The sequence below is a fragment of the Litchfieldella rifensis genome, assembly GCF_042646605.1.
GTDB lineage: Bacteria > Pseudomonadota > Gammaproteobacteria > Pseudomonadales > Halomonadaceae > Litchfieldella > Litchfieldella rifensis.
In genome coordinates this window covers 1-56,492 of sequence record NZ_JBHRUG010000012.1, presented here as the reverse complement: position 1 = coordinate 56,492, position 56,492 = coordinate 1, and the positions used below count along the sequence as shown (strand labels likewise).

Below are 56,492 nucleotides of genomic sequence, written 5' to 3'. Positions count from 1 at the left end.
CAAGCAGTACCCCCGCCGACACCAGGCACAGATTGGCGACAGCATCCAGCGCGCGACTTATCTTCTTTTGAACATGGGAAAGATTCACAATTGCCTCTGAGTTCAAGCAAGCTCTCACAGCATACTCCTCCTCCCCCTCTCGGTGATTTTCATCACCAAGAGGGGTATTCATGTCAGAGGTCAATGAGAAGACCTGATATCTTCGATGAGAGACTCAAGATCGGGATTTTCCTCGATGAACTCGGCATAGACAGGCTGCATCTTTTCCTGGAAAGCAGATTTATCCCCTACTTCATTGATATTGACGCCTGCGTCCAGCACAATCTCGCGGCTTTCCTGGGAGCCCTTCACCCATAGTCGACGTTGCATCTCGGAGGCCTTGATAGCTTCCTCACGCACGATCTCCTGGTCTTCCGGCGAGAGCGCCTCCCAGCTAGCCTTGGCAATACAGAGGCACTCAGGAATGATGAGATGCTCTGTCAGAGAATAGTATTTGGACACTTCATAGTGGTTGCTTGACTGAAACGAGGGATAGTTGTTTTCAGCGCCATCGATCACGCCCGTCTTCAGCGACTGGTAAACCTCGCCATACGCCATCGGGGTGGCATTCCCACCAAGTGCTTCGATCATCTCGACATAAAGGTCGTTGTTCATGACACGAACCTTGAGACCTTTCACGTCTTCTGGCGAATTGATGGGACGGCTGGTGTTATACAGGCTGCGAGCCCCCGAATCGAACCAGGACAAGGCTATCAGGTTCTTCTCGGCAAGGGCATCGGCAAAGCGCTGCCCGATTTCGCCATCCATGACTTCATGCATGTGATCTACGCTGCTGAAGATGAAAGGCAAGGAGAGCACATTGGTTTCTTTTACGATAGGCCCCATCGGCCCCATATTGAAGTTGGCGAAATCAAGCGCACCATTACGCGTCTGCTCGATCGCATCAGGCTGATCTCCAAGAACAGCGTTGTTATACACTTGCGGATGGATGCGACCTTCCGTTCTTTCGGATACGCTCTCGGCAAACGCTTCGAGTGCGATGGTATTCGGATAGCCGGGCGGATGGATATTCCAGCCTCGCCAGTTTTCAGCTTGAGCCGGAAGCGAGAGGGCGATCACTGAACCGGATACGGCAGTGACAAGAACCGCTTGATTCACGAATTTTTTTATTGGCATGATGCGTTTCCTCACGGGCTTGTTGAATTTAGACTTATAGTTGCTTAGCGATACCTACCAGCCTCTCCAGCTGGCTGCGCTCTTCGGAAGTGGGCATCGTCAGGGGCGCTCTGACCTTCCCAGCGGGTTTGCCGATGATATCCGCCCCTGCCTTGATCAGGCTGACGGCATAGCCAGCCTTTCGATCCCTGAGGTCTACGAAGGGAATGAAGAACTCTTGCGTGATCTTCTTCACGACATCCTTGTTGCCCTTGCGCAGTTCCCTGTAGAACTTCACTGCCATGTCCGGCACGAAGTTGAACACTGCGGAAGAATAAGTGTTGACTCCAATAGAGAGGTACGCCTCGGCGAAGATCTCGGCCGTGGGTACGCCTCCGATATACACCAGACGATCGCCGACGGTCTTGACGATCCTGTTCAACGCCTGGATATCGCCCTTGCCGTCCTTGAGACCGATCAGGTTGGGACAACTGTCGGCAAGCTGGCGCACCGATTCGACGTTCAGGAGACCGTTGGCCCGGTTGTAATAAACGACATTGAGTTCGGTGGCGCGGCATATCTGACGGGCATACTCGACCAGACCGTCTTGAGGGCATTCGGTCAGGTAAGGCGGCATCAGCAGAATCCCGTCCGCCCCCTCCTCTTCCGCTATCCTGGCGAACGCCTTGCCACTCCCGACACTCAAGCCTGCACTGGCGATCACCGGCAACCTACCACCCACCGTTTCCACCGCCACGCTGACGATTTCGCGATACTCCTCCAGTGTCAGGTTGAAGAACTCGCCGGTGCCGCCGGCCACGAAGACCGCGGAGATCTCGTGGCTGACGAACCACTCCAGGCGGCGACGGTAGCTGTCCCTGTCGAACCTGCCTTGCGTGTCGAAATCGGTGATGGGAAAGGAGAGCAACCCATCGCCCAAGGCTCGTATCACCCCATCTCTGGAAAACTTCACCCGGTCGTCCCCTCGTACGCTGCTTGGCTGATCGACTGAGGTCGTGCTTGTCACCCCAACCGGCTGATGCGGCGATGCTCGTCATACATCATACAACACACAAGCTAGAGAGCCTGGGGCCATGCGGCAAGACGACGATGGTGGAATTGGACCAAAGTCTAGTCCCATGACATGTGCTCTCGCCTTTTCGGCTATGAATGCCCCAATCTCGAAGGCACAGGTAGCGGCAGGGCCCCTTATCGAGTTGACTTGCAGAAGCTCGCCGTGACTTATCCTTTGCGCTTGCCATTCACCAGGCGGCTCATCCCCCAAGGATTGCCGTCCTTTAGCGCTTCAGGCAGCAGTTCCTGTGGCAGTGACTGGTAGCACACCGGGCGCAAGAAGCGATGGATCGCCGCGCTGCCCACCGAGGTGGTGCGCGAGTCCGAGGTGGCCGGGAACGGCCCGCCGTGAACCATGGCGTGGCACACCTCGACACCGGTGGGCCAGCCGTTGGCCAGCACCCGGCCGGCCTTGAGTTCGAGCGTCGGCAGCAGCGCCCTGGCGGCGTCCAGGTCGCCATCGTCCATCTGCAGGGTGGCAGTCAGTTGCCCCTCAAGGGATTCGGCGACGCGTTGCATCTCCACCCCATCGGCACACTCGATGACCAGCGCGCTAGCGCCGAACACCTCGGCCTGCAAGGCGTCGTCCGCCAGGAAATCGCTCGCCGCGGCGGCGAACAGCCCGGCCTGGCACTCGTATGGACCTTCGCCCGCCTGGCCGCGGGCCACCTCGCGCACCTTGGCATGGCCGGCGAGCCGACCCACGCCGTCCTGGTAGGCGCCGTGGATGCCCGGGGTGAGCATGGTCTGGGCGGCGCTTTTCTGGACCGCATCGCCGGCAACGGCAAGGAAGGCGTCGAGCGCCTCGCCCTTGACGCCGATCACCAGGCCCGGGTTGGTGCAGAACTGCCCAGCCCCCATGGTCAGCGAGGCGACGAAGCCCTCGGCGATGGCCTTGCCGCGGGTCTTGAGTGCCTCGGGCAGCAGGAACACCGGGTTGATGCTGCTCATCTCGGCGTAGACCGGGATCGGCTGCGGGCGGGCCTGGGCGGTGGCCAGCAGCGCAGTGCCGCCTGCCCGAGAGCCGGTGAAACCCACCGCCTGGATGCGTGGATCGGCAACCAGTGCTTGGCCGATCTCGCGTCCGGAGCCGAACAAGAGCGAAAAAACCCCCTCCGGCAGGTCGCAGGCCTTGACGGCCGTCTGCACGGCACGCCCGACCAGCTCTGAGGTACCGGGGTGGGCGGAATGGCCCTTGACCACCACCGGGCAGCCGGCGGCGAGCGCCGAGGCGGTGTCACCACCGGCCACGGAAAACGCCAGCGGGAAGTTGCTGGCGCCGAACACCGCCACCGGGCCGAGCGGGATGTGACGCTGGCGCAGGTCGACGCGCGGCAAAGGCTGACGCTCAGGCAGCGCCGGGTCGAGTCGCACGTCGAGCCATTCGCCGGCGCGCACCACCGAGGCGAACAGGCGCAGTTGGCCGCAGGTGCGGCCGCGCTCACCCTCGAGGCGCACGCGGGGCAGGCCGGTTTCGGCCATGGCGCGCTCGATCAGGTCGTCGCCGATAGACTCGATCTCAGCGGCGACGGTCTCCAGAAACACCGCGCGCTCTTCCAGCGAGGTCTCGCGATAGGTGCCATACGCCGCGTCGGCGAGTTCGCAGGCTCGTTCCACCTCGGTCTTGCTGCCGCCCGAGTAGACGGGCTCCAACCTCTCGCCGGTCGCAGGATTAACGGCGGTGATGGTAGCGGAATTTCCACTCACGGCCTCCTGGCCGATCTGCATGACGCCAGATAGTGTCATGGTTCTCCTCCTATGCTTGTATCAGCGCACGTACGAATACGAATGGGGAATTTGGCTCGACTCAACGCACCAGCGCCGGTCGCTTGGGGTCGAATTCCCAGCCCTTGATCAGGTACTGCATGGCCATGGCGTCGTTACGCTGAGTGACGTCCAAGCGGCGATAGCGCTCATGGGCTTCCATCAGCTTGTCGTCATCGAGCTCCACGCCGAGCCCGGGAGTCCTGGGCACTGCCAGTTTGCCGGCGCGGATCTTGAACGGTTCCTTGGTGATGCGTTGTCCGTCCTGCCAGATCCAGTGGGTGTCGATGGCGGTAATCTCGCCGGGACAAGCCGCCGCGACATGGGTCATCATGGCCAGGGAGATGTCGAAGTGATTGTTGCTGTGCGAGCCCCAGGTCATGCCCCATTCATGGCACAATTCTCCCACCATGACGGCACCCTGCATGGTCCAGAAATGGCAGTCCGCCAACGGGATATCGACGGAATTGAGCTGGACGGCATACTGGAGCTGCTTGAAATCGGTGGCGATCATGTTGGTCGCCGTCGGCAGGCCGGTGCGCTTCTTGAACTCAGCCATCGTCTCGCGACCGGAATAGCCCTCCTCCTGGCCACAAGGATCCTCGGCATAGCTGAGCAGATCCCGGATTGGCGTTAGCACACGCACCGCCTCGTCAAGGGTCCAGGCACCATTGGGATCCAGGGTCAGACGAGCCTCGGGAAAAGCTTCATACAAGGCGCGAATGCAATCGGCTTCCTCCTCGCCGCGTAATACCCCGCCCTTGAGCTTGAAGTCCTTGAAGCCGTAACGCTCGTAAGCAGCCTTGGCAAGATTGGCAACCGCCTCGGGAGTCAGGGCCTCGCGACAGCGCACCTCGTCCCAAGCATCCTGGGGATCACTGGCCTTTGGATACGGCAGATCGGTCTTGTCGGGGTCACCCAGCAGGAACAGATAGCCCAGGGCCTCGACCTCATCGCGCTGGCGGCCGAACTGGCCCAGCAGGTCGGCCACGGGCATGCCCAGCGCCTTGCCGAACAGATCGAACAACGCCGACTCGACAGCGGTGATGACATGCACCGCCACCCTCAGATCGAAGGTCTGGCGTCCCCGCTCTTCACGACCGTTCTTCGCCAGCAGCTGACGTATCCGGTGGAGCGTCTGCTTGATGTCGTTGACCCGCGATCCTTCCACCAGGGAGCGACACTGCTCCAGGCCCTCGAGGATGCCGGCGCTGGAGGGAATCTCCCCCACCCCCTGATTGCCGGCATCGTCTTCCAGAATGACCACGCAACGAATGAACCAAGGGGCATGACCGCCGCTCAGGTTGAGAAGGAAGCCGTCATAGCCGGCCACCGGAACGATTCTCATGCTTTTGACTTTGGGGAACATGAAGCAGTCCTCACAAGAAGAAACGATGAAAAAGAGGTTCTTTTGAGATCAGGTGACAGGTGCCGGATTAAACAACACCAGGTCATTGTGAATTCCCAACCGGTCGGCCGCGGCCTGCTTGCGACCGCTTGCCACATCAAGAATCAAGTGGAAAAGCTCCCAGCCCACCTCTTCGATAGAGGCGTCACCGGTAGCGATACGCCCGGCATCGAGATCGATGATGTCGTGCCAGCGCACGCCGAGCGTAGAATTGGTGGAAACCTTGAGCACAGGCACCATCGGCAGGCCATAGGGGGTGCCACGTCCCGTGGTGAAGACCTGCAGATTCATCCCCGCCGCAAGCTGAAGCGTGCCGCAGATGAAATCGCTTGCCGGCGTTGCGGCGAAGGTCAGGCCTTTCTTGCGCACCCGCTCGCCCGGCCCGATCACGTCGACGATAGGACTATTGCCGGACTTGATGATCGAACCCAATGCCTTTTCGACCACATTGCTCAGCCCACCCCGCTTGTTGCCTGGCGAGGGATTGGCACTACGATCCGCCTGTCCCTGCTCGAGATAGCTGTCGTACCAGGTCATCTGCTCGATCAACGCCTTCCCTACCGATTCATCGACGGCACGGGGGGTCAGCAGGTGGATGGCATCGCGCACCTCGGTGACCTCGGAGAACATCACGCTACCGCCGGCACGTACGATCAGATCGGTGGCAAAGCCAACAGCAGGGTTCGCCGTGACCCCCGAAAAGGCATCGCTACCGCCACACTGCATGCCCACCACCAGGTCGGAGGCCGGACAGGTTTGACGCTGGCGTCGATTGAGCCGTTCCAGGTGTCGCTCGGCCATCGCCATGATGCCGTCGACCATGTCGCCGAAACCCTGGAAGGAATCATCCTGCAGGCTCAAGACGTTGGCTTCGGGATCTGCCGCCCTGCTGTTCTCGTAGACTTTTACGGGGCGGTCTTCCAGCAAGGTCGAAGGCTGGAGTTTCTCGCAGCCCAGCCCAATGACCATCACCTCATTGCCGAAATTCGGATTGAGAGAGATGTTCTTGAGAGTGCGGATCGGCACGATGGCCGCCGGAGCATTGATGGCGACACCGCAGCCATAGGTGTGGTTGAGCCCCACGACGTCGTCCACGTTAGGGAAGCGCGGCAGGAGTTCCTGTTTGATCCGACGCACCACGTAGTCGACGGTGCCGGCGACGCACTGGACGCTGGTGGTGATCCCCAGGACATTCTTGGTGCCGACGCTACCGTCGGGATTGCGAAAACCCTCGAACGTATACCCTTCCAACGGTTCGACGTTCGGCGCCGGCCGCGTTGCCAACGGCAGGTCGCGGAGCGCAGGGGCCTGAGGCAAGCGAACGTTGGTCTCGTTGACATGACCACCGCGAGCGATCGGGGCAGTAGCGGTGCCGATCACTTCACCGTAACGAACGATGGCCTCCTCCGCCGCGATGTCCTCGAGCGCCACCTTGTGCCCCTGGGGAATAGGGCCGGTCAGGACGAGACCGTCATCCAGGACAGTACCTTCCGCGAGGCCTCCCTGCTCGACGACGATAGCCACGTTATCCGTCGGATGAACCTTGATGACCTGACGTCTGGACTGGCTCATGACAGCTCCTCCTTATCCAGTCGGCTCGCCGAGCGATCGGTTGTCAATTCCCGAGGGCGTCGGGCACGGGACTTCATCCTCATCAAGATGGAGAACGCGACAGAGGCCAGGATCAATATCCACAGCACGACGGCAATTGGACTCTTGGTAAAGAAGATCGACAGGGTGCCGAAGGATTCGAGGGTCTTGACGAAGTAGACTTCCGCCTGGCTGCCCAGGATGAAGCCAATGATCAGTGGCGCGACCTCAAGGCCGACCTTCTGGATGAGGTAACCCAGAATACCGAAGATCAATAGGGTCCAGACATCGAACATGATGCCGTAGTTGATGGCATAAGCACCGACGACACACATCATCACGATGATCGGATACAGGATGTGTTTGGGCACCATGATCACCCTGGCGATGTACTTGATGGCGTAGAACATCAAGAAGAACATCACGAAGTTGGCGAAGACCAACGCCGTCATCATGACGTACCAGGTATCGGCATTCTCGGGGATGAACAAGGGGCCGACCTGGATCCCCTGGAGGGTGAAAGCGCCGATCAGCACGGCGGTAGTGGAGTCCCCGGGAATACCCAGCGACAGCAACGGAATCAGTGCACCACCGGTCAGGGCATTGTTGGCTGACTCCGAGGCGATCAGGCCCTGAGGGGCTCCCTTGCCCATTTCGGAAGCGTCTCGGGAGAGGTTTTTCTCCTGGGTATAGGCCAATACCGAGGCCGCACTACCCCCCACCCCCGGTAGCATACCGACGAAGGTGCCGATGAAAGAGGAACGCACCATGTTGGTCAGGCGTCCCTTGAAGACACCGAGGGAAAATCCCGCCCCCTTGCCGATCTTGATCTGCTCGTTCGCCAGACCGCTCTTCACCCCCTTTTCAGCTTCCAGCAGGATAGTGGAGATACCGAAGATACCGATCAGCACGGGCAGGAGCGAGAAGCCCTCGAACAGGTAGGGCTCCATGAAGTCGAACATCAGCCGGATCTTGCCGTTGCCGCCATCGGAGATGCTGTAGTCGCCGATCAGGCTCAGCCAGATGCCGATCACGCCGCTGAAGATGCCGACCAGCATGCTGCTGGACAGGGAGGCGATCACGGTCAGGGCCAGGAAGATGATCAGGAACTTTTCGACATAGGAAAACTTGATCGAGAAGTCCGCCAGCAGAGGCGCGAACAGGAACAACACGATGGCACTGATGAGACCACCAACGAGGGAAGCGATGACACAAACCTTCAGCGCCCTCTCACCCTGCCCCTTTTGCGCCATGGGATAGCCATCGAAGGTGGTCGTGATCGAGGATGGCGTGCCGGGGATATTCAGGAGCACCGCCGGCACCATGCCACCGGAAATCCCCCCCACGTAGAGGCCAAGCAGCAACGCGAGCCCATGATTCAGGCCCAACGCATAGGTCAGCGGCAAGCAGACGGCCACGGCCATGGTTGCCGTCATACCGGGAATGGCACCGAAAACGATCCCCACCAGCGCCCCCAGGGCAGCCAGCAGGAAGAAAGTGATGTCGAGAAGTGACAGAAATTCCATAGCGACAGCTACCTCGGTCACGGCAGGGTGATGTTGAAGAGCTTGGCCAGGACGAACCAGGCCAGGCTGGGCGCAACGATGGCATTGATGACCGCGATGACCAGGTTCTTCCGGGCCCGTTCATGCATAAAGAGCAGGGACATGAGGAAGACGAAGGCCATCGAGACGAACAAAAAGCCATATCCCGTGTAGGGGAAAAGATTCCCCACCGCCGCCATCAGATAGAAATACGCCACGATCAACGCAAGGGTACCGAAGAAGCGCAAGCCATCCATGGTCTCCCCGATGATGGGGAGGGTACGCTCACCCCGTCTCACAGCGGCGAGAAAGGGCATGATCTTGAATACCAGAACCAGAAGGAAGAGACATGCCAATAGCCAGTGAACGATCCGGGGAAAGAAAAGATGAGAGGTCTCGAAATCGATCGAGACACTAAGCAGGGATGAAAGACCTGATTCCATAGTGGCTCCAGGATAGGCGGAAGAACTAGCGCCTAACGTAATCTCAAGGGAGTAGCATTCACATCGGGCATCGGTGGTATCACCACCACCGATGCCCGCTTGCACCCATTACTGGATATTGTCGATGATGCCTTCGTAGCGGGCCATCTTGTCATGCAGGTAGGTTTCGGCCTCCCCGGAGGGCTTGAAGTTGGGGATAAAGAAGGATTGCTTCTGGATCTCCTGAATCTCACCTTCAGCGTAGATCTCCTTGAGAGCCTCATCGATTTGGGTGACGATGGCGGGATCCATGTCCTTGTTGTAGAGGAAGAAGAACTCCTTATCGAAGGTAAAGTTCTCTTCGCCGTTCATGGCAACCGTCACATTGGGCTCGACATATTCGAGTAGCTTTTCCCGGTCAGTCTGCCCCATGCCTTCCTCGGGCGCCTGCTGGATGGTGCCGTCGCGTGCGGTCAGCCAAACAAATCGCATTGCCTTCTGGTCGTCTTCCGGCAGGCGCGTATACTGCTCATTGGCTTGAACGGAGCCATTGATCACATCCGCCTGGCCATCGAAGAGCTGCTGATTCTTGTCCGACTGGGAGCCGGTGTTGACGGCCACCAGGTTGTCTTCCATGCCCGGGTGCTCGATGCTGATAGCGTTCTTCATAGCACTGAAGCCAATCTCGGAGACGCCACCAGGCTGGATGGCGACACGCACCGTTTCACCGTTGCCTACCGCTTCCATGACTTGGTCAAGATTTTCGTACGGTGAGTTCTTGGCTACCAGATAGGCATTACCCGGATTGATGGCGATCGTCGGGCCGACGGTGTAGTTCTCGAAGATATTCTCGTAGCCTTGCACGCCGTAGAGGTAGCCGAGGTAGGACTGATCGTGGAAGATCATCAGGGTATTGCCACGCGAGTCACGATCCAGGGCACGGAAAGCCGCACTGGCCCCCACGGCATCCACCTTCATGTTGACACCCAACTTTTCTGCCAACTGGTCGACGACGATACTGGAGTTCTGATAGGTATCACCACCTGTGGAGGTTGAGCCGATGACGACGCGTACATTGCCGCGCAAGGGGCCATCCTGAGCCAGAGCGACGCTACTGGTGGCAGCGAGCGATAACGCCATCAAGGCCGAACCAAGTCCAGACATCATCTTATTCATTGTCATGTCTTCACCTCATGAACTGTACAATGGGGTTATTTATCGTTGTGTGGCGACATCAACCAGCTTTTCGAGCTGCTGGCATTCTTCGGAAGAAGGCATGCTCAGTGGAGCCCTGACATTGCCCGCAGGCCTGCCGATGATGTTCGCCCCCGCCTTGATCAGGCTGACGGCATAGCCCGGCTTCCGATCCCTCAGCGCCACGAAAGGGATAAAGAAGTCTTGAGTGATTCGCTTGACCGTTTCGCTGTTGCCCTTGCGCAGTTCCTGGTAAAACGTCACCGCCATATCGGGCACAAAGTTGAAGACCGCCGATGAGTAGGTGTTGACACCGATGGAAAGGTAGGCTTCGGCAATGATCTCGGCTGTGGGGACCCCTCCCACGTAAACCAGTCGATCACCAACGGTTTTGATGATCCGGTTTAGGGCTTGCATGTCACCCCTGCCGTCCTTCAAGCCGATCAGGGTGGGACAGCTATCGGCCAGTTCTTGTACCGATTTGGCGTCGAGCACGCCATTGCCGCGGTTATAGTAGATGATGCCAAGATCGGTGGAATGGCAGATCTGACGAGCGTAATTCACCAAACCGTCCTGCGGGCACTCGGTCAAGTAAGGCGGCATCAGCAGGATGCCATCGGCCCCTGCCTCCTCGGCCGCTTTGGCGAAGGCCGTGGCAGTACCAACACTCAGCCCTGCACTGGCAATCACCGGCAATTTGCCTCCCACGGACTCCACCGCCACGCTGACGATCTCCCGATAGTCATCCAGGGTCAGGCTGAAGAACTCACCCGTCCCACCTGCCACGAACACGGCCGAGATATCGTGACTGACGAACCATTCGAGCCGACGACGGTAGCTGTCCTTGTCGAAGTTGCCCGAAGCATCGAAATCGGTAATGGGAAAGGAAAGGAGCCCATCGCTCAGGGCTTGCTTGACGTCTGCTCTGGAAAACTTCACCCGTTCCATCCTCTTGTGTTGAAGGTCACCCAACCATGGCATGGGCAGACCGGTAGATACGTGCGACAGGCAAGGACCAGTCTCTAATGTCATACATCATACAACTAACAAACCTAATGATAGGGTGGTATTCCTGCAAGTGACAATGCGCGCAATTTAGACCAAAGTTGAGTGCTTGCGCATAGGCGAATATTCTCGATTGCTCGCTGTGCTTGCCAAAAGGGCTATCGCCCCAGTTCGCCAGCAACACTTAACCTTATGATTTTATGAGGATGATTCAGGAATCATGGAAATTGATCCCTCCCCAAAGGAGAAACCGCGGGAATGAGCCTCCTCGATGTCTTTCTCGGTACTCTGGAAATCACGCTCCCGGTCTTCGCCATGGTCTTCATCGGCATCGCCCTGAAGCGCAGTGGATGGATCGACACCCATTTCGTCAATACCGCGTCGAATCTGGTGTTCAAGGGCACCATGCCGACACTGATCTTCTTGAGCCTGATCAAGGCCGATATCGATACGGCTTTCAATCCCGGGTTGATGGCATATTTCGCGCTGGCGACTCTGGCGACCTTTCTGTTGAGCTGGGCCTGGGCCCTCTGGCGGGTTCCCCCCGCTGACCGTGGCGTCTACGTGCAAGGGGCATTTCGCGGCAATTGCGGAATCGTCGGTCTGGCCCTGGCCGCCAGCATGTACGGGGAATACGGGCTGTCCGCCGGAGGGCTCCTGCTGGGGGTGGTGATTCTCAGCTATAACGCCCTGTCGGTGATCGTCCTGGCGGCCTATCGGCCTGATCGCAATGCCGACTGGCGAAGCATCACCAAGCACATCGCCCGCAACCCGTTGATCCTTGCCGTCGTCACGGCTTTGCCGTTAACGGTTCTGGAAATCGGTTTGCCAACCTGGCTGATGACCTCTGGCGAGTATTTCGCATCACTGACCCTGCCCCTGGCGCTGATCTGCATTGGCGCAACCCTGTCGATCGGTGCCTTGCGTGAGTCGCATGACACCGCAGTGGGCGCCAGTCTGATGAAGATGGTGACCCTGCCGCTACTGGCAACCGGCGGCGCCTGGCTGATCGGCTTTTCCGGACGCGAGTTGGGGCTGTTGTTCCTGTTCTTCGCCAGTCCCACGGCGGCAGCCAGCTTCGTGATGGTCAAAGCCATGGGCGGTAATGCCAAGCTGGCGGCCAACATCGTTGCCATCAGCACGCTATTGGCGAGCCTGACGGTCACCGCCGGCGTCTTTGGGCTAAGAGTGCTGGAGCTGATCTAGGCTTTGCCCGAATCGCTTGAACTGACGACGATCTCGAACTGCTCCAATCCGCCGCCTTCGGCGAAGGCCTCCTTGGGCATGGGATTGGCGTGGGCGCGCGTGAAGTCATCGCTGCCTACCCAGGTACGGAAGGCCTCCTGGCTCTCCCACTCGGTCTCGACCACATAGGGCGCCTGGTTGCCAAGCGGGCGCAGCACGCGCATGGCCTTGAACCCGGGCTGCTTGTCGATTTCGCCGGCACGCGCCTTGAAGCGTGCCTCGAACTGCTCTTCGTAGCCGGGTTGTACGTAGACACGATTATTGACGATAAAGCTCATCATGACTCCTGATCAAGAAATGCTGGCAGGGGTATGAAAATCGCTCAGCCGCGCGCAACCGGCCGCCCAGACATCGGCTTCCAGAGAGGCGATCGCCGCCGTGGGAAAACCGTGACGCGCGCGCATGTCCCCCTCGACCAAGCGCCCCGTGAGCTCTCCCACCAAGGGCATGTGACTGACCAGCAGCCAGGGAGCTCCCATGGCGTGCTGCTGCAGCCAGTCGATGATCGGCTCGATCGGCGCATCCGGGGTGATCAGCGGCAAGGTTTCCACTTCGATGCCCAAACGCTCGGCCACGATCGAGGCCGTCTGTCGTGCCCGGCGATAGGGGCTGGCGGCGAGACGCAAGGGCGGACGACCGCTGGTGAACCGCTCGGAAGCGTAGAGCCAGGTCGCCATCCTGGCGGCTTCTTGTTTACCATGCGGCGTCAGTTGGCGCTCGGGGTCGGGTTGCCCCGGCCCGGCTTCGCCATGACGCATGATCCACAACCTCTCAGCCATCGCCTCTCTCCTCGAGTCGACGCGCTTGCTTGACGTCCTCACGCGAGAGAATGAATTCCACGTCGCTGCTCTGCTCGCCCTGCATCAGCATTCGAGCCATCTGGCGCACCGGCACGTCATTGAACAACACTTGATAGAGCCCCTCGGCCAGCGGCATGTAGACACCGTCTTCAAGTGCCTTGTCACGCACCAGGCGCACGGTGTCGACGCCCTCGGCGACCTGCCCCAGCGAGTCCACCGCTTCGTCCAGGGTCTTGCCCTCGCCGAGGGCATGGCCGACCCGGTAATTGCGCGACAGGTTGGACGAGCAAGTAACGATCAGGTCGCCGACGCCCGCCAGGCCCAGAAAGGTCATGGGGTTGGCTCCCTGATCCACGGCGAAGCGGCTCATCTCGGCCAGCGCCCGCGTCATCAGCATGCTGCGGGTGTTCTCGCCCATGCCCAGTGCCGCGGCCATGCCGGCGGCAATCGCGTAGATGTTCTTCAGCGCCCCGCCAAGCTCGACGCCGTAACGGTCGTTGCTGGCGTAGACACGGAAATAATCGCAACCCAGCGCCGTCTGCACCCTGGCCCGGGTCAGCGGATCATCGCTGGCGATGACCGTGGCGGTGAGCTGCTTGTCGGCGATCTCCGAGGCCAGGTTAGGACCGGAGAGCACGCCGATATGCGCAAAGCCGGTTTCCTCCTCGAGGATCTGGCTCATCAGCTTGAAGCCATCCTCATGGATGCCCTTGGTGGTACTCACCAGGATCTGGTCGGCCTCCAGCCAGGGACGCGCCTGGCGCACCACGGTCTGGAAGGCCTTGGAGGGAATCGCGATCAATACCAGCTCGGCATCCTCGAGCACCGCGCGCATCTTGTCGGACGCCACCACCGCCGGGTTGATGGGGTAACCGGGAAGATACCGCGAATTGCGATGGCTCTGGTTGATCTCGGCCACCAGCGCCGCATCGCGTAGCCACTGGCGAACCTCGGCACCGTTATCGGCGGCGATGCTGGCCAGGGCGGTGCCGAAGCTGCCACCACCCAACACCGCCACTCTCAGGCGATCCTCAGACATGCTCGATCCCTAGCTGCAGTATGGTGACGGCCATTGTAACGAAAAACGCCCCGTATCGGGGCGTTGGCATGACTTGATCGCGCCTTCGGGCCGGCGCGAGGCATCGTTCACTCGATCATCGGTACCAAGGAGTCGATGCTCGACCGGGCGTCGCCGTAGAGCATCCGGGTGTTCTCCTTGAAGAACAGCGGGTTCTCGATGCCGGAATAGCCTGTCCCCTGGCCACGCTTGCAGACGAAGACCTGCTTGGCCTCCCACACCTTCAGCACCGGCATGCCGGCGATGGGGCTGTTGGGGTCCTCCTGGGCGGCCGGATTGACGATGTCGTTGGAGCCGATGACGATTGCCACATCGGTGCTGGAGAAGTCGCCGTTGATCTCGTCCATCTCCAGTACGATGTCATAGGGCACCCGGGCCTCGGCCAGCAGCACGTTCATGTGTCCCGGCAGGCGACCGGCCACCGGGTGGATGCCGAAGCGCACCTGCTTGCCGGCGCTGCGCAGCTTGCGGGTCAGCTCGCTGACCGCGTTCTGGGCCTGGGCCACTGCCATGCCGTAGCCTGGCACGATGATCACACTGTCGGCATCGTTCAAGGCACTGGCCACGCCGGCGGTGTCGATGGCCAGTTGCTCGCCCTCGATCTCCGCGGCCGGCCCCGTGCTGCCGCCGAAGCCCCCCAGGATCACGTTGATGAAGTTGCGGTTCATCGCCTTGCACATGATATAGGAGAGAATGGCACCGGAGGAGCCCACCAGGGCGCCGGTGACGATCAGCAGATCGTTGGACAGGGTGAAGCCAATGGCCGCCGCCGCCCAGCCGGAGTAGCTGTTGAGCATCGACACCACCACCGGCATGTCGGCGCCGCCGATGCCCATGATCAGGTGGTAGCCGATGAAGAAGGCCAGCAGCGACATCAACAGCAGCGTCCAGAAGCCCGCGCCGCTGAGGTAGAGAATGGCCAACACCAGCGACAACACCGCCGCGCCGGCATTGAGCATATGCCCCCCCGGCAACTGACGGGGCTTGCCGTCCACCTTGCCGGCAAGCTTGCCGAAGGCGATCACCGAGCCAGTGAAGGTCACCGCCCCGATGAACACGCCCAGCACCACCTCGACCTGGAGGAACATCAGCTCCGCCGGGTTCTTGGTGGCCACCAGGGCAGCGAAGGCGGAGAAGCCCTCGGTCGAAGACTCCGCGAGCTGGGCGGCCAGCACACGGCGCCGCTCCAGGTCGGCGTTCCAGCCCACGAACACCGCCGCCAGACCCACGAAGCTGTGCAGCGCCGCCACCAGCTGGGGCATCTCGGTCATGTCGACCTTCTTGGCGACATAGGCACCGATCACCGCGCCGACAGCCATCATTGGTACCATCCACCAGTAGCCACCGATGCCTGGCCCCAGTGCCGTGAAGGCCACTGCCACGGCCATGCCGACGATGCCGTACCACACTGCCCGCTTGGCCTTCTCCTGGTTGCTCAGCCCCCCCAGCGAGAGGATGAACAGCACACTTGCCGCAATCGATGCGGCAGATACGAATCCTTGACCCAACATATCGTGTCTCCGCCGCTCAGGATTTCTGGAACATGGCGAGCATCCGGCGTGTCACCTGGAAGCCCCCCACGATATTGATGCTGGCAATCAGCACCGAGATCGCTGACAGCAGCCCAACCAGGAGGCTGCCGGAACCGATCTGCAGAATCGCCCCGAGAATGATGATGCTGGAGATGGCGTTGGTCACCGCCATCAGCGGGGTGTGCAATGAGTGGCTCACCCCCCAGATCACCTGGAAGCCCACGAAGCAGGCCAGGGCGAAGACGATGAAGTGCTGCATGAAGGACACCGGTGCCACCTGGCCGAGCAGCAGCATCAAGGCTCCCCCCACCCCCAGCAGCGTGACCTGGCGCTTGGTCTGGGCCAGGAAGGCGGCATGCTCGGCGGCTCGCTTCTCCTCTGGAGTCGGCTCCGGCTCCTTCGGCTTGGGTTTGGCGGCGGCGATGGCCTTCACCTTGGGCGGCGGCGGCGGGAAGGTGATCTCGCCCTCATGGGTCACCGTGGAGCCACGGATGACATCGTCCTCCATGTCGTGGACGATCTTGCCATCCTTCTCCGGCGTGAGATCGGTCAGCATGTGGCGGACGTTGGTGGCGTAGAGCAGCGAGGCCTGGGTCGCCATACGCGAGGGAAAATCGGTGTAGCCGATGACGACTACACCGTTGTCGGTGACGACCCGCTCATCCGGCACGGTGAGGTCGCAATTGCCGCCCTTCTCGGCGGCCAGGTCGACGATCACCGACCCCGGTTTCATGGCCTTGACCATGTCCTCGAGCCACAGCTTGGGGGCGGGGCGGCCCGGAATCAGGGCGGTGGTGATGACGATGTCGATATCCGGCGCCTGCTCGCGGAAACACTCGAGCTGCTTCTCACGGAACTCCGGGCTCGAGGGCGCGGCATAGCCGCCGCTCTCCGAACCGTCCTGGCTCTCGTCGAATTCGAGGAACAGGAACTCGGCACCCATCGACTCGATCTGTTCGGCCACCTCGGGGCGCACATCGAAGGCGCGCACGATGGCCCCCAGGCTGGTGGCGGTACCGATGGCGGAAAGCCCCGCCACCCCGGCGCCGATCACCAGTACCTTGGCCGGCGGCACCTTGCCCGCGGCGGTGACCTGGCCGGTGAAGAAGCGGCCGAAATTGTTGCCCGCCTCGATCACCGCGCGATAGCCGGCGATGTTGGCCATCGACGACAGGGCATCCATCTTCTGGGCGCGTGAGATTCGCGGCACCATGTCCATGGCGATGACGGTGGCGCCCTTGGCGCGGCACTGCTCGAGCAGCGCCTCGCTCTGGGCCGGCCAGAAGAAGGAGATCAGTGTCTGGCCCTGACGCAGGTACCCGGCCTCCTCTTCGGAGGGCTCGCGTACCTTGATGACAACATCAGCCGCCTCCCAGAGCGCCTGGGCGCCATCGACGACGGTGACCCCGGCCTCCCGGTAGGCGTCATCGGAGAAGCCCGCAGCCTCGCCGGCCCCGGCTTCCACCAGACATTCGTGTCCCAGCTTCTTGATATGTTGCGCGCTTTCCGGGGTCAGCGCGACACGCGCCTCACCCCGAGCCGTCTCCTTGGGTGCTCCGATCTTCACAGCCAGCCCCCCGTTTGGCGACGGCCGTCGCGGCACATGACCGCGACGCCACTCGTCGACATCGACATGTTCAGCATCTCCTATCGCTCCTCGTTTCCCGCAAATTTTGGGTAAAAAGGCATCCGCTGGCGCTGTGAATCACGCCACTCTTGATCGTCTAGATAACGAACGACAGTTTTTTGATAAAACGCCGAAAACGCAAGTCTCGACGCAAAAAAAACCATCATAGACAGATACTTATGCTTTCCATAACATGATCCTTATGGCTAAAGCACAAGATAAGTTATTGATTTGTATTCAATAAGTGGAAAAATCCCAACCTGCGATTTTCGTTATGACACCTATAAACAAAACGTTATTTTGGCTTTCTACGCCCTGTGCCTTTTTCTGCGACTCATCCTTCACCGACGCCGCTCGGATGTCGAAACGAAGGTGACGACGAAGGTGCCCGGCGCAAAATGTGCCGACGGCGGCTCAGAAATGCTGCACCACGGAATGCGTGCTGGTGACCTCGGCGAAGGTACCATCGAGCACCGCCAGACTTAGCGCGTGTACCTGCTCGGCATCCCATAAGCGCCCATTCCGATCACGCACGGCGAAGGTCGCGCACGCATCGGCGGCCACGGTCACCCTGAAATCCAGGCAACCAGCATGACGCACTGTGGTGCTGACCGCGTGAGCGGTGGCGACGCCCGCCACTACCAGCCGCGACACACCGTGGCGACGCAGCCAGGCTTCGAGGTCGGTCCCCACGAAGGCGCTACTGACATGCTTGGTGACGATTCGCTCGCCCTGTCGGGGCGTGACACAGGCCTTGAACTCGGCACCCGACTGTCCGGAACGATAGGGAGATCCGGGGGTATGTGAGAAATGGCGCACATGCACGATATGGCCATTGCCGCCACGCCAACAACCCAAAAGGTCCTCGAGATTCTCCTCCATCCGTGCGTTGTTGCGTTCTCCCCAGTAGCCGATGTCGTCGATGGCCCGCTGCACATCGATGATCATCAGCGCCGCCCCTTCGTCTCGTGCATCGCAGAGACGCAGCCGTGCATTACCCGTGTGACTCGCCATGGAGTCCTCCTGCTGCAATATCCTTGCAGCATAGGTGTTGGGAGAAAAGCTTGCCTTCCGCCCCTTTCACGAGGAACAGGACGAGCACACCGGTGGCGCTGGGCGTATGACGGCCATGGGGTGGACACGGAGCGCACCATCGCGAGAGGAAGAGGCAGCCTCGGTCAGGCGGTATCGTCGGAACTGTGGCGACGTATCAGGTCACTGTTGGTACGCAGCAATGACAACAGCGCATCCCGATAATCGGCGCGCACGGCATAGCCGTCCAAGGTAGCGATCAGCGCTTCGGCCGTCACCGCTCCCTGCCTGACCAGTTCGGCACGTCGCGTGCGCAAGCGCTCGTAGGCGCGGTGGGTGTTGAGGTTGTGGAGATAGGCCCGCACCGCGCCCTGGACGCTGTCGAAGGCCTGGTAACGACGTCCGCTCCCCTGCTGGCCCAAGCCACAGCCACTGGTGAAGCAGCGTATGCCGAACAGGTTGTTGCCCTGACGGGCAAAGCGTGAAGTCCCCCAACCGGACTCCTCCACGGCCTGGATCACCACCATCTCCAGCGGCAGGGTCGCCACACGCGTCAGCAATCGGCTGTCCACGTCCGGGCCGCGACACGCCACTCGGTAGTCGTCGCAGAGTTCGGCGAGACGCTGTCGCTCCCCTTCGTCGAGCGGTGTCTCCCGTTCCTGCAGCGTCAGCAGCCAATCCCGCTTGGCACTGATGCGGGCGTTCTCCGCCTCGACGATCGGCACCAACAGCGCCAGGAAGGCCGCCTTGCGCTTGGGACCCGCCGGCTTCTCACGCAAGTCGGGCAGTTCGCTGATCGGGTCGAGATCGCTATTGTCCAGGGCATCGAAGGCCGGTAACGACCGCGAATCCTTCACCGCCTCGGCCAGCAACGGCGAAGCGGCGGCTCCGAGCCCGAGGCCGACGGCCACCAGAGCACCAAGCACGACTCGCCAGCGTAAAGAGAAACGCAATGACAGGTAGGGGCTCATGCGTCATGGCTCCGTGAAGATGATAGCCAAGACTAGCAGCATCCGTGCCAATCGCTAAGCTTTTTCTCCCCCGTGAAAAAATAAACCCTGCCGGCGACAAAGGCCGGCAGGGTTAGCGCTCGCTCATGGCGAGCGACATGACACCGCCTGGTTCAGGCGGTCAGCATCGCATTCAGACGCTTGACGTAGGCCGCCGGATCGTCGAGATGGCCACCTTCGGCGATGATCGCCTGATCGAGCAGAATCCGCGACAGATCCGAGAAGGTTTCGTCCTCGGCGCTCTCGAGTCGCGCCACCAGCGCATGCTCGGGATTGAGTTCGAGGATCGGCTTGACCTCCGGCAGTTTCTGGCCCGCGGCTTCCATGATGCGACGCATCTGGAAGCCCATCTCGTTCTCGGGCAATACCACACAGGCCGGCGAATCGGTCAGGCGATGGGTGATCTTGACCTCCTGGACGTCCGCACCGAGTACGTCCTTGACGCGCTTGACCAGGTCTTCCTTGGCCTTGGCGGTCTCTTCCTGCGCCTTCTTCTCTTCTTCGCCCTCGATATCGCCGAGATCCAATTCGCCCTTGGCCACATCGACGAACGACTTGCCGTCGAACTCGGTGAGATGACTCATCAGCCATTCGTCGATGCGATCGGACAGCAGCAGCACCTCGATCCCCTTCTTGCGGAAGATCTCCAGGTGCGGGCTGTGCTTGGCCGCATTGAAGCTGTCGGCGACGATGTAGTAGATCTTCTGCTGCCCTTCCTTCATGCGCGATACGTAATCCGCCAGCGACTGATCCTGGGTGGCACTTTCAGTGTGGGTGGTGGCGAAGCGCAGCAGTTCCGCAATCTTGTCACGGTTGGCGTAGTCTTCCGCGGGGCCTTCCTTGAGCACGCTGCCGAAGGTGTTCCAGAAGCTCTGGTACTGCTCCTTGTCCTTGGCCAGCTTCTTGAGCATGTCCAGTCCCCGCTTGGTCAGTGCCGCCTTCATCTTGTCGACCTGCGGATCCTGCTGCAGCAGTTCGCGGGAGACGTTCAGCGACAGGTCCTTGGTATCCACCACGCCCTTGATGAAGCGCAGATACAGCGGCAGGAACTGCTCGGCGTCGTCCATGATGAACACGCGCTGCACGTAGAGTTTGAGGCCGCGCGCACCGTCGCGCTCGTAGAGATCGAAGGGCGCCCGACTCGGCACGTACAGCAGGCTGGTGTATTCGAGCTTGCCTTCGACCTTGTTGTGGCTCCAGGTCAGGGGATCGGTGAAGTCATGAGCCACGTGCTTGTAGAAGGCCTTGTATTCGTCGTCCGAAATCTCCGCCTTGGGCCGTACCCAGAGTGCCGTGGCCTCGTTGACGGTTTCCCAGCTCGTTTTTTCGGTGCCGGGGATTTCCTTGCCGTCATCGTCCCGCTCGACATCGACACGAGGCATGCGCACCGGCACATCGATATGGTCGGAATACTTGCGCACCAGGCTCTTCAGGCGAAAGTCGTCGGCGAACTCCTTGGCGTCCTTCTTCAGGTGCAGCACGATCTCGGTGCCACGGGCATCGCGCGGGATATCGGCAATGGTGAACTCGCCCTCCCCCTTCGAGCGCCACTCGACGCCGGCGTCGTGAGCCAGATCGGCGCGCCGGGTACGCACGGTCACTTCGTCAGCGACGATGAAGCTGGAATAGAATCCCACCCCGAACTGGCCGATCAGCTTGGCATCCTTCTGCTGCTCGCCGGAGAGCTGCTTGAGGAATTCGGCGGTACCGCTCCTGGCGATAGTACCCAGGTTCTGGATCACCTCGTCGCGGCTCATGCCGATACCGTTGTCGCGCACCGTCACGGTGCCGGCCTTGGCATCATGTTCGATCTCGATGCGCAGCTCGCTGTCACCCTCGTAGAGCGCGTCGTTGTCCAGCGCCTGATAACGCAGCTTGTCGCAGGCGTCGGCACCGTTGGAAATCAGCTCGCGCAGGAAGATCTCCCGGTTGGAATACAGGGAGTGGACCATCAGGTGAAGCAACTGCTTGACTTCGGTCTGAAAACCCAGGGTTTCTTCGTGGGTGGCAGTGGTCATGGATCAAGGCCCTCATCGATCACATTGGGTACATGGGATTTGTCGACGGCCGCTCTCGCACAGCGCGTCGGTATTCGATAGCGTGATCGAAATATGGGGTTGGGCGAACGCTTTTCAAGCGTGGGCAATCGACTCGATAGCCATGTCTGGGGGGTCGCTGAGCAAGAGGTGCAGGCGCGCCGTGGCGATGGGGCTTGTCTCGTCTTCCTGCCAGGCACTGACCTGCACATTGGCCATGCGCCGCCCCTCACGCAGCAATAGGCAACGCGCCAGGGTCGGCGCCAGATGCGCGGTGCGTAAATAATCGATGGAGAAGTCGATGATCTTCGGCAGCCTCGCGACACGGGCCGCCAACATCAGATCGAGAGTCGCGGCGGTTTCCATGAAGGCCGCCACCACCCCGCCATGCAGGGCCGGCAGCATGACGTTACCGACATTGCCTTGCCGGGGGGCCAGCCGAAAGACCAGGCCCCGCTCATCGACCTCGGCACTGACGCCGATGCGCCGCGCATAGGGCACCAGCGACAGCATGGCCTCGACGTCGCCACGGGCGCGGGTGTTCACCAGCCACTGCTGGGAAGTGAATGATTCCTGCATATCATGCCTCCTGGTCGGCATTGTCCAGCTTTCCTTCCCCGAACAGGGCGGCGGCAAAGCCGGGGGGCGTATTGCGTGGCCCGAGACGCACGAAATTGCCGATGCCGCGTGCGATGACACACCCCTCCCGCTGCCAAAGCGTGCCTTCGGTGAACACCATGGATTCGGTCACCCTCACGACCCGCGCCGCGCCCAGCAGATCGTATCCCGCTACCCCCGGGCGGTAGTGATCGACGCGCAGGTCGAGCGTCGGACACACTTCCGGCGTCGGCAGGCCACACAGCACCGCGGAGCCACACAGGGTGTCCAGCATCATGGTCAGCACTCCGCCATGCACCAGGCCGCGCGGCTCGTCGCCGAGCAGATCACGGTGCCAAGGCAAGCGCATGGTGACGCTCGGCGGCGCGACGTCCCGCACTTCGAGCCCCAACTCTCGGGTATGCGGGATCGCCTGCACAAACCGTGTCAAGGCGGCCCGCCACTCCGCGGCGGAACGCTCGCCAGGCATCGTCGTGGTGGTCATCTCGTAATCGGACCTCGTCGGCAGCGAAGATTGAAACGTTTGTTTAACTCTACGTTTCTCCTTCACGGCTGGCAATCGCCCTCCTTCCAGTCACGATAGGCGGCCAAGCGGCGATCCACCCGGGTCAGCAGCCAACCGACGATCACCACATCGTCCAGCCAGCCCGTCAACAGGATGACGTCGGGGATCAGGTCGAAAGGCATCACCAGATAGGCCAGCGCCAGCCCCATCCAGGCAAACGCCGACCAGGGTACCGGCCGGTAGCGGCGCATCACCACGTCACGCGTCATGGGCACGAACAACCGCAATGCGCGGCCGATTCGTTGCACAGCCCAGCCGCGCCGGCGGAGACGTCCGAGCAGGGTGCCGGATAGCCACTTTGCCATTACTGCCTCCAGGGTGCGGTGTCAGCCACCAGTGTAACGCGATCCACGCGGCAACAAGCCACTGTCGGGATCCAGCGACACTACTCAAGAGTCTCGTCATCGGCGAGGATGGCGGATTCGCGACTCGAAAGCACAGGGAGGCATGTCGTCATGCGCCAACAGACTATCGCCGGACGTGCCGGTGCCCTGCTCACGGCCCTGACATTGAACCTGTCAGTGACTACCGCACAGGCCGAGGACGGCGTCATGCGCGAGGCCTTGGACGCCGCTCGGGAGCACCGCTGGAGCGAGATCGACGAGGCCGCCATAGAAGGTCACGTCCTGGCCGGTTACGTGGATTATCATCGCTTGCGCGGGCGCTTGCCTCATGCCGAACCCAGCGAAGTGCTGGCCTACATCGAACGCTATGCCGATTCGCCCCTGAGCGAGTGGATGCGAGGCCAGGCCATCGCCCGCTACGGCAGTGCCGGCCGTTATGACAGCCTACTGGCGGTCAGCGACGGCGAGCCCAGCGGTACCGCGCGCCAATGCCATTACTATACGGCACTGTTGGGCCCCGACCCGGTCGCGGCCGCCGAGGGCGGTCGCCAGCTATGGCGTGTCGGTCACTCCCAGCCCTCGGCCTGTGACGCCCTGTTCGATGTCCTTCGTGACCGCGGCGAGATCAGCGACCTGGATATCTGGGAGCGCAAGATGCTGGCCTGGCAGGCCGGCGAATCGGGGTTGATGAGCTACCTGGGACGCCAGCTCGGCAGCGAGTGGCAGAACGCGCGCGATATCGTGGAACGGCTGCGGCGCGATTTTTCCGCCGTGACCCGGGTACCGGCACGCATCGGCCCGGATGGCCAAGGCACCAGCACCTTGTTCGCCGCGGCCATGCATGGCTTCACGCGGGCCGACACCGAGGCGGCCCTGGAAGCCTGGCGCAAGATCGCCCCTCACCTGGAACTCGAGGCCGAACACCGCCATGCCATCGAGCACGATCTGGCTTTCTACTCCATGGTTCGCGAAGTGCGCAACAACCGTCGCTGGGTCGACGAGGCTCTGCCACGCCTGGCCGATGCCGACCTGCTGGAGTTGCGGGTTCGCCGAGCGCTCGCCGAGCGTGACTGGCAAGGCGTGATCGACTGGGTCCACCGCATGCCCGACGACCCGCGCCAGGAAGCACGCTGGCAATACTGGCTGGGACGTGCGCTGGAGCAGCTCGGCGATCCTCAGACCGCCGCCAAGGCATATGCGGTGGCCGCCGGCGAGCGCAGCTTTTTCGGTTTCGCTGCCGCGGACCGCCTCGGTCGTCCCTACGACTTGAACCTGGAACGCGCCGGTTTCAATGACGAATATCGTCGACAAGTCGATGAGTGGCCGGTGGTTCAACGTACCGAGGCATTGATGCGCATCGGCGAACCAGGACTCGCCAGCAGCGAATGGTATTACGCCGTGGCTCAGGCCAGCGCCGGCGAAGCGCGGGCCCTTGCCGACTACGCCGAGCGCCAGGGTTGGTATGCCAAGCTGATACAGACGACCATCACCGGCGCCATGTGGAATGCCCTGGACTGGCGTTTTCCCGCCGCCTTCCGCGACAGCTTCCTGAAGTGGGGAGGCGTCACCGGTGTCGATCCCTACCTGCTGATGGGCATCGCCCGACGCGAGAGCGCCTACAATCCCAAGGCCCTCTCGCCGGCGGGTGCCCGCGGCCTGATGCAACTGATGCCAGGTACCGCCACGCTGGTCAGCCGCCAACTGGGGATTGCCGATCCCGGTCCCTATGGGATCCTCGACCCGGAGGTCAACATCCGTCTGGGCAGCACTTACATCCGCGACATGCTCGAGCGCTATCGCGGCAACCGCCTGGCCGCCACCGCTGCCTATAATGCCGGTCCCGGCCGCGTCGATCGCTGGCTGCGCGACGCTCCCCAGGAATTCGACCTGTTCGTCGAGAGCATTCCCTACCGCGAGACCCGCGAGTATGTGCAGGCGGTAATGAGCTACCGGGTCATCTTCGAAAGCCTGGCCAATGGCGGCGATCCGCAAGGCGTAGTCATGTTGAGCGAAGCCGAGAAGAGTGTGCCTTACGACGCGTCGCTATTGGCGCGGAATTGAATGCCGAGCAGCGCCCTACCGTCAGGTCGGGCGCTGCTCCAGTGCCAGCTTGATACCGAAGCCAACCATCACGGTTCCCGTGAGCCCGTCCAGGCTGCGCGATACCCAGCGTCTGGCCAACCATTTGCCGGCACGGCCCACCATCAAGGCGATGGCGATCTGCCACAGATTGGCGATCACGAAATGGACTCCGGCCAGCCACAGCGACTTGGCCAATGCTGGATCGCCGGGCGCGATGAACTGGGGCAGGAATGCCATGTAGAACACCACGGTCTTGGGGTTGAGCACATTGGACAGGAACCCCTCGCGCAACGGCACCCACGACCCAACCCGCGTCCGTGGACCGCTCACCCCCGCCACCGGCAAGAGGGCTCCCCGGCGCGCGCTGATCAGGCTCTGCAGCCCTAGCCAGACCAGATAGACGGCCCCCGCCAGCTTGAGCAGGCCGAAGGCCCAGGCCGACTGCAGCAGAATGATCGAAATCCCCAGCGCCGATACCGTCGCATGCACGAACAAGCCACAACAGATTGCCAGGCTCGTCAGCATGCCATCGTGCACGCCCCCTCGGGTGGTGTTACGAATCACCAGCAAGGTATCCACCCCGGGGCTCATGGTCAGGAGCGTGATGGCGATCAAGAAGGGCCAGAACTGCGCGTCGAAGAACATCACGGCCCCCGCTTAGCCATTGAAGATGCCACGCCTGGCGTGCTTCAGCGAGATTTGATCGTTGAGCGTCCAGAAGTCATAAAGCACGCCGAGCAGGAACAGCCCGCCGGTCAGCAGGTAGAGAATGCCGGTCACCCACTTGCCCATATACAGGCGATGGATACCGAAGATCCCGAGAAAGGTCAGCAGGATCCAGGCCAGGGAGTAATTGATGGGGCCGGCATGAAAGCGCAGATCGGCTTGGCGGTCCATGGAGGGAATCAGAAACAGGTCGATCAGCCAGCCGACCCCCAGCAAGCCAAGCGTGAAGAACCAGAGGGTCCCCGTCACCGGCTTGCCATAATAGAAACGGTGGGCTCCCAGGAAGCCGAAGATCCATAACAGGTAGCCGATCAGCTTGCTATGCGTACTGCTGAGGGTCGTGTTCAGTGTCACCATAGGACTTCCTAGTGTGTGGTCATGGAGGCATTCACTGGCGGCCACCCCGGCACGACGCCGTACTGGCCCAGCAACGAATCGACATTCTGGACGTCTTTGATTTTTCCATCTAAAGTGATTTGGCGGGCATCGGATTGGGACGCGCCAGACCCTATCTTGACGCAACCCAGGCCCTGATGCATCATCCGTTGCGTTGGTTTGCAAGTAGAATGTCGTCTGTTGTTGATCGATTTCTTCGAGACTCCCTGTGCGCCCTTCTTCTTCGCCTTACCCACGCACTACGGGCAACATGGCATAGGCCTAGCCTATGCCGGCCCAGCACCATCATTTAGTTAGTTAAGGAAATCGACAATGGCAACTGGCACTGTCAAGTGGTTCAACGACACCAAGGGTTACGGCTTCATCTCTCCGGACGACGGCGGCGATGACCTGTTCGCCCACTTCTCCGAAATTCAGGCTGAAGGCTTCAAGACCCTGCAGGATGGCCAAAAGGTCACCTTTGAGGTCACTCAGGGCAAAAAAGGCCTTCAGGCCGCCAACATCAAGGTTGCCAACTAAACGTTGACATCCCTGAATACGCCAATTGCCTAAGCGTTTCGCATTAAGCAAGTGGTAATGAAAAGGTCCACTTCGGTGGACCTTTTTCGTACGCCTCTTCGCGAGGCGTTCCCCTCACATCAGTTGCTCTCCGACTCCGGATTGTTGTTACCCTCCGTCGACTCCGGATTGTTGAGCTCGTCGTTGGCGGTAGGATCCTGACGCTCGGCCCTCTCGAACTGCTCATCGATCTGACGCTGGGCCTCGTTGAAGCGTCGTTCGGTCTCTTTCATGACCTGCTCGATATCCTCGTCGGTGGTTTCCCCCGGCATGGCCGACTGTTCATCGAGGTTCTCGGGCGATTCGCGGAGGGTTTCCTCCTCTGCCTGCTCGTCCCCTTGCACTGTCATCCCGCCTTCTTGCGACGCTTCACCACCGGTGCCTGACGTCGAACCGGCCGGATCCGAGGCTTCGGACTCCTCGGTCATGGATTCGGCCTCATCTCCTCCCTCTTGCGGGGCCTCCTGAGTCCCGCCTGCAGAGGTTTGCGTCTGAGTCTCGTCAACAGGCGCTTCCGTCTGAGACTCGTCCGCAGGGGCTTCCATGGTTTCACTGGCACCGTTGGATCCCTCCTGCGGTGTCGTATCGTCATCCTCGCCATTGCCACACCCTGCCAGCCCCACAGCGAGTGCCAACGCCACGGCAAGCGGAATCCAAGGTTTATTCACCATCACACTCTCTCCAAATAAATCATGAGGTTACCCATAAATCTTGAGCCCTTATTCCACCAGAGCCTGGTCAGAGCCGCAAGTCATGATGTTATTCACCAATGTCTTCGTGCCACAGCTCGGGATGCTCGCGGACGAAACGCGCCATCAATTCCCGACAGGTCGGATCATCAAGCACTTCGAGGGTCACGCCGCAAGCATGAAGGTGGGCCTCATCGCCCATGAAGGTCCGGCTCTCGCCGATCACTACGCGCGGTATGCCATACAACAGGATAGCCCCGCTACACATCGGGCAAGGCGACAGGGTGGTATAAAGCACCGACTGACGGTATACCGCTGCCGGTTGACGACCCGCCTGCTCCAGGGCATCCATCTCAGCATGCAACACCACGCTGCCGCGTTGTTGGCGCTGATTGTGGCCTCGACCGATGATTCGCCCCTTATGCACCAATACCGAGCCGATCGGCACTCCCCCCTCTGTCATGCCTTTCTTGGCTTCGACAATGGCGGCCTGCATGAATTCATCCATGATATGACTCCTCGAGATCAGATTCAGGTAGCGAACAATTGTCCCGCAATATCGCGAAAGGCCTTGAACTCCAGCGCATTACCACTCGGGTCGAAGAAAAACATGGTGGCCTGCTCGCCGGGCTCCCCCTGGAAACGGATATAGGGCTCGATCTCGAAGCGCACGCCCGCTGCGGTCAATCGGTCGACCAGGGCTTCCCAATCGGCCATCTCCAGCACCACCCCAAAGTGGGGTACCGGAACGCCATGGCCATCCACGGAGTTGTGGTGGACCGCCGGAGCCCCATTACCCAGTGCCGGATTCAAGTGACAGACGAACTGATGACCGAACAGGTTGAAATCGACCCAGGTATCGCTGGAGCGGCCTTCCGGACAACCCAGCAACTCACCATAGAAGCCTCGAGCCTCTTCGAGATCTCTTACCTGTACCGCGAGATGGAATGGATTCGGCATGATGTTTCACCTCCTTGGTAGCCTCGTTCCTTGGTAATCCTATCGCAAGATCAGGATAAGGCATGAGTGAACAGTCGGCATGTCGCCGGTCCCAGCAGCTCCAGCCCGGCGTTCTCCAACGTTACCTCGAAAGACATGAAGTGCTGCAACTCTCCGTCGAGCGTGAAGGGCACTTCCATTTCGGTACTGAAACTCAGCCGCGACGTCCGGAAATAGTCCACGAACCTCCCGGTCGCGGGGAGTCGTGTGAGTTCGTCGAGCATCTGCTTCATCTCGCCGAGTGAGGAAAAATGGCGTACGACCAGCACATCCAGCAGCCCATCGTCGAGGCGCGCCTGGGGCGTCAGGCATTGCCCGCCACCGGCGTGGGTGCCGTTGCCGATGGCCAGCACGAAAAGGGGCAAGCGACACTCGCCCTCGGACCAGCGCAACTGCCCAGGGTAAGGCTGATAGCGCCAGGCCTTGAGGGCTCCCATCAATGAATATGCCCCTCCGCCCAACAAACGCTTGAGTGTCTTGGGGGTAGAGGATGTGACCTCGGCCCCGAAACCCGCGGACAGCATGTTGAGGTAATGCATGTCTCCCAGGCAAGGGACATCGACCGGCTGCGGAGACGCCGTGAACGCGACCTCGAGTGCCGGCTCGGGCTCCAGAGGCAAATCCAGCGAGGTGGCAAGGTCATTGGCACTCCCCAGAGGCAGGATGGCCAGCGGCGGACGCTGATCCTTGGGGAGTTGCATCAGGCCATTGACGATCTCGTTGACAGTACCGTCTCCGCCACCGGCAATCAGGCGAGAAACACCGTCACGTCCAGCCTGCTGGGCGAACCTTGCCGCATCGCCCTGCTCCCAGGTCACCTGGACTTCCAGCCTGTTTCCGAGCCGGCGCCGGGTAAAAACGGCTTCCCTGACCGCAGGCAATTGGGCCGATTTTCCATTGAGAATCAGTCTTGCCGACCCCGACATTTGCGCCATCTCGGCCATCCCTCACAAGGTAGCCGATATAGCTTCGCCTTTTGCCTGTCGATGCACAAGAGACCACCGTTACTCGGCCAGTGGCGAGAGACGGAACTCCAGCACCCCCTCTTCGTCGCGCAACCGCTCGGCCAATCGACAAAGATTCTGACGGTCCAGCGTCTGCAGTGTCATGTGGTACTCGTAAACGGTTCCACGCTGCACCAGACGATAACTCAGCGACTTGACCCGGAACCCCTGCTCCTTGATCAACTCGCGCACCTGCGCCTCGGTGCGTACGGCATCGATCGGAAAGGCCAGTACATGATCGGCGAAATGCTGGCTGGGCATGCGCGACTCGGCCCAGCGGAACAGGGAAAGCGTCACCAAGGTCATGGCGGTCACCAGGAGCGCCGGAAACAGGAAGCCGATGCCATAGAGGATCCCCAACGCCGCCGTCATCCAGATCGAGGCCGCGGTGGTCAGGCCACGGACCGTCAGCCCTTCCTTGAAGATGACCCCGGCGCCCAGAAAGCCGATCCCGGTCATGATGCCTTGCGCCATACGGGTGGGGTCGGTATTGATCGCCGAGGCCGGCATGGTGGAACTGAACCACTGCCCCTGGTGCGTGGTAACGACCATCAGCAAGGCCGAAGCCAGACACACCAACGCATGGGTACGAAAACCTGCCGGTCGCCCATGATAACTACGCTCCAGCCCGATCAGGCTGCCCGCCAACCAGGCGGCCCCCAGATAAGACACGATCAGCAGATGATCTGTCATAGACGACTCGGCCTCCCTGCGCCAAGTGATGATATGCATGCATTTTCAGCATAGCGTAACGCTGGCAAGGACTTACCTCCGCTGATACGGGTCGTTATCAACGCAGCGGCTATTGCCATGCATCCGGGCATGACATATCGGGTCGGGCGCCATGCCTGGTGCCCGACCGGCTTCGCATGGAATGCCACGGCCGCTTCCTGCGACCGTGGCCTCGCTAAGCCAGCGACGCTCCGCAGTGTGGACAGTGCGGCGTCTCATCGTCAACGCACGCTTGCCCCGGCGACTCTCCCCGTGCCGGCACCGCCAGGCGGTCCCGCGCTTGGCCCTTGGCATGGGAGCCCTCGGCATGGATCGGCATGATCACTCTGCCTTCCCGACGCAGGCCGATATCGCGCAGCAAGTGGGCATCGAGGTGGGACAAGGCCTGATAGTTGCGACGCTCACGGCACTTCCCTGCCAGGCCATCGAGAATACGCGCGAGCGATAGGGACAAGGTCATATCAAGGTCTCCATTGTGGAGGCCGGGGACCTTAGCGAGGACGAGAAATCGAGGAGGATATCGGGGCCGCGGTAAGATCCGCGGCCGGTGAGATCAGACTCGAGAGACGGCTCGCGGGCAAGCATGGGCTCGCACACCATGTTTCATGGTGCACAGCCAATTGCCTGGTACGAAACGGATCTGAGTCATCATCACGTGAGTCTTCGAATGTCATTGAATTGGCGTCGGCTAATTGAACCAACGCCTATTCATTAAAGGCATCATCGTCTTCTCGCGTCAAGCCCCACCACACACCGGCTGCCGACTGCCGGTGCATGTCCCTGAATGACCAGGCCGCCTCGCGGGCGGCCTGGGATTGGCACGTTGTCCGACGCCAGCGGTCATCAGGACGCCAGCGCTTTCTCCACGACCTCGTAGACGTTGGGCGACAGCTCTTCGGCGCGAATGCGTTCGAGCTCGCTCTTCATCAGCGCCTGACGCTCTTCGTCGAAGCGCTGCCAGCGGGTCAGGGGAGTGATGATACGCGCGGCGATCTCGGGGTTGAGCTCGTTGAGTTCGATGACCACATCGGCCAGCAGCTTGTAGCCCTCGCCGTCGGCACGATGGAAGTTGACGCGATTCTGACTGGCGAAGGTACCGATCAGGGCGCGAACCTTGTTGGGGTTCTTCAGCGAGAACGCGGGATGCTGCATCAGGAACTTGAGGCGCTCCAGCACGTCCGGCTGCGGGCGAGTGACCTGGATGCTGAACCACTGATCCATGACCAGCGGGTCGTGGGCCCACTTTTCGCCGAAGACCTTGAGGGCCGGATCGGCGAGGTCGTCGCGTGAACTATGCACGAGCAGGGTCAGGGCGGTCCGTACGTCGGTCATGTTGTGACCGGCCTCGAACTGCTGCTGGGTCAGGGCCACCGCCTCCTCGTCCTCGATGCTCATCAGATACGACAGCGCCACGTTCTTCAGACTGCGCTCGGCGATCTGGTCCGGCTCCGGCGCATAGGGAGCCTCCGCACGGTGGTCGTGATACACGGCCATGAACTCATCGCGCAGGGCCACGGCCAGCGACTGCTTGACGAACGTCCGGGCGGCATGGATGGCATCGACATCGACGACCGGCTGCTGCTCGGCGATATAGGCTTCCGACGGCAGGGTGAGCATTTCCGCCAGTACCGCCTTGTCGTCGCTCGCGGTGGTCAACAACGTGCGGAATGCCTCGACCACCCGCACATCCATGACCTTTTCCACCCCGTTACGATGGGCGGCGATCAGGTCGTCCAGTGCCAGGATGGCCAAACGCTGGCCGGCATCCCAGCGATTGAAGCCATCCGAGTCGTGCTGCAACAGGAAGGCCAGGTCCTCACGTGCGTAGGGGAAACGCAGCTTGACCGGCGCCGAAAAGCCGCGCAGCAACGAAGGCACCGGCGCCTCGGAGAGACCGGTGAACACGAAGTGCTGCTCCTCCTCGCACAGGTGGATCACCGCATCCTTGCCCAGTGCCTGGCCGTCCAGCGTCAACGCCAGGTCCTCACCGGACTTGGTGCCTACCAGACCCAGGCGAATGGGGATGTGCAGCGGCAGTTTCTCATGCTGGCCCGGGGTTGCCGGCGTACGCTGCCGCAGGGTCAGATGGTACTCACCCTTGGCATAATCGTAGTGGCCGTTGGCGTCGATTTCCGGCGTGCCGGCCTGCGAGTACCAGTGCATGAACCGGGAGAGGTCCAGGCCGGAGACCTCACGCATGCAGTCCACGAAATCCTCGATGGTCACCGCTTGGCCGTCGAAGCGCGCGAAGTACAGATCCGTGCCCTTGCGGAAGGTTTCCCAGCCCAGCAGGTTGCGCAGCATGCGCACCACTTCGGCACCCTTCTCGTAGATGGTCAGGGTGTAGAAGTTGCTGATCTCGATATATTGATCGGGGCGTACCGGATGGGCAGTGGGACCGGCATCCTCGGCGAACTGGGCCGTACGGAAGAAGGACACGTCCTCGATGCGCTTGACCGGCGCCGAGTTGGTATCGGCGGTAAAGCTCTGGTCGCGGAAGACGGTGAAGCCCTCCTTCAGCGAGAGCTGGAACCAGTCGCGGCAGGTCACCCGGTTGCCCGACCAGTTGTGGAAGTATTCGTGGGCGACGATGCCCTCGACACGCTGGAAGGCGGCATCGGTCGCGGTCAGCGGATGCGTCAGCACCGCCGCCGAATTGAAGATGTTGAGCCCCTTGTTCTCCATGGCCCCCATGTTGAAGTCGTTGACCGCCACGATCATGAACAGGTCCAGATCGTACTCGCGACCGTAGGTTTCCTCGTCCCACGTCATGGCACGTTTCAACGACGCCATGGCGTGGTCGGTCTTGTCGAGGTTCTCCTGCTCGACCCAGATCTGCAGCGTGACGTCGCGCCCGCTCATGGTGGTGAAACGGTCTTCGACCTTCCTCAGGTCGCCGGCCACCAGGGCGAACAGGTAACAAGGCTTGGGATGCGGGTCCTCCCAGGTGACGAAGTGCCGGTCGCCGGGCAGCTCGCCACGCTCCACCGGGTTGCCGTTGGAAAGCAGCACCGGCACGCTCGCCTTGTCGCCGATCACGGTGGTGGAGAAGGTCGCCATCACATCGGGGCGATCCGGATAGTAGGTGATGCGGCGGAAACCCTCGGCCTCGCACTGGGTGCAGAACATGCCGTTCGACAGGTAGAGGCCTTCGAGTGCCGTATTGGCGGCGGGATCGATCTCGACCTCGGTATCCAGCAGGAAGCGCTGAGGCACTGCATGCACGGTCAGGGTCTCGTCATCGACGGCGTATTCACCGGCTTCCAGCTCCTGGCCATCGATGGCAATGCGCAGCAGCGTGAGATGTTCGCCATTCAATACCAGAGGCGGAGCCTCTTGCTGACGTTCGGGATGACGCTCTAGATGCAGGCGGGCACTGACATGGGTTGCCGAAGGTGACAGGTCGAACTTGAGCTCGGTATGCGTGACCCGGTAGGCGGGGGGCTGATAATCGTGCAGATGAATCGGCTGCGGTGCTGACATCGAGGAACGCTCCTGTTCGGTAATCGCCGATCATTGTACGGCGCCCGGGGCGACTTTCTCAAAGCCAGCGGCGTCAGTCGCAATGTCAGCGTTGATGAAGACGCGACGTGATCAGGAGAGATGAGCGCGACGCGGCTCGGGTCGTGTCACGATCCACACGCCCAGCAGACTGAGCCCGACGATCAATGCCAGCTTGAGCGTCAAGGCACTGATGGTAACCGCCAGCAGCACCACGGACAGTGTCAGCATGACGACGGCAATCCCCTTGGCGTGGCGCGGGATGGCGCGCTCGCGTTCCCAGGCGACGATCGAGGGGCCAAAGCGTGGATGACGCCGAATCCAGTCGGCGAAACGCGGCGAGCCCTTGGAGGCCGCCCATACTGCCAGCAGCATGAAGCAGGCGGTCGGCATCAGCGGCAGGAAGAGACCGATCACTCCCAGACCGAAACTCGCTCCCGCCAGAGACAGATACAGGATATTGCGCATGGGACGGATCAGATTCCTGATCGGCTGTGGCACCTGGCATTCTCCCTTCTGCTGGTCCAACGCCGAGTAGGCGTCGGCTATCCTTGATTCATTCAATCGTGGATGCCCGCATAATGGAAATGCGAATGCCCTATCGACAAGCTAGGCTCGTTCAATGCACGCCTTGCATGTGTAAGAGTGTAGCCTAAGGACAAGCTCTCAAGCACGCGTGCGAATGACGCTGTCATGACGAACTGCCGCGGCCACGACTGACCAACAAGGAATGACTGCATGTCGCTTTATCGTTTCGCCAGGATAGGGATACCCGTGTTGCTGGCCATGCTCTGGGGGCAGAGTCATGCCCAGGACAACGCCAGGCTGCGGTTGGTAGCCACGACCGGCATGATCAGCGATACCCTGCGCCAGGTCGGCGGAGAGCATATCGAGGTGCAGGGCTTGATGGGACCCGGCGTGGATCCCCACCTCTATCGTCAGACGCGCAGTGACATCTCGGCCATGACCCAGGCCGATGCGGTGTTCTGGAATGGCCTATACCTGGAGGCCCAGCTCGAGGAATTCCTCGAACGCCTGGCCCAGCGCAAGCCGGTATTCGCGGTGGGGGAAGCCGTTCCCGAAGCACAGCTCCTGGCGGACGAGGAATTCCCCGATCGCACGGATCCGCACGTGTGGATGGACCCGAATCGTTGGCGTCATGTCGTCGAAGCAACGCGCGATGCCTTGATCGAGTTGCGACCGGAAGCCCGCGATGACTTCCATGCCAATGCCGACGCTCTCCTCGAGCAACTCCAAGCCCTGGACGACTATGCCAGCCGGGCGCTCGGCAGCGTACCGGAATCGGCGCGGGTCCTGGTCACCGCCCATGACGCCTTCGGCTACCTCGGGGATGCCTACGGCTATGCGGTAGAGGGCATTCAAGGCTTCTCCACCGAAAGCGAAGCCGGGCTGGCACGTATCGAGACCCTGGTGAATCTGCTGGTGGAGCGTCGGATCGGTGCCATCTTCGTCGAAACCTCGGTCTCGGAGCGTAACATTCGGGCCCTGGTCGAGGGAGCGGCAGCACAGGGCTGGAAGGTGGATATCGGCGGCGAACTCTACTCCGATGCCATGGGTGCCCCGGACACTTACGAAGGGACCTATATCGGCATGATCGATCATAACGTCACCCTGCTCGCTCGCGCGCTTGGCGGCGACGCCCCGCGCGGCGGCATGAGCGGCAGGCTGGGCACCGGCAGCGAGGACCATCAGTGAAAGCCAGTCGCATCGAGGACCCGGCCATCGTCCAGAGCCCACTGGCGATTCAAGGGCTGACCGTGAGCTACGCACAGAAGCCGGTGGTCTATTCCGTGGACTTCATCGTCCCGCCCGGCAGCCTGACCGCGATCGTCGGTCCCAATGGCGCCGGCAAGTCGACGCTGCTCAAGGCGGCTCTCGGCATCAAGCGGCGCCTGTCCGGCGAAGTACTCGTCTACGGTGCCCCCTACGCACAACAGAGCCATCATGTGGCCTATGTCCCGCAGCGCAACAGCGTCGACTGGGACTTCCCGGCCACGGTGCTCGATGTGGTGATCATGGGCCTGTTCCGCGAGGTACGCTGGTGGCAGTTCACTCGTCGCCATCATCGCGACACCGCCATGCAATGTCTCGGCCGCGTCGGCATGGAGGCCTTCGCCAAGCGTCAGATCGGGCAACTCTCCGGCGGCCAGCAGCAGCGCGTGTTCCTCGCGCGCGCCCTGGCCCAGTCGGCGGACCTGACCATCCTCGACGAACCCTTCGCCGGGGTCGACGCAGCGACCGAAAAAGCCATCGTCGAGGTCCTGAAGGCACTCAAACAACAAGGCAAGACCTTGCTCTGCGTGCATCACGACCTGTCCACCGTGCGCGATTATTTCGACCATGTGCTGCTGCTCAACGTACGCCGTATCGCGGCCGGGCCCGTGGATCAAGCCTTCACCGCACAGACGCTGCAGGAGGCCTATGGCGGGCGCCTGAGCGCGCTGCAGCTCGAACGCATCGTGTCTCCCCCACTCTCGACACAAAAGGTCTGAAGCATGGAAGCCTGGTTGCGTGCCCTGACCTTCTCGACCGGCTACAACACCAGCCTGGTGACGCTGGGGGCCATGTTGCTCGGTGCCAGCGCCGGCATGATCGGCAGCTTCATCCTGCTGCGCAAGCGCTCGCTGGTCAGCGACGCCATCAGCCATGCCACCCTGCCGGGATTGGCGGTGGCGTTCATCGTCATGGCCTTGCTGACCGGCGACGGGCGCTGGCTGCCGGGGCTATTGGCTGGCGCGGGAATCAGTGCCGCCTTGGGACTGTGGGGCGTCCAGGGCATCAGCGAACGCACGCGGCTGGGCGAGGATGCCGCCATCGGTGCCGTGTTGTCGGTGCTGTTCGGCCTGGGCGTGGTGCTGATCACCGTCATCCAGGTCATGCACACCGGCGGCCAGGCCGGTCTGACCGGCTACCTGGTGGGTGCCACGGCCGGCATGCTGGCTGCCGAAGCGCACCTCATCGGCCTGTGCGGCCTACTGCTGTTGGTGGCGATCTTCATGCTGCGGCGGCAGTTCCTGCTGGTGTGCTTCGATGCGGAATATGCCTACACCAATGGCATCCAAGCGCAGCGAATCGACATGTTGATGCTACTGCTTCTGCTGGCGGTGACCGTGATCGGGCTGAAGGTCACGGGACTGATCCTGATCGTGGCCCTGACCATCATTCCGCCTGTCACCGGGCGTTTCTGGACCGACCGCCCACTGCACATGGTGGCAATCGCGGCGATCTGCGGCGCGCTGGCCGGCTATCTGGGCGTGACCCTCTCGAGCGTGCACACCGGCCTGCCCACCGGGCCACTGGTCGTGCTGAGTGCCTTCGGCCTGTTCGCCCTGTCGCTGTTGTTCTCGCCACGCCGCGGCATCGTCGCCATGCTGTCCGCCCATTACCGTTTCAAGACCAAGGTGCACCTGCGCCAGGGGCTGCTGGCACTGGCGCGTCGGGAAGCGATCTACGATGCCCTGACCCTGCGAGTATTGCGCCGCCACGGCTACATCCGCCGCGACCATGTCCCCACTCCTTCGGGGAAAGCCGCTGCCCGCGATGCCGATCATGAAGAGCAGCTGTGGTCGCTGTACCGCTCGCTGTATCCCGACGAAGCGGCCCATCTGGACCACCTGGGACTCGAACCGATCGGCAACTGCCTGCCTCCCGACACGGTCACGACACTCGAATCGTGCCTCCCCCTCTCACCGAGAGTCGCTTCATGATGGCCGACTTCCTGATGCTCAGCCTGGCACCGCTGGTGGTGGCGGTGATCATCTGCCTGACCTGCGCCCTGCTCGGCAACTTCCTGGTACTGCGCCGCCAGAGCCTGATCGGCGACGCCATCAGTCACGTCGCGCTGCCCGGCATCGTGGCCAGCTTCCTGATCACCGGCACCCTGGCCGCCTCGGCGATGATGTTCGGCGCCGGCGTGGCGGCGATCGTCACCGTGGCCTTGATCGAGTTGATCAAGCATCTGGGGCGCGTCGAGTCCAGCGCCGCCATGGGCGTCGCCTTCACCTCGATCTTCGCCTTCGGCGTGTTGCTGCTCGAATGGCATGGCGCCAGCGGCGTCCACCTCGACGTCGAGCATGCCCTGTATGGCAACCTGGAAAGCCTGATCTGGTTCGAGGGCCAGCACTGGTCGTCGCTGTTCGACCGCGAGGCACTGGCCGACCTGCCACCGCAGCTCGCCCGTGTCGCCTGGGTAGGCCTGCTGGTCGTCATCTTCGTCATCGTCGCCTGGCGACCGCTGGTGGTCGGTAGCTTCGACCCCGCCTTCGCCGCCAGCATCCAGGCACGCCCGGTCCTGACCGACCTGGCCCTGGTGATCATGGTAGCGATTGCGGCCATCGCCGCGTTCGAGGCGGTGGGATCGATCATCGTCATCGCCATGTTCATTTGCCCCGCCGCCGCCGCCCGCTTGATGACCGACCATCTCGGCCAGCAGATTGCCTGGAGCCAGGCGTTCGCCCTGATTGCCGCGGTGCTCGGCTATGTGCTGGCCGGCTATGGCCCTGGCTGGATCGGCTTCGAGGTCTCACTGAGCGCGGCGGGAATGATCGCCAGTGTCGCCGGCTTGATTCTGCTGCTGGCCTGCCTGTTCGGCCCCCACCGCCGCCGTGACGGCAGCCAGCCCGCCAACGCCTGAACCATGCCTGCCCGGCATGTGACGTGGCGATCATTGACGAGCGGGCAAGAGTCCATTCGCCGCGCGTGGACTTCACAGCGTGCCGTGAGGGCGTAAGCTAGGGGTATGCAAACCGAGACTTCCGGAGATCACGATGCCCCAGGTGCTGTTCATCTCGCATGGCTCACCGAGCCTGGTACTCAGTAACCATCCGGCCCGGGATTTCCTGGCCACGCTGGGCAGCCGACTCCCCAGGCCGAAGGGTGCCCTGGTGATCTCGGCCCACTTCGAAACCGCAGCCCTGACCCTCGGGGCGGCGGCCCACCCGGAGACGCTGCACGACTTCTACGGTTTCCCCGAGGCGCTGTACCGCATGCGGTATCCGGCCCCCGGGGTGCCGGATACCGCCCGAGACCTGGCCCAGGCGCTGCAGGCGAACGGCATCGACGCGGCGCTCGACCCGTCACGCCCCCTGGACCACGGCATCTGGTCGCCACTGTCGTTGCTGTGGCCGGAGGCCGGCGTGCCACTGCTGCCGGTCAGCGTGCCCGTGGCGCTCGATACCGAGCACCAACTGGAGATCGCTGCACGCCTGGGCGAGTACGCCGAACGCCACGAGCTGTGGTTGATCGGCTCCGGAGCCGCCACCCATAACCTGGGCGACCGCAAGACGGAATTCGCCGAGCCGGATGCCTGGGCACGGGAATTTCATGCCTGGGCGCGGGACACCGCCGAGGCCGGCGACGTGAAGGCCCTGGCCGACTGGCAGCGTCAGGCCCCCCATGCCCGCCATGCCCATCCGACGCCGGAGCACTTCCTGCCGCTGTTGATGAGCGTGGGCGCGATGCGTGGACAGCCGATGGCCACCCTTCACGAGAGCTTTAGTTTCGGCAATCTGAGCATGCTGATGCTGGCCAGCCAGACATTGGCCGAGCACTGGGGGCAGGCAGCCTGAGCCGCACATGACAAGGCCCACCGTGAGGCGGGCCTGTCATCTCGTGGGTTGCTGACCGATGCACTCAATGCTTCTGAATGGGAATCTCTCGCCGCTTGGGCTGGACCGACGCATCGCGTGGCAGGGTAATGGTCAGCACCCCGTTGTTGAAGGTCGCCTGGATATCGTCGACCTTGGCATCCTCCGGCAAGTCCAGCACACGCCGGAAGCTGCCGTAGGCACGCTCTACCCGCTGATAGCGATCCTCCCGGGTGCTGCTTTCCTGGCGCTTCTCGCCCTCGATCAACAGACGATGGTCGTCCAGCGACAGCTTGACATCCTTTTCCTCGACACCCGGCACCTCGACACTGATGCGATACTCGTCATCCCGCTCGGCGATATCGATGCTCGGCCGCAAGAAAGTGCTCAGGGTATCGGATCGCTCGCCGAGACTCGGCATACCGAACTGACGCAAGGTATCGTCCATCCAGCGATCCAGGTCGCGGTGCATCTGCCACAGCGGAGAAATCCCCGTGGTGCTCGGCTCGACCTCCCGTGAAACCGGCACAGGTGATCCGGGATTCTCGTGCGCTTCGCTCTTGAACCAGTTCCAGGGAGAAAACTTCTGCAGTTTCATACGCTCACCTCCTTCTTGCTTGGTGACGCAAACCAGCAATGGAAATCACCCTCTGTACTGCAAGAGTTGGTGGCGCCGAACGGCTTTTCAAGAGCCCCCTGGCCTGACATTGACCTGCGTCAACAATCGCGCGGAAGTGTTGGGCGACAAGCGCCATCAGTCGCGGAAGTTATTGAACTGCAAGGCAAGATCCGGGCCTTGCTCGCCCTTGAGCAGAGCGATCGCCTGTTGCAGGTCATCGCGCTTCTTGCCGGTCACGCGCACCTTGTCGCCCTGAATCTGGGTCTGCACCTTGAGCTTGGAATCCTTGAGCAACTTGACGATCGCCTTGCAGTCCGGCTGTTCCAGGCCCTGCTTGAGCTTGACGTCCTGGCGCGCCTTCACGCCACTCAGGACTGGCGGCTGTTCCTCCATGCAACGCGCATCGATCCCGCGAGCGATCAGCTTGTTGCGTAGCACGTCCAGCATCTGCTTGAGCTGGAAGTCAACATCGGCCTCCAGCGAGACAATCTCGACATTGAGGCTGAAGCTGGCATCGACGCCCTTGAAATCGAAGCGCGTCTGGATCTCGCGGTTGGCTTGGTCCACGGCGTTGCTGGCTTCGTGCTTGTCGAATTCGGAAACGATATCGAAGGAAGGCATGGCGAAGGTCCCCTGGCTGAAATCAGGCGACCGATTCTATGCTAGCCGGCCGGGCATTGCATCCGGCGCCCGTTCCTCCTGCCGCGGCCAGCGTCGCCGGTGCTTCGAGCAACGACTTGTCCATCTGCCAGGCGGCACAGCCATCGACATAGTAGTCGTCCAGCCAGCGCCGGAGCGTATAGCCCATGCGGCGATAGAGCCCCATCGCCACCCGATTGTCGGCACGTACCTCCAGCGTGATCAGCGCCAGATCGCGCTGGCGCGCCTCACGCTCCAATGCCTCGAGCAGGCGTCGCCCCAGCCCTTCCCCACGCGCCTGGGGATCCACGCAGAAGGAATACAGTCGCGCCACGCGACTATTGCGACGAAACAGCAACGTCCCATAGCCCAGCGGACGGTCGTCGGCATCCACCGCCATCCAGGTGACGGCGTTGGCACCTTTCAACAGGTGCGCCAATTGGCGGCGGCTGAAGCGGTCGCCATCGAAACAATCCATCTCCAGACGGCACAGGGCATCGAGGTCGGAGGGGCGCGCCGGGCGCAGCGAGGCAGTCATGTCGAGTTCTCAAGGATTTGCGCGAATTGTGGTCGCCACCAGAATGATTGTCACCCAACACGTCCATGAATTTTTTCAATCCTGGCGTTTGACGAAGCCAACTTCCTCGAGTCCCTCCCAGAACACGACGAAACGAAGCGAGCTTCGCGTTCTCTCCGTTGGACAGCCGACCACAGAAGCCTCAACCGGTTGGCCCACAAGTTGCAATGTCTGGAAGTGAGCGCCCTTCGGCTGTCAGCGAATGAGGCCCGCAGTGATACGTCATACATGAGGAATGCATCATGAATCATGACATTGACCGCACCCTGAATGAACTGGAGATGGAGGGCGAATGGGAAGCGCCTCTCACCGATGACGTCGATACCGACGAGCTGGAATGGGAAGCCGGAGAGCTCGGAGAGTTCGAAGCCCTCGAGTTCGAGGATGAGTATGACGAAGAGGCACAGGCAGCGGACTCACCGCTGACCGAAGAGGAGGAGATGGAGTTTGCCATGGAGCTGTTGGAGGTGACCAGCGATGAGGAACTGGAGCAGTTCCTCGGCCGCTTGGTCAAGCGAGCGGCACGTGGCATTCGCAAGGTAGCCAAACGCGGCCGGCGGTTTCTGCGTAGCCGGGTCGGGCGACGGCTGGTGAAGGTTGCCAAGGGGGTAGCCAAGCGGGCACTGCCCATGGCCGGCCGTGCAGTGGGTACAGCATTCGGTGGTCCCATCGGAGGGGCTATCGGCGGGGGAGTTGCGGGCGCTGCCGGACGTGCCCTGGGCCTGGAACTCGAAGGATTGAGCCCCGAGGATCAGGAATTCGAAGTGGCCCGCCATGTCGTACGCTTCACGGCTGGCGCTACCAATGCCGCTGTGGAGGACAATGAGCGTGGCGCACCCTCGGCTCAGGCTCTGCGCCGTGGCGTGGTCGCGGCAGCACAGCGACACGCACCAGGTCTGCTGCGAGGCAGTCGGCAGGGAGGCGGAGGCACGACGACATCGAGCGGACGCTGGATACGTCGCGGTAACCGAATCATCCTGAGTGGAGTCTGACCGTGGCCACTCTCGAGGCGTCGGCCCCCTTCCTGGCACGGGAGGCACGGGCGCTGCTGGCACGAGTGGGACAGCTCGAGCCCTTCTCGCTCAACACGCCCGCCGTACCGGCTGCGGCCCTCTCCCCCGCCACCATGAGAGCAATCGAGGCGCACCTGATCCAGGAGCGGCGCGAGCTGCATGATGAAGTGCAGGACTTCCTGGCCTGGCTCCACGACGCGGCGGGGCGTAATGCTTCGCCCGTCCAGCAACAGCGGCGGTTCGCCCTGCTCAAGATGCGCTTCAATGCCGAGCTCAACTCCCTGGACATCTTTGCCGATGTGCTCAACCAGCGCAGCGAGCACGAGACGGGGCTGTGGCTGGGGGGGCTGGATGTCGTCGCCACGGATGGCTTGTATCGCCCTAGCGTGCTCGAGCGGGTCCCTCCCGTGGTGACCTATCTCGACCGTGGTCATGGGGCCGCGATACGCCGCGCCCGTACCCGTCTGCCCGGACGTGGCAAGAATCCGGTGGCGGTGATTCGCGTACCGCGTGAGCGCATGGTCGGAAGTGGCATCGGCGCCTCCCTGCTCCACGAGGTGGGACATCAGGCAGCGGCGCTGCTCGACCTGGTGGCCAGCCTGCGCAGCGTCCTGCAGCAACGTGCGGCCCAGGCCGAGAATGATCGGCCGGCCTGGCGGCTCTGGGAACGCTGGATCTCGGAGATCGTGGCCGATCTCTGGGCCTTGGGCACCCTGGGCGTCTCCGCCACCACTGGTCTGATCGGCGTAATCAGCCTGCCCAAGCCCTTCGTGTTCCGCATGCGACTCGACGATCCGCATCCCTTGCCCTGGCTGAGGGTGCTGCTGAACTGCGAAATGGGGCGTCAGCTATTCCACGATCCCCAATGGGACCGCCTCGAGCGGCTCTGGGTACGCTTCTACCCGCCCTCTTCGCAGAGTCTCCCCCGTCGGCGACTGCTCCGCCTGCTGCTGGACACCCAGCCCGAATTCGTGAGGCTGCTGCTGGATCACCGCTCGACCAGGCTGCACTGGCGTTCGCTGCGCGAAGCGTTGCCGGCATCGACACGTTCACCCACTCGGCTGCGCCAACTGTTCACGGCCTGGGCAGGAGACACCGCTCAACTGTGTCGTGTCGGTCCGGCCCTGGCGATGGCCACTATCGGTCAGGCCGCGGCCGACGAGCGCCTCTCAGCCACTACCGAGAACCGCCTGCTGACCCTGCTGCTGCGTCACTGGGCCCTGAAGCGGCTACTGCCGCAGCAGGCGGGCATCACGGTGTGCCAGCGTCAGCTGGACCCACTGGCCAACCGCTATTCGCGGAGCCCAGTCAACACCCCCTGATCATAATGGGAGAAAGGCCATGACCAACGACAGCGTATTGAAACTGAAGCTAGTGGCCGACCCCGAGGTCGCCTACCGGGGCGACACGATCGAGCTGACCGCTATCGTACAAGGTGACGACCCGGGCGACGGCGACTACACGGACGCGTACGACTTTGAGTGGAATGTCACCGCCGGCCCCGAGCATGAAGAACTCAAGCCCGAGCTATTCAAGACGAGCGACGCGAAGCAGTTCGTGAGAACCGACAACATGGCCATCGCCAGCTACACGATCGAGGTGACGGCCACACCGAAGCGCGGAGCGGATGCACCCGACGATTCCGCCGCGCGCGGACGGCGGACGCGTCGCGGCGGCGATGCAACGACACCCCTGGTCGCCGACATGGAGATCAGGGTCCAGGGCGCCGCCCAGGACGTGCTGGCCGACCAGATACTCAAGGAAGGCATGAGCGTCACCGCCCGCACCCTCGTGCCCAGCGCCGATCAGGGACTGTGGATCAAGATACGCGAGTGTCTCAAGGGACGGCGCTTCGGGGAATACAAGGAGTTCATCGACGGAATCATGTGTGGTGACAAGCGCACGCCCAACTACGAGGAAATCGGGGTCATGCGACGCGAACGTTGCGCCTACCAGCATGGCGTCAATGGCTATCAGTTGCTCAAGGCGGCCACGGAGGTCTATTTGCTCTGCCATGCCTGCTGCGGCGACCTGAGCTATATCCGAGACTTCGACAGGGACGAAGAGCATTCCCGCCTTGGCTACCGCCCCTCACGGGAGGAGATGCAGGAACGCCTGACCGACTACCTGAATGGCAGCGTCAGTTCGCCGACCCTGCCCTACCTGAATAAGATCCTGGACAATCTGAATCTGCTCGATATGAAGCCAGACGCCTACCCCTATTGTGGCGACAGCGTGCGTGGGCAACCCTGCCTGTTCGAGCTGATCTGGTCCTATTGGCATGAGGAAGGCATGCTGATGCAGACGATCAACGCCATCACGCTGCGCTTCCAGAACCGCCGAGTGCGCCCCAACGGCGAACCGGACCCCCTGGCGAACCTCGCGCTCGACCCGCTACGTCCGCTCAACAACCTGCTGTGGGGCTATCTCCAGGATACCCACCAGCGCTTGACCGTCGCCCGTCGCGCCTACGAGTACGAGCATGAGTACGGCCTGCGCATCGTGGGCAAGGCGGTAGGCGATCTGCAGCCTGTCGAGCGGCGTACCCGTTTCCTGGAGGCCTTCCACGCCTTGCTGCATGCGGCCGCGGTGTTCTACCACGACGAGCAGAACAGGATGGTCCAGCCGGATCCCTTCCCGATCCTGGAGAAGATCCGCGCCGTGCACATGCTGCTCGCTGAAGGGGCTCACAACCAGTTCGGTGACCTGCCCTCCACGGCACGCATGGAGATGATGATCGCCCAGTGGCTGATCTCCCAACCGCCGATGCGCGAATTCCTGCAATCACGGGCCATGGTGCCCTACGGCGAACCCTGGATGGGCCAAGTCGACGCCATGCGCAAGCTGATGGGTTGGCCCGATGTGTCGATCAGCTACTTCTCCCGCCTAGCCTATGATGGCGAGATGATTCTGCTGTCGATCCGCTACGGCCACTGGACGGACGTCAGCGACGCCAAGCAAGCCGAGAACTGGATCCGCTACTGGCGGCCGGAGATCCAGGGCTATATCGAGGCCTACCGCACCGTGACCGGAGCGGACCTGGCGGCGAAGCCTCGGCGACCGGAGCGCATCGACACCACCCAGCCCAGCGTGTTGCTACAGCGGCGCAGCACACGCAGTGCCTCTTGATGCATCGGCGCCACCGCGCTCCCCGCCACAGCAGCAGAGTTGACCGGGGAGCGCTGGGCGGCGTCGACCACCTTACGCCAATGGAGGAGGACCCAGGCCATGAGATGCCACTGCGAAGGGTGTCGGACTCGACTGGTGCCAGAGCTGGAGGCCTTGGTCGACGGAGACCTCATGGATCAGGAACTGACAAGCGAACTGTCACCAACCACGGTGCCGACTCCCGGCCGCTTTTATCAGATACAGAAAGGCAAGGGCGGCCTCTTGACGACCACCGGCCGTGCCTATGGCCTTGGCGCCGGCACGGCGCGTCTGAATCGTGCCAAGGCGATCAACGGGCACCCTCAGAATCGAAAGTTTTGGGTCAGGCCAGCGAACGCATTCGAACGAAACCATTTCCCAAACGGCATCATCTCATTCTCGCCGATATTCACCTGCGGTCCCAACCAACGACGCGCAGAGCGTGGAGAGAAAAGGTGCTTTGCCCGAATCTATATACCGTCTGTAAAAGCTCCAAGACCCGATGAGAGTGATGCCTGTGGGGTGCCGACACGGACCTCGCATGACGAACTTGAGCTGGAGTTCGATATCGCAGAGCTTGAGCAGGAGTCTCGCCGCGTCACGGTTCGGCCCCGCCTCTGTTTGTTTCAAGACCATAGGCTCAGCACCCACCGCAATCATTTTCATTGTGGCGCGGCGCGGCAAGCCCGCCATATCGGCGCCATCGCCTCTCCAGTCATCGGATCTTGCCGCCGTCGCACAGGCCCAACTCCCTACGACACCGGCGCAGAGATCATTGCCGCCATCGAAGCCGCTCGAGACTGCCTGGGTCGGCGGGCCGTAGACGATGTTCATATCTTTAGCCACTCAGGCCCATCGGGAGTGTACGGGACAACGGCGGGTTCGGCTGGGCTTTACCAAGCCTCGAATCGCGGGGTCGACCGGAGCGCCGGCGGGAGGACGGTCACCGATATCCCGACGGCAGCACTGGCAAATAATGTGCGATTCGTGCTCCATGGCTGCAACACGGCAGCAGGAGCAGACAACATTGCCCGCTCGCTTTACCGACATCTGGCGGCGTCGCTGACCAATCCTCGCGTCTACGGCCACCACAACAGCGGCTGTGCCGGACGCAACAGTAGCTGGCGTGAATACTCGAACCGCCACCCCAGGGGCCGCAATCTGCGGTCGCTACCAGGCATCGTGAGCAACCAACCATTCGGTGGCCGGCGCGGCTGTTGCGGTGGCACTTGAAGCTATACTCTTCATATTGCTTAGCCCCGCTGGAACGGAACCATAGGAGTCCTAGAGGCTTCGCTCATTGCCCAAATCAGCCATAGCATCGCCATGCCCATGCAGATACTGCTGCACGGCACGCTGCGACACTTTCAAGCGGCGTGCCGAGCGGCCGGTGTCGCCGTCCTCCTCCGCCAGCACGATACGATAGGCCGTTTCCGCCACCGCACTGCGTAGTGCCGCCAGACTGCAGCCATGCGCCAGCGCCATGCGCACGGCCCGCTCCCAGTCCTCATCTGGCCACTCGCCGAGCCCGACGAGAGCCCCGGCCGCCTCCGTGTCCGGCAATGTGCCCAAGGTGATCGGCCCCGGCGGCACGTAGCGATGGGCCATGTACATCACCAGTTGACGCAGCTCGCGTACGTTGCCCGGATAGTGGCGCGCCACCAGATAATCGTGCACTGCGGCATCCAGGGGAATCACGGCCGCAGAGCCCATCGCCTCCTCCAGGAAGGTATTCACCAGTGACGGTATATCCTCGCGGCGTTCATCCAGCGCGGGCATTCGTAGCACGCATCCCGCGATACGATAGTAGAGATCCTCGCGGAAACGTCCCTCTTCCCGCTCGGTGATCAAGTCGCGGTGTGTGGCGCAAATCAATCGGAAATTCGTGTGCAACCACTGGTTGCTACCCACCCGCTTGTAGGTCCCCTCCTGAACCACGCGCAGCAACTCCGCCTGCAGTCGTAGCGGAAGCTCGCCGATCTCGTCCAGGAACAGGGTACCGCCCTCAGCCTGCGCGATGGCCCCCTCCCGAGCGTGGATCGCCCCGGTGAAGGCCCCACGCTCGTGGCCGAAGAATTCACTGCCCGACAACTCCGGCACGATGGTAGTGCAGTCGCAAACCACGAATCGTCGCTTCGGTTGACGGGGATCGAGATCATGGATCAACCGCGCCAGGAGTTCCTTGCCGGTACCGGTTCCCCCTGTGATCAACACCGGCGTGTCGCTGAACTTCGCCACCTCAACCGCTGCCCGCAATACCGCCAGCAAGTGTCGACTATGCCCTCGCAGCCGTTGCCGCACCTCGGGACCGGCCAACAGCGCATCGATTTCCAGCCAGCGTAACAGGCGTGCGGCAAGCATTGACGACGGTTCCTCACAGGCATCCCAGGCCAGCACATCCTCCGCTCCCGCACGCAACAATGCCCAAGCGCACTCGACGTCCACTCCACGTGCCGAAACGGCGATAGTGCGCACGTCCTGTCGCAGACGAAGCAGACGCAGGAAATCATGTAGGTCCGACGTCGGCTCGCCAAACAGCACGACTCCCGGGCCCACCGGCACGCCATCCGACAGATCCACGGCGATCCCTGCATGGTCGAGCTTCACCAGCAATTCACTCCGGGCGTCACCGGGAAAGTCTGCACCACATCGCAGCCACGCCTGCCCCCCGGCCATCATGATCCCTCTCTTGTTCTTGTCTCACGGGTGCCTGCTCTGCGTAGCGATCATCCAAAAGGACTCCCGACATCATCCACCAGTATGGGTCCGGCTTCAGGCGGCGGGAGACAATTTTGAGTATAGGGGAGTCATGCATATTGCGACGCATACCGACCCAACAACGTTTACAACCCTATTGATGGGACGCTCTTGCATGCAATTATTTCAACATCGAAGCCTATTGTTGCCTTGTTGCTTCATGCGCATGTTTCGGCCCTGCCGCTCGTTCCTGCTCAAGGAACCCCGTTCCCATGTGTCCTTTGCGAATCGTCGTCGACTGCCTCACGGCGAACCCTCCGATCCCCAGGCGCTGACAGCGGTCACCCCCGACCCGGGCCAAAACGATCATCGTGCTGGCCCGGGCACCAACCTGGGTCACCGTTTCGAGCATCTGGCCGAGATCATCGATCGGGTCGATGATCAGTCGCGGGACGGCGTATGCGTAGATAGCTGCCACGCCTTCGCCGCCGGGTACGATCTGCGCGCCCCTCGAATCGACAGTATCCCGCTGATCCTTGAAACCATCGGCCCGGCGCTGTGGTCGGAGGAGATCGCCTGGCTGCGCGCGCAACAGCCACCCGCGCCGAGCAAGCTTGGCGATAGCAATGACATCAACACTATCAGGGACGAATAATGCAAGATGACGGATTCTTCAATTGGCTGGGGGGAGCGATCGGTAACGCGATTCGCGCCCTGATCGATCTCCTGGCCAATGTATTCGGCGGGCTCTACTGGGCCGTCGACGATTTCGTCGATGGACTGTCCGATGCACTGGGCATCAGCGGCTCGCTGTTCAGCCTGATCGTACTGATCGTTGGCCTGATCATGCTCTATAAAGGGCTGCGCGCCTTTCTACGTGGATCGCTGCTCGGCGGTGTGTGCCGGGTACTGGTCGGGCTGCTGGTGCTCAGCTGGCTGATTGCCTGACACGCACGCGGCTCATTGAGCATTGTCACCGCTACGATTGGCTGCTTCCATGGCTTACTCAGGGTCGATCGCGACCCGAAAAACGACGACAGGAGAGGGACATCATGTTGAATCGCTTTGCGCTGCGCCACTGGGCCCTATCGCTACTGGCCGCGTTTTCCCTGGCTCCCGCAGCATTCGCTCAGCAACAGCCGCCGCCCGACGCCAATGTCGACATCCAGCAGGTTCAGGATTGGGAAGTGCACTGCCCTCAAGGCAGCACCGCCCAGGGCGCCTGCACGATGAGCCAGTTGATCAATGATCCGGATAGCGGCCAACCGTTGATGCGCGTGGTACTGGCCTACCCACCGGAAATCGACACCGCGGTGCTGGTCTTCCTGTTACCCCTGGGCGTGCGCCTGGCGCCGGGCATGCAGCTGAGCGTCGACGGTGGTGAACCGATCCCCTTTCCCTATCAGTTCTGTCAGCAACAGGGTTGCCGTGGCGACCTGCCGGTCAAGCCCGAGTTGATGCGCCAGTTGCGCGCAGGCAGCACCGCCACGCTGAGCGTGATCGGGCCGCGCGGCGAGCGCATGGACCTGGACATCTCGCTGATGGGCTTCACCGATGCCACCCAGCGCATCGCGCCGTAACCGGTTGCCCCATGCGCCGGGGACAGCCGCACCCGCATGAAAACGGGCCGCTCGTGGAGCGGCCCGTTTGCGTTGCGTTATTCCGAAGCGAGAGCATTAGACAGCCAGCGCTTGTCACCGACCTTTTGCATGAAATTATTTCAACATCGCAGCCTATTGTCGCCCTGCTGCTGCGCACGCATGCTAGCGCTATTTAAGTCTCTGCCGATCTCCTGCTCGAGGAAGCCCGTCTCCATGTGTCCTTTGCGAATCGTCGTCGACCGCCCCAGCGACTGGCGGCCCTACTACCCCTCCGAAGACCTGATCACCGCCAGCGACTTCCTTTCCGACGACCGACTCGCCACGCCCCAGCCGAGCGCGGATCAGGACATCGCCACCCATGTGATCAATTTGTGCGCCGACCTCGACTACCTGGAAACCGGCTACTATGTCTCGCTGCTCGCCCAGGCCCGCGGCCAGCGCGTCCTGCCATCGGTGGAAACGCTCAACCAGTTGTCGCGCAAGGCGCTGGTCGACCTGCAGCTCGACACGCTCGCGCCACTCCTCGGCGAACTGGCCAAGCGCGGTTCGCTGACCGGCGATACCTTCACCTTGCGCGTGCTGTTCGGTGAATGCCTGCATCCGGAGCTGGCCAAGCTCGCCCAACGGCTGTTCGAACGCCTGCCCTGCCCGTTGCTGGAAGCCCGTTTCACCCAGCGTCAGGGGCTGTGGCGTCTCACGCGACTGAAGCCACTCAGGCTGACGGCGCTGACGGGCGCCGAGCAGGACCTGTTCGCCACTGCCCTGAACCGCCATTCGCGCAAGGTCTGGCGTACCCCCAAGGCGCGCAGGCGCTATCGCTTCGACCTGGCGATCCTGATCGATCCGCAGGAAGCGCTGCCGCCCAGCAACAAGAGCGCACTCAAGCAGTTCATCCGCGCCGGCCGACGCCTGGGGATCGACGCCTCGCTGATCACCAAGCGCGACGAGGGGCGTCTGGCCGAGTTCGACGGGCTGTTCATCCGCGAAACCACCAGCCTCGATCACCACACCTACCGCATGGCCAGACGCGCCGAGCACGAGGGCCTGGTCGTCATCGACGACCCGCGTTCGATCCTGCGCTGCACCAACAAGGTCTACCTTCACGCCCTGCTGCGTGCCAAGGGCGTGCCCTGCCCCGACGGCCTGCTGCTCAACCGCGACGACCTCAAGCAACTGCGTGCCAAGGCCGCCGGCCTGACCTATCCCATGGTGCTCAAGGTACCGGATGGCTCCTTCTCGCGCGGCATCGTCAAGATCGAATCCGGCGAACAACTGGAGCGCGAGGCCCAACGACTGTTCCAGGCCTCGGCGCTATTGCTGCTGCAGGAGTGGCTGCCCACCGAATTCGACTGGCGCATCGGCGTGCTCGATGGCGAGGCGCTGTTCGCCAGCCGTTACTTCATGGCTCGCGGCCATTGGCAGATCTATGACCACTCCAAGGGCAAGGCGAAGAGCGGCGGCTTCAGTACCCACGCGCCGAACGAGGCACCCAAGGCCGTGGTCAAGGCCGCGCTCAAGGCCACCCGCCTGATCGGCGATGGCCTCTACGGGGTGGACCTCAAGCAGGTCGGCGAGCGGGTGGTGGTGATCGAGATCAACGACAACCCCAACATCGATGCCGGTGTGGAAGACACGGTGCTCGGCCCGCGGCTCTATGACCGAATCATGGCGGTGTTCCTCGAGCGCATGGAGGCAAGGCGCCGCCATAGCCGCTAGCGGGTTGGCGGACGCCGCGCCTTGCCTCCGTCAAGGCCACCCTCAACCATCGAGCTCGGGATAGTGGCGGAAGATGCCCTGCTCGTTGAAGGGCTGGCAACGCTTCGAGGCACGATAGGCGGCGATATTGGGGCGTGCGGCGACCCTGTCCGCCAGGGCGCTCACCGCCGGAGCCGTGGGCTCGAGGCGCTGCATGGCGCGGGGAAAGGCATAGCGCAAGCCGGCGACCATCTGGAACAGCGACAGATCGGCATAGGTCGGCGACGTGCCCACCAGCCAGTCACTCCCCTCGGGATTGCGCGACAGCACCTGCTCGAAATAGCCCAGGAATTTCGATAGCCGCTCGCCGAGGAACACGTCGGCGCGCCGCTTGGCCTCGTCTTTCTGCTCTTCATAATACAGGGAGGCGCCGAGCGGATGGTGCACGTCGTGTGCTTCGCCAAGCCAGTCGCACAAGGTGAGCTGCAGGCCCTGGACCCAGAAGCGGCGGCACTCGTCTTCCGGCACCAGCCCCAGGCGTGGCCCCAGGAACTGCAGGATATTGGCGACGTGGGAAACGACGATGTCCCCCGCTTTCAGGAACGGCGGTGCGAACGGCGGCTGCGATGCTTCCGGGTCGTCCAGATAGGTGGAAATGGCCGGCACGCCATGGCCGGGCGCCGGCGACCTGCCGATATCGAGGTAGTCGACACCGGCCTCCTCCAGCGCCAAGCGGATGAATTCTCCCCGGCCGGGAATGCCGGGCCAGTAATAGAGTTCATAACGCATGATCGAGCTCCTGTTTCACGTCACGTGCTTCCATCGCCGCGCCGGTCCTCGAGCAGGGTCGCGAATTCGCTGATTTCCGCTTCATGGGCGGCATCGCGCCAGGGTTCCTCAAGCGCCTCGGCATACCACTGCTGCATGGAGGATAGCGCAAGCAGGCGATGGATATAGGTCATCGCGGAGTCGCTGAGTTCCAGGCCATAGCTCTGGACACGAAAGGCGACGGGCGCGAAGAAGGCGTCGACCGCGGTGAAATCGGACCCAGCCAGGAACGGGCCACCGAAGCGGGCGAGGCCTTCGCTCCACAGTTCGTCGAGACGGGCGATATCCTTGCCCAGCGCGGCCGGCGTCTCGACGAGACGGGCCCGGATGCCGCAGTTCATGGCGCAGCGCTGGCGCAGGGCAGCGAAACCGGCGTGCATTTCGGCGCTGGCACATCGCGCCCAGGCTCGGGCGGCGGCATCCTGCGGCCACACCCCGGCATGGCGCTCGGCCAGGTATTCGACGATACCCAGCGACTCCCAGATGACACTCTCGCCATCGACCAGGCACGGCACCAGCCCGGAGGGTGAAAAGGTGCGGAACGACGACCAGTTCGTCACCCCCTCGAACGGCGTCAGGCGCTCCTCGAAGGGAATCCCGAGTTCGCGCATCAGGACCCAGGGCCGCAGCGACCAGGACGAGTAGTTCTTGTTGGCGATATGCAATCGATACATGGTGCCTTCCCTGTCACATGGCATGAACCGACACTATTGCCGGTGTTCGAGTCGACGTCCAGTGCGTCCTGAGACCGTCAAGACCAGAGAAATTCAAGAATGGCATCGCCCCCGGGCAACGGGCACAAGCCTGGGCCATGGCAGCGCCGGGGCTCCGAGGGACGCGTCGCCTCGCCGTGGCGGCGATGATGGACTAGCTTCAGATCATGAGGAAGTAGAGCTCTCACCCCCTGGTGACCAGGGGGGTAGCGTCAGGGAGGCAGGGAACCGTGCGACTCGAGCCATACCGATGGATGGCGCTCGCCGTGGTGCTATTGACCATCCAGGGGTGCGACGGCCCCCCGCCGGATATCGACCTGGGCGGTCCCACGGGCGAATGGCGCCACTATGGCCGCGGCCTCGACGGGCTGCGCCATTCGCCACTCGATCAGATTCGCCCCGACAATGTCGCACGGCTGGAAGAGGTCTGGCGCTACGAAAGCGGCGACTTCTCCGAGGGCGATGCGAACCAGACGCGGACCTCGTTGCAGGTGACACCGATCGTCGTCGCCGGGCGCCTGGTCTTCTGCACGCCCTTCAATCGCGTCATCGCCCTGGACCCGGAGAGCGGCGAGGAACTCTGGCAATTCGACCCCGAGCTCCGCCAGCGCAAGCTGCACGGTGCCTACCCCCTGACCTGCCGTGGCGTCAGTTACTGGCAGGACGACGCGGCTGGCGACGGGGAATGCCGGGAGCGTATCTTCACCGGCACCCAGGACGCCGAACTGATCGCCCTGGATGCCGCGACGGGACGTCCCTGCGCCGATTTCGGCGACGGCGGCCGGCTGGCGCTGCGCGACGACCTGGGCGAGGACGTCCCGGCCTGGGAGTACTACGTCACCTCGGCGCCACTGGTGCTCGACGATCTGGTCGTCGTCGGCGCCCTGGTGGCCGACAATGTCCGTGTCGATGCCCCGCCGGGCGTGGTGCGCGCCTTCGACGCCCGCAGCGGGGAGCTGGCGTGGGCCTGGGACCCGACGCCCCCCGATCAGCCGCCCTCGCACAGGGAGGGCCCCTATCGCCGCGCCACCGCCAATGTCTGGGCGCCCATGGCCGCCGATGCCCAACGCAAGCTGCTGTTCGTCCCCACCGGCAATGCCCCACCGGACTACTTCGGCGGCGAGCGTCAGGGACTCGACTACTATTCGTCGTCGGTGGTCGCCATCCACACCCATGGCGAGCGGGCGGGCGAGGTCGCCTGGCGCTACCAGACCGTGCATCACGACCTGTGGGACTACGACATCGGCGCCCAGCCGACGCTGTTCGACCTGCACACCGCCGACGGCACGGTCCCGGCGGTGGCCGTCTCGACCAAGATGGGCCATGTCTTCGTGCTCGACCGGGAGAGCGGCGAGCCCCTGCACCCGGTCGCGGAGCGCCCCGTGCCCCAGGGAGCCGCACCCGGCGACCACCTGTCGCCCACCCAGCCCTTCCCACTGAAACCACCGACCCTCTACCCACCGCGGCTGACCGCCGAGGATGCCTGGGGCCTGACCTTCTGGGATCGCGGCCGCTGTCGCCGGGAGATCGAGGCGCGCCGCTCGGAGGGCCTGTTCACCCCGCCCAGCGTGCAGGGGTCGGTGCATTTTCCCGGGGCACTGGGCGGCATCAACTGGGGTAGCGGCGCCCTGGATCCGGAGACCAACGTGCTGGTGGTCAATCAGTCGCGCATTCCCACCGGTGTCATGCTGGTCCCCCGCGAGGAGTACGAGGCCCTGCCCGAGGAGGAGAAGGGTGTCGCCGAGGGCGGCCTGCCCGGCACCACCAAGCTGTACGGCGAGATGCGCGGCACGCCCTATGCCGTGCGCCGCGAGATCCTGCTGTCGCCACTGGGCATGCCCTGCAGCGCCCCGCCCTGGGGCACCCTGACCGCGGTCGACCTGAATGCGGGCGAGATCCTCTGGGAAGTCCCCCTGGGTTCCACGCGCGGCCAGGCCCCCTGGCCGCTGTGGTTCGATCTCGGCGTCCCCAACATCGGCGGCCCCATCGTCACCGCCAGCGGCCTGATCTTCATCGCCGCCACGCCCGATCGCTACCTGCGGGGTTTCGACCTGGCCAGCGGCGAGGAGCTGTGGCGCGCCGACCTGCCCTACGCCGGCCATGCCACGCCCTTGACCTACCGGCTGCGCCCGGACAGCCGGCAGTTCGTGGTCATCGCCGCCGGCGGCCACGCGGTGTCCGAGCCGGGAGACGCCATCGTCGCCTTCGCCCTGCCGGAGCCGGAATGAGTGGGCTGACCGAGACCTGGGTCGAGCGTCCCGGCTACCGGCTGCGGGTGCGTCACAGCGACCAGCCGCAGCGCCCGCTGGTGCTGTTCCTGCACGGCTACCCCGACAGCCAGCGCATGTGGCAGGACATCATGCACACGCTCGCCGACACCTATTGGGTCGCCAGCCTGGACTGGCCGGGAGTACCGGCCGGGGAGCCGCGCCAGCCCGCAGCGCGTTATCGCATCGCCGCACTGCTCGAGGACATCGAGGCGGTGATCGAAGCGCTGGGCGCGTCACGCGTCCACCTGGTGGGCCACGGTGGGCTGGTCCTATGTCACCCACCCCGACTACGGCAAGCGAATACTGAGCTGGAGCTTCATCTCCGGGCCGCATCTGGCGATCTGGCGGCAGTGGGCCCGCGAGGAACTGGGCAGCCTGCGCCCACGCCGCATGTGGCCGGCGCTCAAGCAACTGCTGCGCTCCACCTATACCCTGCCGCTGCTGGCCTGGCCGCTGGGCGAGGGCCTGTGGCGCCTCGGCGGCGTCCCCGCCTGGCGCCTGGTGCTGCGCCTGGCCGGCGGCGTACCCGCCGGCGATTCCCTGCTCGACGAATCGCGCGCCCAGGTACTGTCGATGGCATTGGGCCCGATGGCGCTGTATCGCCAGAACATCTTCCACCCACCACCTCTGCCGCCGCGCGCGAGCGTCACCTGCCCGGTGCAGATGATCGTCGCCGCACGCGACCCCTTCGTTTCGGAGGCCAGCTACGCCAACCTGTCGGACTACGTCACCGACTTGCGGGTCGCGCCTCTGCCCGGCTCGCACTGGGTGACCCGCAGCCACCCCACCGAAACCGTCGCCCTGCTGCGCGATTTTCTCGCAGAAATCACTGAACCGGCGTCGAGCGCTAGCCACTCCCCCTCGAGGGACGGGGCCAGGTAGTGACAAACGCCAATGGATGAATAGCGCCGGTACTCACGCGCCATTACAACAGTTCGCGAGAAACATCGAGCACCCGACCATCAACCGTGCGCTGCAACTTGTCTTCGATCTCGCTGCAAAGGGACTCGACCTTCTGCGGCGATATCGCGGCCACCACGAAGGACCATTCGCTGGATTCCAGTCGGTCACGATCGGCACTTTCACACACGGCCACCGCCGGGTTGCGCCCAAAACGCTCGTGCAAGCCACCCATGCGCTGACGTTTCTCCTTGAGTGAACGGCACCCAGGCAAGGAAATTTTCAGTGTCAGTACGCCGATGTGCATGGGCCCCCCTTTCACCATCTGTGCCGTCCGCAAATGACGATGAGTCGTAGATACTCCGTTTCGACTCAAGCGTTCATATGCTCATCGCTGAAGAGCAACGAGGAATCGAATGGGGTTTGGCTCTGCATGCAGGCCCACAGGCCGGTGAGG

The 56,492-nt window shown here is 62.5% G+C and carries 56 protein-coding genes and 1 pseudogene (1 of these 57 running past the window's edge); 19 read left to right on the top strand and 38 right to left on the bottom strand.

Annotated elements, in window-relative coordinates:
- From ACFOEV_RS05145 to kdgD (ACFOEV_RS05100), 10 genes are all read right to left on the bottom strand, one after another.
- Positions 1–172, bottom strand: partial view of a TRAP transporter small permease gene (locus ACFOEV_RS05145; protein ID WP_386772067.1) — the 5' portion only. 422 nt of this gene lie to the left of the window's left edge; only the first 172 of its 594 coding nucleotides appear in the window; its start codon is at positions 170–172; the stop codon falls past the left edge of the window.
- Positions 173–180: 8 nt separating this feature from the next.
- Entirely contained in the window at positions 181–1,176 is a 996-nt protein-coding gene (locus ACFOEV_RS05140) for a TRAP transporter substrate-binding protein (RefSeq protein WP_386772066.1), read from the bottom strand.
- Positions 1,177–1,210: 34 nt separating this feature from the next.
- On the bottom strand, positions 1,211–2,128 hold the full coding sequence (gene kdgD, locus ACFOEV_RS05135) for a 5-dehydro-4-deoxyglucarate dehydratase (RefSeq protein WP_386772065.1): 918 nt from the start codon (positions 2,126–2,128) through the stop codon (positions 1,211–1,213).
- A gap of 269 nt (positions 2,129–2,397) precedes the next feature.
- Positions 2,398–3,975, bottom strand: a complete 1,578-nt coding sequence (locus tag ACFOEV_RS05130; RefSeq protein ID WP_386772064.1) for an aldehyde dehydrogenase (NADP(+)) — start codon at positions 3,973–3,975, stop codon at positions 2,398–2,400.
- A 61-nt stretch (positions 3,976–4,036) separates the two neighbouring features.
- Entirely contained in the window at positions 4,037–5,362 is a 1,326-nt protein-coding gene (locus ACFOEV_RS05125) for an enolase C-terminal domain-like protein (RefSeq protein ID WP_386772063.1), read from the bottom strand.
- Between the two features lie 48 nt (positions 5,363–5,410).
- Positions 5,411–6,973 (bottom strand): galactarate dehydratase, encoded by a 1,563-nt coding sequence (garD, locus tag ACFOEV_RS05120; protein WP_386772062.1) that lies wholly within the window; start codon positions 6,971–6,973, stop codon positions 5,411–5,413.
- Positions 6,970–8,517 (bottom strand): tripartite tricarboxylate transporter permease, encoded by a 1,548-nt coding sequence (locus tag ACFOEV_RS05115; RefSeq protein WP_386772061.1) that lies wholly within the window; start codon positions 8,515–8,517, stop codon positions 6,970–6,972. The genes garD and ACFOEV_RS05115 overlap by 4 nt, the downstream gene beginning before the upstream one ends.
- A gap of 17 nt (positions 8,518–8,534) precedes the next feature.
- The gene (locus ACFOEV_RS05110; protein ID WP_386772060.1) at positions 8,535–8,978 is read right to left on the bottom strand and encodes a tripartite tricarboxylate transporter TctB family protein; all 444 of its coding nucleotides are present in this window, start codon (positions 8,976–8,978) and stop codon (positions 8,535–8,537) included.
- Between the two features lie 108 nt (positions 8,979–9,086).
- Positions 9,087–10,139: an ABC transporter substrate-binding protein gene (locus ACFOEV_RS05105; RefSeq protein ID WP_386772059.1), complete on the bottom strand. Its 1,053-nt coding sequence runs from the start codon at positions 10,137–10,139 to the stop codon at positions 9,087–9,089.
- Between the two features lie 33 nt (positions 10,140–10,172).
- Positions 10,173–11,090, bottom strand: a complete 918-nt coding sequence (gene kdgD / locus ACFOEV_RS05100) for a 5-dehydro-4-deoxyglucarate dehydratase (RefSeq protein ID WP_386772122.1) — start codon at positions 11,088–11,090, stop codon at positions 10,173–10,175.
- Between the two features lie 324 nt (positions 11,091–11,414).
- Between kdgD (ACFOEV_RS05100) and ACFOEV_RS05095 the strand changes: the two genes are divergently transcribed.
- Entirely contained in the window at positions 11,415–12,362 is a 948-nt protein-coding gene (locus ACFOEV_RS05095; protein WP_386772058.1) for an AEC family transporter, read from the top strand.
- On the opposite strand, the gene ACFOEV_RS05090 is transcribed toward ACFOEV_RS05095, so the two are convergent.
- The 11 genes from ACFOEV_RS05090 to ACFOEV_RS05040 all read right to left on the bottom strand — a co-directional run bounded on the left by ACFOEV_RS05090 (position 12,359) and on the right by ACFOEV_RS05040 (position 23,004).
- Positions 12,359–12,679: an antibiotic biosynthesis monooxygenase family protein gene (locus ACFOEV_RS05090; protein ID WP_386772057.1), complete on the bottom strand. Its 321-nt coding sequence runs from the start codon at positions 12,677–12,679 to the stop codon at positions 12,359–12,361. The genes ACFOEV_RS05095 and ACFOEV_RS05090 overlap by 4 nt on opposite strands.
- Positions 12,680–12,691: 12 nt before the next feature.
- Positions 12,692–13,180 carry a phosphohistidine phosphatase SixA gene (gene sixA, locus ACFOEV_RS05085; protein WP_386772056.1) on the bottom strand — a complete coding sequence of 163 codons (489 nt, stop codon included), beginning with the start codon at positions 13,178–13,180 and terminating at the stop codon, positions 12,692–12,694.
- Positions 13,173–14,240 (bottom strand): NAD(P)H-dependent glycerol-3-phosphate dehydrogenase, encoded by a 1,068-nt coding sequence (locus tag ACFOEV_RS05080; RefSeq protein ID WP_386772055.1) that lies wholly within the window; start codon positions 14,238–14,240, stop codon positions 13,173–13,175. The genes sixA and ACFOEV_RS05080 overlap by 8 nt, the downstream gene beginning before the upstream one ends.
- A 107-nt stretch (positions 14,241–14,347) precedes the next feature.
- On the bottom strand, positions 14,348–15,790 hold the full coding sequence (locus ACFOEV_RS05075; protein WP_386772054.1) for an NAD(P)(+) transhydrogenase (Re/Si-specific) subunit beta: 1,443 nt from the start codon (positions 15,788–15,790) through the stop codon (positions 14,348–14,350).
- A 16-nt stretch (positions 15,791–15,806) separates the two neighbouring features.
- Positions 15,807–17,378 carry a Re/Si-specific NAD(P)(+) transhydrogenase subunit alpha gene (locus ACFOEV_RS05070; RefSeq protein ID WP_386772053.1) on the bottom strand — a complete coding sequence of 524 codons (1,572 nt, stop codon included), beginning with the start codon at positions 17,376–17,378 and terminating at the stop codon, positions 15,807–15,809.
- A gap of 474 nt (positions 17,379–17,852) precedes the next feature.
- The gene (locus tag ACFOEV_RS05065; protein WP_386772052.1) at positions 17,853–18,452 is read right to left on the bottom strand and encodes a cysteine hydrolase family protein; all 600 of its coding nucleotides are present in this window, start codon (positions 18,450–18,452) and stop codon (positions 17,853–17,855) included.
- Positions 18,453–18,616: 164 nt separating this feature from the next.
- A complete protein-coding gene (locus tag ACFOEV_RS05060; RefSeq protein WP_386772051.1) occupies positions 18,617–19,441 on the bottom strand; it encodes a glucosaminidase domain-containing protein in 825 nt (274 codons plus the stop codon).
- A gap of 152 nt (positions 19,442–19,593) precedes the next feature.
- Positions 19,594–21,498 (bottom strand): molecular chaperone HtpG, encoded by a 1,905-nt coding sequence (gene htpG / locus ACFOEV_RS05055; RefSeq protein WP_386772050.1) that lies wholly within the window; start codon positions 21,496–21,498, stop codon positions 19,594–19,596.
- 114 nt (positions 21,499–21,612) lie between these two features.
- Positions 21,613–22,095, bottom strand: a complete 483-nt coding sequence (locus tag ACFOEV_RS05050) for a PaaI family thioesterase (protein WP_386772049.1) — start codon at positions 22,093–22,095, stop codon at positions 21,613–21,615.
- A gap of 1 nt (position 22,096) precedes the next feature.
- Positions 22,097–22,618, bottom strand: a complete 522-nt coding sequence (locus ACFOEV_RS05045) for a PaaI family thioesterase (protein ID WP_386772048.1) — start codon at positions 22,616–22,618, stop codon at positions 22,097–22,099.
- A 62-nt stretch (positions 22,619–22,680) separates the two neighbouring features.
- Entirely contained in the window at positions 22,681–23,004 is a 324-nt protein-coding gene (locus tag ACFOEV_RS05040; RefSeq protein ID WP_386772047.1) for a YkvA family protein, read from the bottom strand.
- Between the two features lie 150 nt (positions 23,005–23,154).
- On the opposite strand from ACFOEV_RS05040, the gene ACFOEV_RS05035 reads away from it, so the two are divergent.
- The gene (locus ACFOEV_RS05035) at positions 23,155–25,104 is read left to right on the top strand and encodes a transglycosylase SLT domain-containing protein (protein ID WP_386772046.1); all 1,950 of its coding nucleotides are present in this window, start codon (positions 23,155–23,157) and stop codon (positions 25,102–25,104) included.
- 21 nt (positions 25,105–25,125) lie between these two features.
- Here ACFOEV_RS05035 and ACFOEV_RS05030 read toward each other — a convergent pair whose 3' ends face one another.
- Both ACFOEV_RS05030 and ACFOEV_RS05025 read right to left on the bottom strand, forming a co-directional pair.
- Positions 25,126–25,770: a LysE family translocator gene (locus ACFOEV_RS05030; protein WP_386772045.1), complete on the bottom strand. Its 645-nt coding sequence runs from the start codon at positions 25,768–25,770 to the stop codon at positions 25,126–25,128.
- Between the two features lie 12 nt (positions 25,771–25,782).
- The gene (locus ACFOEV_RS05025) at positions 25,783–26,208 is read right to left on the bottom strand and encodes a TM2 domain-containing protein (protein ID WP_386772044.1); all 426 of its coding nucleotides are present in this window, start codon (positions 26,206–26,208) and stop codon (positions 25,783–25,785) included.
- 351 nt (positions 26,209–26,559) lie between these two features.
- On the opposite strand from ACFOEV_RS05025, the gene ACFOEV_RS05020 reads away from it, so the two are divergent.
- Positions 26,560–26,766, top strand: a complete 207-nt coding sequence (locus ACFOEV_RS05020) for a cold-shock protein (RefSeq protein WP_076748693.1) — start codon at positions 26,560–26,562, stop codon at positions 26,764–26,766.
- A 119-nt stretch (positions 26,767–26,885) separates the two neighbouring features.
- Here ACFOEV_RS05020 and ACFOEV_RS05015 read toward each other — a convergent pair whose 3' ends face one another.
- The 8 genes from ACFOEV_RS05015 to ACFOEV_RS04980 all read right to left on the bottom strand — a co-directional run bounded on the left by ACFOEV_RS05015 (position 26,886) and on the right by ACFOEV_RS04980 (position 34,231).
- Positions 26,886–27,476 (bottom strand): hypothetical protein, encoded by a 591-nt coding sequence (locus ACFOEV_RS05015; RefSeq protein WP_386772043.1) that lies wholly within the window; start codon positions 27,474–27,476, stop codon positions 26,886–26,888.
- An 88-nt stretch (positions 27,477–27,564) separates the two neighbouring features.
- Positions 27,565–28,002, bottom strand: coding sequence for a nucleoside deaminase (locus tag ACFOEV_RS05010; protein WP_386772042.1), 438 nt, complete (start codon positions 28,000–28,002; stop codon positions 27,565–27,567).
- 23 nt (positions 28,003–28,025) lie between these two features.
- Positions 28,026–28,454, bottom strand: coding sequence for a VOC family protein (locus ACFOEV_RS05005; RefSeq protein ID WP_386772041.1), 429 nt, complete (start codon positions 28,452–28,454; stop codon positions 28,026–28,028).
- Positions 28,455–28,504: 50 nt separating this feature from the next.
- Positions 28,505–29,428 carry a lipid kinase YegS gene (yegS, locus tag ACFOEV_RS05000; RefSeq protein ID WP_386772040.1) on the bottom strand — a complete coding sequence of 308 codons (924 nt, stop codon included), beginning with the start codon at positions 29,426–29,428 and terminating at the stop codon, positions 28,505–28,507.
- Between the two features lie 69 nt (positions 29,429–29,497).
- Entirely contained in the window at positions 29,498–30,190 is a 693-nt protein-coding gene (locus tag ACFOEV_RS04995; protein ID WP_386772039.1) for an MgtC/SapB family protein, read from the bottom strand.
- 214 nt (positions 30,191–30,404) lie between these two features.
- The gene (locus ACFOEV_RS04990) at positions 30,405–30,689 is read right to left on the bottom strand and encodes a DUF1127 domain-containing protein (RefSeq protein WP_386772038.1); all 285 of its coding nucleotides are present in this window, start codon (positions 30,687–30,689) and stop codon (positions 30,405–30,407) included.
- Between the two features lie 383 nt (positions 30,690–31,072).
- Entirely contained in the window at positions 31,073–33,712 is a 2,640-nt protein-coding gene (gene pepN, locus ACFOEV_RS04985) for an aminopeptidase N (protein ID WP_386772037.1), read from the bottom strand.
- 111 nt (positions 33,713–33,823) lie between these two features.
- Positions 33,824–34,231, bottom strand: coding sequence for a YbaN family protein (locus ACFOEV_RS04980; RefSeq protein ID WP_386772036.1), 408 nt, complete (start codon positions 34,229–34,231; stop codon positions 33,824–33,826).
- Positions 34,232–34,468: 237 nt separating this feature from the next.
- Between ACFOEV_RS04980 and ACFOEV_RS04975 the strand changes: the two genes are divergently transcribed.
- The 5 genes from ACFOEV_RS04975 to ACFOEV_RS04955 all read left to right on the top strand — a co-directional run bounded on the left by ACFOEV_RS04975 (position 34,469) and on the right by ACFOEV_RS04955 (position 39,318).
- Positions 34,469–35,446 carry a metal ABC transporter solute-binding protein, Zn/Mn family gene (locus tag ACFOEV_RS04975; protein WP_386772035.1) on the top strand — a complete coding sequence of 326 codons (978 nt, stop codon included), beginning with the start codon at positions 34,469–34,471 and terminating at the stop codon, positions 35,444–35,446.
- On the top strand, positions 35,443–36,243 hold the full coding sequence (locus ACFOEV_RS04970) for a metal ABC transporter ATP-binding protein (protein ID WP_386772034.1): 801 nt from the start codon (positions 35,443–35,445) through the stop codon (positions 36,241–36,243). Before ACFOEV_RS04975 ends, ACFOEV_RS04970 begins: the two co-directional genes overlap by 4 nt.
- 3 nt (positions 36,244–36,246) lie before the next feature.
- Complete coding sequence (locus ACFOEV_RS04965; protein WP_386772033.1) at positions 36,247–37,458, top strand: metal ABC transporter permease; 1,212 nt, start codon at positions 36,247–36,249, stop codon at positions 37,456–37,458.
- Entirely contained in the window at positions 37,455–38,384 is a 930-nt protein-coding gene (locus ACFOEV_RS04960) for a metal ABC transporter permease (protein ID WP_386772032.1), read from the top strand. Before ACFOEV_RS04965 ends, ACFOEV_RS04960 begins: the two co-directional genes overlap by 4 nt.
- A 133-nt stretch (positions 38,385–38,517) precedes the next feature.
- Complete coding sequence (locus tag ACFOEV_RS04955; protein ID WP_386772031.1) at positions 38,518–39,318, top strand: DODA-type extradiol aromatic ring-opening family dioxygenase; 801 nt, start codon at positions 38,518–38,520, stop codon at positions 39,316–39,318.
- A 64-nt stretch (positions 39,319–39,382) separates the two neighbouring features.
- Here ACFOEV_RS04955 and ACFOEV_RS04950 read toward each other — a convergent pair whose 3' ends face one another.
- The 3 genes from ACFOEV_RS04950 to ACFOEV_RS04940 form a co-directional block, all read right to left on the bottom strand.
- A complete protein-coding gene (locus tag ACFOEV_RS04950; protein WP_386772030.1) occupies positions 39,383–39,934 on the bottom strand; it encodes an Hsp20/alpha crystallin family protein in 552 nt (183 codons plus the stop codon).
- A 156-nt stretch (positions 39,935–40,090) separates the two neighbouring features.
- Complete coding sequence (locus tag ACFOEV_RS04945) at positions 40,091–40,576, bottom strand: YajQ family cyclic di-GMP-binding protein (RefSeq protein ID WP_386772029.1); 486 nt, start codon at positions 40,574–40,576, stop codon at positions 40,091–40,093.
- 22 nt (positions 40,577–40,598) lie between these two features.
- Entirely contained in the window at positions 40,599–41,132 is a 534-nt protein-coding gene (locus ACFOEV_RS04940) for a GNAT family N-acetyltransferase (protein ID WP_386772028.1), read from the bottom strand.
- Between the two features lie 281 nt (positions 41,133–41,413).
- On the opposite strand from ACFOEV_RS04940, the gene ACFOEV_RS04935 reads away from it, so the two are divergent.
- The 4 genes from ACFOEV_RS04935 (at position 41,414) to ACFOEV_RS04920 (ending at position 46,564) form a co-directional block, all read left to right on the top strand.
- Positions 41,414–42,163, top strand: coding sequence for a hypothetical protein (locus ACFOEV_RS04935; RefSeq protein ID WP_386772027.1), 750 nt, complete (start codon positions 41,414–41,416; stop codon positions 42,161–42,163).
- Positions 42,164–42,165: 2 nt separating this feature from the next.
- Positions 42,166–43,506 carry a hypothetical protein gene (locus ACFOEV_RS04930; protein WP_386772026.1) on the top strand — a complete coding sequence of 447 codons (1,341 nt, stop codon included), beginning with the start codon at positions 42,166–42,168 and terminating at the stop codon, positions 43,504–43,506.
- A gap of 19 nt (positions 43,507–43,525) precedes the next feature.
- Entirely contained in the window at positions 43,526–45,313 is a 1,788-nt protein-coding gene (locus ACFOEV_RS04925; RefSeq protein WP_386772025.1) for a hypothetical protein, read from the top strand.
- Positions 45,314–45,484: 171 nt separating this feature from the next.
- Entirely contained in the window at positions 45,485–46,564 is a 1,080-nt protein-coding gene (locus tag ACFOEV_RS04920) for a hypothetical protein (protein WP_386772024.1), read from the top strand.
- A gap of 51 nt (positions 46,565–46,615) precedes the next feature.
- Here ACFOEV_RS04920 and ACFOEV_RS04915 read toward each other — a convergent pair whose 3' ends face one another.
- Positions 46,616–48,010: a sigma-54-dependent transcriptional regulator gene (locus tag ACFOEV_RS04915; protein ID WP_386772023.1), complete on the bottom strand. Its 1,395-nt coding sequence runs from the start codon at positions 48,008–48,010 to the stop codon at positions 46,616–46,618.
- 292 nt (positions 48,011–48,302) lie between these two features.
- Here ACFOEV_RS04915 and ACFOEV_RS04910 point away from each other — a divergent pair, with 292 nt between their 5' ends.
- The 4 genes from ACFOEV_RS04910 to ACFOEV_RS04895 all read left to right on the top strand — a co-directional run bounded on the left by ACFOEV_RS04910 (position 48,303) and on the right by ACFOEV_RS04895 (position 51,345).
- Positions 48,303–48,683 carry a TIM barrel protein gene (locus tag ACFOEV_RS04910; RefSeq protein WP_386772022.1) on the top strand — a complete coding sequence of 127 codons (381 nt, stop codon included), beginning with the start codon at positions 48,303–48,305 and terminating at the stop codon, positions 48,681–48,683.
- Positions 48,683–48,976 carry a hypothetical protein gene (locus ACFOEV_RS04905; protein ID WP_386772021.1) on the top strand — a complete coding sequence of 98 codons (294 nt, stop codon included), beginning with the start codon at positions 48,683–48,685 and terminating at the stop codon, positions 48,974–48,976. Before ACFOEV_RS04910 ends, ACFOEV_RS04905 begins: the two co-directional genes overlap by 1 nt.
- A 104-nt stretch (positions 48,977–49,080) precedes the next feature.
- A complete protein-coding gene (locus tag ACFOEV_RS04900) occupies positions 49,081–49,608 on the top strand; it encodes an invasion associated locus B family protein (RefSeq protein WP_386772020.1) in 528 nt (175 codons plus the stop codon).
- A gap of 234 nt (positions 49,609–49,842) precedes the next feature.
- Positions 49,843–51,345: a RimK family protein gene (locus ACFOEV_RS04895; RefSeq protein WP_386772019.1), complete on the top strand. Its 1,503-nt coding sequence runs from the start codon at positions 49,843–49,845 to the stop codon at positions 51,343–51,345.
- 42 nt (positions 51,346–51,387) lie between these two features.
- Here ACFOEV_RS04895 and ACFOEV_RS04890 read toward each other — a convergent pair whose 3' ends face one another.
- Positions 51,388–52,113 (bottom strand): glutathione S-transferase, encoded by a 726-nt coding sequence (locus tag ACFOEV_RS04890; RefSeq protein WP_386772018.1) that lies wholly within the window; start codon positions 52,111–52,113, stop codon positions 51,388–51,390.
- Between the two features lie 20 nt (positions 52,114–52,133).
- A complete protein-coding gene (locus ACFOEV_RS04885) occupies positions 52,134–52,826 on the bottom strand; it encodes a glutathione S-transferase family protein (protein WP_386772017.1) in 693 nt (230 codons plus the stop codon).
- A gap of 269 nt (positions 52,827–53,095) precedes the next feature.
- On the opposite strand from ACFOEV_RS04885, the gene ACFOEV_RS04880 reads away from it, so the two are divergent.
- From ACFOEV_RS04880 to ACFOEV_RS04870, 3 genes and pseudogenes are all read left to right on the top strand, one after another.
- Entirely contained in the window at positions 53,096–55,093 is a 1,998-nt protein-coding gene (locus ACFOEV_RS04880) for a pyrroloquinoline quinone-dependent dehydrogenase (protein ID WP_386772016.1), read from the top strand.
- Positions 55,090–55,380: pseudogene (locus ACFOEV_RS04875) on the top strand (alpha/beta fold hydrolase); the annotation flags it as partial. The gene ACFOEV_RS04880 and the pseudogene ACFOEV_RS04875, both read left to right, overlap by 4 nt.
- Positions 55,381–55,393: 13 nt before the next feature.
- Positions 55,394–56,017, top strand: a complete 624-nt coding sequence (locus ACFOEV_RS04870) for a hypothetical protein (protein WP_386772125.1) — start codon at positions 55,394–55,396, stop codon at positions 56,015–56,017.
- Positions 56,018–56,060: 43 nt separating this feature from the next.
- Here the strand turns inward: ACFOEV_RS04870 and ACFOEV_RS04865 are convergent, their stop codons facing one another.
- The gene (locus ACFOEV_RS04865) at positions 56,061–56,342 is read right to left on the bottom strand and encodes a DUF503 domain-containing protein (RefSeq protein ID WP_386772015.1); all 282 of its coding nucleotides are present in this window, start codon (positions 56,340–56,342) and stop codon (positions 56,061–56,063) included.
- Positions 56,343–56,492: the final 150 nt, after the last annotated feature.

Bases quoted from the DNA above. Each gene is read 5' to 3' on its own strand.
- ACFOEV_RS05140 (WP_386772066.1), bottom strand. From the start codon at position 1,176: ATGCCAATAAAAAAATTCGTGAATCAAGCGGTTCTTGTCACTGCCGTA.
- ACFOEV_RS05130 (WP_386772064.1), bottom strand. From the start codon at position 3,975: ATGACACTATCTGGCGTCATGCAGATCGGCCAGGAGGCCGTGAGTGGA.
- ACFOEV_RS05125 (WP_386772063.1), bottom strand. From the start codon at position 5,362: ATGTTCCCCAAAGTCAAAAGCATGAGAATCGTTCCGGTGGCCGGCTAT.
- garD (WP_386772062.1), bottom strand. From the start codon at position 6,973: ATGAGCCAGTCCAGACGTCAGGTCATCAAGGTTCATCCGACGGATAAC.
- ACFOEV_RS05115 (WP_386772061.1), bottom strand. From the start codon at position 8,517: ATGGAATTTCTGTCACTTCTCGACATCACTTTCTTCCTGCTGGCTGCC.
- ACFOEV_RS05110 (WP_386772060.1), bottom strand. From the start codon at position 8,978: ATGGAATCAGGTCTTTCATCCCTGCTTAGTGTCTCGATCGATTTCGAG.
- ACFOEV_RS05105 (WP_386772059.1), bottom strand. From the start codon at position 10,139: ATGACAATGAATAAGATGATGTCTGGACTTGGTTCGGCCTTGATGGCG.
- ACFOEV_RS05095 (WP_386772058.1), top strand. From the start codon at position 11,415: ATGAGCCTCCTCGATGTCTTTCTCGGTACTCTGGAAATCACGCTCCCG.
- ACFOEV_RS05090 (WP_386772057.1), bottom strand. From the start codon at position 12,679: ATGAGCTTTATCGTCAATAATCGTGTCTACGTACAACCCGGCTACGAA.
- sixA (WP_386772056.1), bottom strand. From the start codon at position 13,180: ATGGCTGAGAGGTTGTGGATCATGCGTCATGGCGAAGCCGGGCCGGGG.
- ACFOEV_RS05080 (WP_386772055.1), bottom strand. From the start codon at position 14,240: ATGTCTGAGGATCGCCTGAGAGTGGCGGTGTTGGGTGGTGGCAGCTTC.
- ACFOEV_RS05075 (WP_386772054.1), bottom strand. From the start codon at position 15,790: ATGTTGGGTCAAGGATTCGTATCTGCCGCATCGATTGCGGCAAGTGTG.
- ACFOEV_RS05065 (WP_386772052.1), bottom strand. From the start codon at position 18,452: ATGGCGAGTCACACGGGTAATGCACGGCTGCGTCTCTGCGATGCACGA.
- ACFOEV_RS05060 (WP_386772051.1), bottom strand. From the start codon at position 19,441: ATGAGCCCCTACCTGTCATTGCGTTTCTCTTTACGCTGGCGAGTCGTG.
- htpG (WP_386772050.1), bottom strand. From the start codon at position 21,498: ATGACCACTGCCACCCACGAAGAAACCCTGGGTTTTCAGACCGAAGTC.
- ACFOEV_RS05050 (WP_386772049.1), bottom strand. From the start codon at position 22,095: ATGCAGGAATCATTCACTTCCCAGCAGTGGCTGGTGAACACCCGCGCC.
- ACFOEV_RS05045 (WP_386772048.1), bottom strand. From the start codon at position 22,618: ATGACCACCACGACGATGCCTGGCGAGCGTTCCGCCGCGGAGTGGCGG.
- ACFOEV_RS05040 (WP_386772047.1), bottom strand. From the start codon at position 23,004: ATGGCAAAGTGGCTATCCGGCACCCTGCTCGGACGTCTCCGCCGGCGC.
- ACFOEV_RS05035 (WP_386772046.1), top strand. From the start codon at position 23,155: ATGCGCCAACAGACTATCGCCGGACGTGCCGGTGCCCTGCTCACGGCC.
- ACFOEV_RS05030 (WP_386772045.1), bottom strand. From the start codon at position 25,770: ATGTTCTTCGACGCGCAGTTCTGGCCCTTCTTGATCGCCATCACGCTC.
- ACFOEV_RS05025 (WP_386772044.1), bottom strand. From the start codon at position 26,208: ATGGTGACACTGAACACGACCCTCAGCAGTACGCATAGCAAGCTGATC.
- ACFOEV_RS05020 (WP_076748693.1), top strand. From the start codon at position 26,560: ATGGCAACTGGCACTGTCAAGTGGTTCAACGACACCAAGGGTTACGGC.
- ACFOEV_RS05015 (WP_386772043.1), bottom strand. From the start codon at position 27,476: ATGGTGAATAAACCTTGGATTCCGCTTGCCGTGGCGTTGGCACTCGCT.
- ACFOEV_RS05010 (WP_386772042.1), bottom strand. From the start codon at position 28,002: ATGGATGAATTCATGCAGGCCGCCATTGTCGAAGCCAAGAAAGGCATG.
- ACFOEV_RS05005 (WP_386772041.1), bottom strand. From the start codon at position 28,454: ATGCCGAATCCATTCCATCTCGCGGTACAGGTAAGAGATCTCGAAGAG.
- yegS (WP_386772040.1), bottom strand. From the start codon at position 29,428: ATGGCGCAAATGTCGGGGTCGGCAAGACTGATTCTCAATGGAAAATCG.
- ACFOEV_RS04995 (WP_386772039.1), bottom strand. From the start codon at position 30,190: ATGACAGATCATCTGCTGATCGTGTCTTATCTGGGGGCCGCCTGGTTG.
- ACFOEV_RS04990 (WP_386772038.1), bottom strand. From the start codon at position 30,689: ATGACCTTGTCCCTATCGCTCGCGCGTATTCTCGATGGCCTGGCAGGG.
- pepN (WP_386772037.1), bottom strand. From the start codon at position 33,712: ATGTCAGCACCGCAGCCGATTCATCTGCACGATTATCAGCCCCCCGCC.
- ACFOEV_RS04975 (WP_386772035.1), top strand. From the start codon at position 34,469: ATGTCGCTTTATCGTTTCGCCAGGATAGGGATACCCGTGTTGCTGGCC.
- ACFOEV_RS04965 (WP_386772033.1), top strand. From the start codon at position 36,247: ATGGAAGCCTGGTTGCGTGCCCTGACCTTCTCGACCGGCTACAACACC.
- ACFOEV_RS04960 (WP_386772032.1), top strand. From the start codon at position 37,455: ATGATGGCCGACTTCCTGATGCTCAGCCTGGCACCGCTGGTGGTGGCG.
- ACFOEV_RS04955 (WP_386772031.1), top strand. From the start codon at position 38,518: ATGCCCCAGGTGCTGTTCATCTCGCATGGCTCACCGAGCCTGGTACTC.
- ACFOEV_RS04950 (WP_386772030.1), bottom strand. From the start codon at position 39,934: ATGAAACTGCAGAAGTTTTCTCCCTGGAACTGGTTCAAGAGCGAAGCG.
- ACFOEV_RS04945 (WP_386772029.1), bottom strand. From the start codon at position 40,576: ATGCCTTCCTTCGATATCGTTTCCGAATTCGACAAGCACGAAGCCAGC.
- ACFOEV_RS04940 (WP_386772028.1), bottom strand. From the start codon at position 41,132: ATGACTGCCTCGCTGCGCCCGGCGCGCCCCTCCGACCTCGATGCCCTG.
- ACFOEV_RS04935 (WP_386772027.1), top strand. From the start codon at position 41,414: ATGAATCATGACATTGACCGCACCCTGAATGAACTGGAGATGGAGGGC.
- ACFOEV_RS04925 (WP_386772025.1), top strand. From the start codon at position 43,526: ATGACCAACGACAGCGTATTGAAACTGAAGCTAGTGGCCGACCCCGAG.
- ACFOEV_RS04920 (WP_386772024.1), top strand. From the start codon at position 45,485: ATGGATCAGGAACTGACAAGCGAACTGTCACCAACCACGGTGCCGACT.
- ACFOEV_RS04915 (WP_386772023.1), bottom strand. From the start codon at position 48,010: ATGATGGCCGGGGGGCAGGCGTGGCTGCGATGTGGTGCAGACTTTCCC.
- ACFOEV_RS04905 (WP_386772021.1), top strand. From the start codon at position 48,683: ATGCAAGATGACGGATTCTTCAATTGGCTGGGGGGAGCGATCGGTAAC.
- ACFOEV_RS04900 (WP_386772020.1), top strand. From the start codon at position 49,081: ATGTTGAATCGCTTTGCGCTGCGCCACTGGGCCCTATCGCTACTGGCC.
- ACFOEV_RS04895 (WP_386772019.1), top strand. From the start codon at position 49,843: ATGTGTCCTTTGCGAATCGTCGTCGACCGCCCCAGCGACTGGCGGCCC.
- ACFOEV_RS04890 (WP_386772018.1), bottom strand. From the start codon at position 52,113: ATGCGTTATGAACTCTATTACTGGCCCGGCATTCCCGGCCGGGGAGAA.
- ACFOEV_RS04885 (WP_386772017.1), bottom strand. From the start codon at position 52,826: ATGTATCGATTGCATATCGCCAACAAGAACTACTCGTCCTGGTCGCTG.
- ACFOEV_RS04865 (WP_386772015.1), bottom strand. From the start codon at position 56,342: ATGCACATCGGCGTACTGACACTGAAAATTTCCTTGCCTGGGTGCCGT.